The sequence below is a fragment of the Psychrobacter sp. genome (assembly GCF_041554015.1).
Lineage (GTDB): Bacteria > Pseudomonadota > Gammaproteobacteria > Pseudomonadales > Moraxellaceae > Psychrobacter.
This window is the reverse complement of record NZ_JBFFMS010000021.1, coordinates 1-43,416: the sequence shown is the minus strand read 5'-3', so window position 1 is coordinate 43,416 and position 43,416 is coordinate 1. Positions and strand designations below refer to the sequence as shown.

At 43.6% G+C, this 43,416-nt stretch carries 43 protein-coding genes and 1 tRNA gene; 22 read left to right on the top strand and 22 right to left on the bottom strand.

Going from position 1 to position 43,416, the window contains the following annotated elements:
* The first annotated feature begins 176 nt into the window (after positions 1-176).
* Entirely contained in the window at positions 177-1,667 is a 1,491-nt protein-coding gene (miaB, locus tag ABYU67_RS07230) for a tRNA (N6-isopentenyl adenosine(37)-C2)-methylthiotransferase MiaB (protein WP_372844326.1), read from the top strand.
* A 103-nt stretch (positions 1,668-1,770) separates the two neighbouring features.
* On the opposite strand, the gene ABYU67_RS07225 is transcribed toward miaB, so the two are convergent.
* From ABYU67_RS07225 to ABYU67_RS07210, 4 genes are all read right to left on the bottom strand, one after another.
* A complete protein-coding gene (locus tag ABYU67_RS07225) occupies positions 1,771-2,520 on the bottom strand; it encodes a LysE family translocator (RefSeq protein ID WP_372844325.1) in 750 nt (249 codons plus the stop codon).
* 106 nt (positions 2,521-2,626) lie between these two features.
* Positions 2,627-3,865, bottom strand: coding sequence for an acetylornithine deacetylase (gene argE / locus ABYU67_RS07220; protein WP_372844324.1), 1,239 nt, complete (start codon positions 3,863-3,865; stop codon positions 2,627-2,629).
* Between the two features lie 41 nt (positions 3,866-3,906).
* The gene (locus ABYU67_RS07215) at positions 3,907-4,389 is read right to left on the bottom strand and encodes a nucleoside deaminase (protein ID WP_372844323.1); all 483 of its coding nucleotides are present in this window, start codon (positions 4,387-4,389) and stop codon (positions 3,907-3,909) included.
* Between the two features lie 113 nt (positions 4,390-4,502).
* Positions 4,503-5,156, bottom strand: a complete 654-nt coding sequence (locus tag ABYU67_RS07210; protein ID WP_372844322.1) for a UPF0149 family protein — start codon at positions 5,154-5,156, stop codon at positions 4,503-4,505.
* Positions 5,157-5,363: 207 nt separating this feature from the next.
* Between ABYU67_RS07210 and ABYU67_RS07205 the strand changes: the two genes are divergently transcribed.
* Positions 5,364-5,804: a hypothetical protein gene (locus tag ABYU67_RS07205; protein ID WP_372844321.1), complete on the top strand. Its 441-nt coding sequence runs from the start codon at positions 5,364-5,366 to the stop codon at positions 5,802-5,804.
* Between the two features lie 66 nt (positions 5,805-5,870).
* Positions 5,871-6,317: a cell division protein ZapA gene (locus ABYU67_RS07200; RefSeq protein WP_372844320.1), complete on the top strand. Its 447-nt coding sequence runs from the start codon at positions 5,871-5,873 to the stop codon at positions 6,315-6,317.
* Positions 6,318-6,414: 97 nt separating this feature from the next.
* Here the strand turns inward: ABYU67_RS07200 and ABYU67_RS07195 are convergent, their stop codons facing one another.
* The 4 genes from ABYU67_RS07195 to ABYU67_RS07180 form a co-directional block, all read right to left on the bottom strand.
* A complete protein-coding gene (locus ABYU67_RS07195) occupies positions 6,415-6,705 on the bottom strand; it encodes a hypothetical protein (RefSeq protein WP_372844319.1) in 291 nt (96 codons plus the stop codon).
* 154 nt (positions 6,706-6,859) lie between these two features.
* Positions 6,860-8,953 (bottom strand): glycine--tRNA ligase subunit beta, encoded by a 2,094-nt coding sequence (glyS, locus tag ABYU67_RS07190; protein ID WP_372844318.1) that lies wholly within the window; start codon positions 8,951-8,953, stop codon positions 6,860-6,862.
* A 9-nt stretch (positions 8,954-8,962) separates the two neighbouring features.
* Positions 8,963-9,949, bottom strand: a complete 987-nt coding sequence (gene glyQ, locus ABYU67_RS07185) for a glycine--tRNA ligase subunit alpha (RefSeq protein ID WP_372844328.1) — start codon at positions 9,947-9,949, stop codon at positions 8,963-8,965.
* 429 nt (positions 9,950-10,378) lie between these two features.
* Positions 10,379-10,591, bottom strand: a complete 213-nt coding sequence (locus ABYU67_RS07180) for a PspC domain-containing protein (protein WP_372844317.1) — start codon at positions 10,589-10,591, stop codon at positions 10,379-10,381.
* 745 nt (positions 10,592-11,336) lie between these two features.
* On the opposite strand from ABYU67_RS07180, the gene nadR reads away from it, so the two are divergent.
* From nadR to ABYU67_RS07165, 3 genes are all read left to right on the top strand, one after another.
* Positions 11,337-12,383: a multifunctional transcriptional regulator/nicotinamide-nucleotide adenylyltransferase/ribosylnicotinamide kinase NadR gene (gene nadR / locus ABYU67_RS07175; protein WP_372844316.1), complete on the top strand. Its 1,047-nt coding sequence runs from the start codon at positions 11,337-11,339 to the stop codon at positions 12,381-12,383.
* A gap of 60 nt (positions 12,384-12,443) precedes the next feature.
* Positions 12,444-13,205, top strand: coding sequence for a nicotinamide riboside transporter PnuC (gene pnuC / locus ABYU67_RS07170; RefSeq protein ID WP_372844315.1), 762 nt, complete (start codon positions 12,444-12,446; stop codon positions 13,203-13,205).
* A 194-nt stretch (positions 13,206-13,399) separates the two neighbouring features.
* Positions 13,400-13,858 carry a DUF962 domain-containing protein gene (locus tag ABYU67_RS07165; protein WP_372844314.1) on the top strand — a complete coding sequence of 153 codons (459 nt, stop codon included), beginning with the start codon at positions 13,400-13,402 and terminating at the stop codon, positions 13,856-13,858.
* Positions 13,859-14,011: 153 nt separating this feature from the next.
* Here ABYU67_RS07165 and ABYU67_RS07160 read toward each other — a convergent pair whose 3' ends face one another.
* The 3 genes from ABYU67_RS07160 to ABYU67_RS07150 all read right to left on the bottom strand — a co-directional run bounded on the left by ABYU67_RS07160 (position 14,012) and on the right by ABYU67_RS07150 (position 16,200).
* A complete protein-coding gene (locus ABYU67_RS07160) occupies positions 14,012-14,620 on the bottom strand; it encodes a nitroreductase family protein (RefSeq protein WP_372844313.1) in 609 nt (202 codons plus the stop codon).
* 202 nt (positions 14,621-14,822) lie between these two features.
* Positions 14,823-15,614 (bottom strand): glucose 1-dehydrogenase, encoded by a 792-nt coding sequence (locus tag ABYU67_RS07155; RefSeq protein WP_372844312.1) that lies wholly within the window; start codon positions 15,612-15,614, stop codon positions 14,823-14,825.
* 511 nt (positions 15,615-16,125) lie between these two features.
* A tRNA-Gly gene (locus ABYU67_RS07150) sits at positions 16,126-16,200 on the bottom strand.
* Between the two features lie 529 nt (positions 16,201-16,729).
* On the opposite strand from ABYU67_RS07150, the gene ABYU67_RS07145 reads away from it, so the two are divergent.
* The 4 genes from ABYU67_RS07145 to ABYU67_RS07130 all read left to right on the top strand — a co-directional run bounded on the left by ABYU67_RS07145 (position 16,730) and on the right by ABYU67_RS07130 (position 19,058).
* The gene (locus ABYU67_RS07145; RefSeq protein WP_372844311.1) at positions 16,730-17,542 is read left to right on the top strand and encodes a M48 family metallopeptidase; all 813 of its coding nucleotides are present in this window, start codon (positions 16,730-16,732) and stop codon (positions 17,540-17,542) included.
* A gap of 171 nt (positions 17,543-17,713) precedes the next feature.
* On the top strand, positions 17,714-18,058 hold the full coding sequence (locus ABYU67_RS07140; RefSeq protein ID WP_372844310.1) for a BolA family protein: 345 nt from the start codon (positions 17,714-17,716) through the stop codon (positions 18,056-18,058).
* A 67-nt stretch (positions 18,059-18,125) separates the two neighbouring features.
* The gene (locus ABYU67_RS07135) at positions 18,126-18,485 is read left to right on the top strand and encodes a SirB2 family protein (protein ID WP_372844309.1); all 360 of its coding nucleotides are present in this window, start codon (positions 18,126-18,128) and stop codon (positions 18,483-18,485) included.
* Between the two features lie 171 nt (positions 18,486-18,656).
* The gene (locus tag ABYU67_RS07130) at positions 18,657-19,058 is read left to right on the top strand and encodes a hypothetical protein (protein ID WP_372844308.1); all 402 of its coding nucleotides are present in this window, start codon (positions 18,657-18,659) and stop codon (positions 19,056-19,058) included.
* Positions 19,059-19,177: 119 nt separating this feature from the next.
* Here the strand turns inward: ABYU67_RS07130 and trxC are convergent, their stop codons facing one another.
* Together trxC and ABYU67_RS07120 are read right to left on the bottom strand one after the other, a co-directional pair.
* Positions 19,178-19,612, bottom strand: coding sequence for a thioredoxin TrxC (trxC, locus tag ABYU67_RS07125; RefSeq protein ID WP_372844307.1), 435 nt, complete (start codon positions 19,610-19,612; stop codon positions 19,178-19,180).
* 77 nt (positions 19,613-19,689) lie between these two features.
* A complete protein-coding gene (locus tag ABYU67_RS07120) occupies positions 19,690-20,562 on the bottom strand; it encodes an MBL fold metallo-hydrolase (protein ID WP_372844306.1) in 873 nt (290 codons plus the stop codon).
* Positions 20,563-20,847: 285 nt separating this feature from the next.
* Here ABYU67_RS07120 and ABYU67_RS07115 point away from each other — a divergent pair, with 285 nt between their 5' ends.
* From ABYU67_RS07115 to ABYU67_RS07090, 6 genes are all read left to right on the top strand, one after another.
* Positions 20,848-21,198 (top strand): ArsR/SmtB family transcription factor, encoded by a 351-nt coding sequence (locus ABYU67_RS07115; RefSeq protein ID WP_372844305.1) that lies wholly within the window; start codon positions 20,848-20,850, stop codon positions 21,196-21,198.
* Between the two features lie 70 nt (positions 21,199-21,268).
* Positions 21,269-22,981, top strand: a complete 1,713-nt coding sequence (locus ABYU67_RS07110; protein ID WP_372844304.1) for a SulP family inorganic anion transporter — start codon at positions 21,269-21,271, stop codon at positions 22,979-22,981.
* A 178-nt stretch (positions 22,982-23,159) separates the two neighbouring features.
* Positions 23,160-23,486 carry a beta-lactamase hydrolase domain-containing protein gene (locus ABYU67_RS07105; protein WP_372844303.1) on the top strand — a complete coding sequence of 109 codons (327 nt, stop codon included), beginning with the start codon at positions 23,160-23,162 and terminating at the stop codon, positions 23,484-23,486.
* 281 nt (positions 23,487-23,767) lie between these two features.
* Complete coding sequence (locus ABYU67_RS07100) at positions 23,768-24,100, top strand: TIGR01244 family sulfur transferase (RefSeq protein WP_372844302.1); 333 nt, start codon at positions 23,768-23,770, stop codon at positions 24,098-24,100.
* 169 nt (positions 24,101-24,269) lie between these two features.
* Complete coding sequence (locus ABYU67_RS07095) at positions 24,270-25,127, top strand: bile acid:sodium symporter family protein (protein ID WP_372844301.1); 858 nt, start codon at positions 24,270-24,272, stop codon at positions 25,125-25,127.
* Between the two features lie 76 nt (positions 25,128-25,203).
* Positions 25,204-25,947 carry a glutathione S-transferase family protein gene (locus tag ABYU67_RS07090; protein ID WP_372844300.1) on the top strand — a complete coding sequence of 248 codons (744 nt, stop codon included), beginning with the start codon at positions 25,204-25,206 and terminating at the stop codon, positions 25,945-25,947.
* 83 nt (positions 25,948-26,030) lie between these two features.
* Here the strand turns inward: ABYU67_RS07090 and ahpF are convergent, their stop codons facing one another.
* Complete coding sequence (ahpF, locus tag ABYU67_RS07085) at positions 26,031-27,608, bottom strand: alkyl hydroperoxide reductase subunit F (protein WP_372844299.1); 1,578 nt, start codon at positions 27,606-27,608, stop codon at positions 26,031-26,033.
* A gap of 511 nt (positions 27,609-28,119) precedes the next feature.
* Between ahpF and ABYU67_RS07080 the strand changes: the two genes are divergently transcribed.
* Positions 28,120-28,368: a YdcH family protein gene (locus ABYU67_RS07080; protein WP_372844298.1), complete on the top strand. Its 249-nt coding sequence runs from the start codon at positions 28,120-28,122 to the stop codon at positions 28,366-28,368.
* A 158-nt stretch (positions 28,369-28,526) separates the two neighbouring features.
* On the opposite strand, the gene ahpC is transcribed toward ABYU67_RS07080, so the two are convergent.
* Positions 28,527-29,093 carry an alkyl hydroperoxide reductase subunit C gene (gene ahpC / locus ABYU67_RS07075; protein WP_372844297.1) on the bottom strand — a complete coding sequence of 189 codons (567 nt, stop codon included), beginning with the start codon at positions 29,091-29,093 and terminating at the stop codon, positions 28,527-28,529.
* A 288-nt stretch (positions 29,094-29,381) separates the two neighbouring features.
* Between ahpC and ABYU67_RS07070 the strand changes: the two genes are divergently transcribed.
* Both ABYU67_RS07070 and ABYU67_RS07065 read left to right on the top strand, forming a co-directional pair.
* Positions 29,382-30,290: a hydrogen peroxide-inducible genes activator gene (locus tag ABYU67_RS07070; RefSeq protein WP_372844296.1), complete on the top strand. Its 909-nt coding sequence runs from the start codon at positions 29,382-29,384 to the stop codon at positions 30,288-30,290.
* A 45-nt stretch (positions 30,291-30,335) separates the two neighbouring features.
* Complete coding sequence (locus ABYU67_RS07065) at positions 30,336-31,013, top strand: hypothetical protein (protein WP_372844295.1); 678 nt, start codon at positions 30,336-30,338, stop codon at positions 31,011-31,013.
* Here ABYU67_RS07065 and ABYU67_RS07060 read toward each other — a convergent pair.
* The 7 genes from ABYU67_RS07060 to ABYU67_RS07030 all read right to left on the bottom strand — a co-directional run bounded on the left by ABYU67_RS07060 (position 30,994) and on the right by ABYU67_RS07030 (position 39,493).
* The gene (locus ABYU67_RS07060) at positions 30,994-31,596 is read right to left on the bottom strand and encodes a methyltransferase domain-containing protein (RefSeq protein WP_372844294.1); all 603 of its coding nucleotides are present in this window, start codon (positions 31,594-31,596) and stop codon (positions 30,994-30,996) included. The two genes, ABYU67_RS07065 and ABYU67_RS07060, sit on opposite strands and share 20 nt — an antisense overlap.
* 127 nt (positions 31,597-31,723) lie before the next feature.
* A complete protein-coding gene (locus tag ABYU67_RS07055; protein ID WP_372844327.1) occupies positions 31,724-32,392 on the bottom strand; it encodes a M48 family metallopeptidase in 669 nt (222 codons plus the stop codon).
* A 2-nt stretch (positions 32,393-32,394) separates the two neighbouring features.
* On the bottom strand, positions 32,395-33,936 hold the full coding sequence (locus tag ABYU67_RS07050) for a DUF1513 domain-containing protein (RefSeq protein WP_372844293.1): 1,542 nt from the start codon (positions 33,934-33,936) through the stop codon (positions 32,395-32,397).
* A 3-nt stretch (positions 33,937-33,939) separates the two neighbouring features.
* Positions 33,940-35,082, bottom strand: coding sequence for an imelysin family protein (locus ABYU67_RS07045; RefSeq protein ID WP_372844292.1), 1,143 nt, complete (start codon positions 35,080-35,082; stop codon positions 33,940-33,942).
* Positions 35,083-35,177: 95 nt separating this feature from the next.
* Entirely contained in the window at positions 35,178-36,866 is a 1,689-nt protein-coding gene (locus ABYU67_RS07040) for a di-heme oxidoredictase family protein (RefSeq protein WP_372844291.1), read from the bottom strand.
* A 219-nt stretch (positions 36,867-37,085) separates the two neighbouring features.
* Positions 37,086-38,534 carry an imelysin family protein gene (locus tag ABYU67_RS07035; protein ID WP_372844290.1) on the bottom strand — a complete coding sequence of 483 codons (1,449 nt, stop codon included), beginning with the start codon at positions 38,532-38,534 and terminating at the stop codon, positions 37,086-37,088.
* 305 nt (positions 38,535-38,839) lie between these two features.
* Positions 38,840-39,493 carry an OmpA family protein gene (locus ABYU67_RS07030; protein WP_372844289.1) on the bottom strand — a complete coding sequence of 218 codons (654 nt, stop codon included), beginning with the start codon at positions 39,491-39,493 and terminating at the stop codon, positions 38,840-38,842.
* A gap of 315 nt (positions 39,494-39,808) precedes the next feature.
* Here ABYU67_RS07030 and ABYU67_RS07025 point away from each other — a divergent pair, with 315 nt between their 5' ends.
* The 3 genes from ABYU67_RS07025 (at position 39,809) to minC (ending at position 43,052) form a co-directional block, all read left to right on the top strand.
* A complete protein-coding gene (locus ABYU67_RS07025) occupies positions 39,809-40,792 on the top strand; it encodes an acyltransferase (protein ID WP_372844288.1) in 984 nt (327 codons plus the stop codon).
* Positions 40,793-40,971: 179 nt separating this feature from the next.
* Entirely contained in the window at positions 40,972-42,087 is a 1,116-nt protein-coding gene (locus tag ABYU67_RS07020; protein ID WP_372844287.1) for a hypothetical protein, read from the top strand.
* Positions 42,088-42,173: 86 nt separating this feature from the next.
* Entirely contained in the window at positions 42,174-43,052 is an 879-nt protein-coding gene (gene minC, locus ABYU67_RS07015) for a septum site-determining protein MinC (RefSeq protein ID WP_372844286.1), read from the top strand.
* Positions 43,053-43,416: the final 364 nt, after the last annotated feature.

The following is a 43,416-nucleotide window of genomic DNA, read 5'->3' as shown; positions in this document are numbered from 1 at the left end:
TCTTAGTTATAACCAATTAACTATCGATAAGCAATTGATACTATTATAAATAATCTAATCTCCTTATAATAATGAGCAGACGCTAACTTTTCACATTAGTGCAAGGTTGTGATAAAATACGCCACCTGTTAATCGGCTAGCCCGCTATATTTTTAGTCAATCATGGACTTATCCTTATGAGTGTTACTGTATTCAATCCCCGCATCGATGACGCTGCGGCCTCTGACATCACTGCTGTCACGCCTGCGGTCACCGCACTCAATGAGCCAAGTTCAGCGCAAGCTCCTGTGAAATCAGCTACCAAAAAGGTATTTGTCACCACCCAAGGCTGTCAGATGAATGTCTATGACTCTGATAAGATGCTCGACGTCCTTGGTGACTCACATGGTATGGAGGTCACGTACGATATCGACGAAGCCGATGTACTGTTGATGAATACCTGCTCAATCCGTGAAAAAGCCCAAGAAAAAGTGTTTTCAGAGTTGGGTCGCTGGCGCAAACTCAAAGAAAAGCGTCCTGATTTGGTCATTGGTGTTGGCGGCTGCGTGGCCTCTCAAGAAGGCGATAATATCCAAAAACGTGCGCCGTATGTCGATATGGTTTTTGGTCCACAAACCTTGCACCGTTTGCCAGAGCTCTATGATCAGTCACATGAGCAACGTGACATTGCCCCTAAGAACCGTATCGGTACGGTGGATGTGTCCTTCCCTAGTATCGAAAAGTTTGATTTTTTACCAGAGCCACGTGTTGAAGGCTATAAAGCTTTTGTATCTATTATGGAAGGCTGCTCGAAGTACTGCTCATTTTGCGTCGTACCTTATACGCGCGGTGAAGAATTGTCTCGTCCACTTGACGATGTATTGGCAGAGATTGATAGCCTCGCGGCGCAAGGTGTGCGCGAGATTAACCTACTCGGTCAAAACGTCAATGGCTATCGCGGCGAAAAAGACGACGGCAGTATTTGCCGTTTTGCAGAGCTCCTGCACTATGTGTCACACGTCGATGGTGTTGAGCGTATTCGCTATACCACCAGCCATCCGCTAGAGTTCACTGATGATATCATTGATGCCTATGCGCAATTGCCAGAGTTGGTATCACATTTGCATTTGCCCGTACAAAGCGGCTCAAATGCGATACTGGCTGCGATGAAACGTAACCATACTATCGATGTCTATATCGATCAAATTAACAAGCTTAAAGCCATACGTCCTGATATTCACTTATCAAGCGACTTTATTATTGGCTTCCCAGGTGAGACGGATCAAGATTTCCAAGATACCCTAAATCTAGCGAAAGAGTTAAACTTTGACCACTCATATAGCTTTATTTACTCTAAACGTCCGGGTACGCCAGCGGCAGAATTGCCGGATGATGTGAGTTTTAAAACTAAAAAAGAGCGTTTGGCAGAATTCCAACAAGTCATTATTGACTCAACACTTGCCAAAACCCATGAAATGGTCGGCACCACAACTCGCGTCTTGGTTGAGCAAATCGCCAATCGCCATCCTGATTGTTTAATCGGTACAGCGGATAATACCCGTACCGTGATGTTCCCTTATGACGTCGATAAAATGGATGAATTACTGGGTAAAATCGTTAGCGTGCGTATTACTGATTTTGTGAGTCCGCATATGGTCAAAGGTGAGATTGAGGCCGTATTAGCTTAATCCTTGTTTCAATAAAATCGCAAAAAAGCCGCTCACTATTCGATAGTGAGCGGCTTTTTTATGACTACCTATTAGCCTTTATATACATAACTGATAGCGACTTTTATATCATAAAACCATTGAACACATCAGCCAATAAAGCGCCGGCAATTAATATAAATATCATGCCGCAGCCCCGATTGAGCCAAGCCAAACGCTCACTAACATCTAACCACCCTGCCAGTTTTTTGCCGCCTAAGGTATATATTATCTGCCAAATCGTCTCACTTAGGAACAGTCCTAAGGTAAGCACCACATATTGCGGCCATAGCGGCGCACTAAAATTGATAAATTTAGGAAAGAAGGCGGCAAAAAATAAAATCGCTTTTGGGTTAGAAAGTGACACCCACATTCCTGTGCGAAATAGCGTAGCATTACTGGGTACCATTTTGACCGCAGCACTTGAGAGCGAGCGCGGCTTAAGTGTCTCAGATTGGCGGATGCTGTCAGGGTGATTTGAGTTCGTTGCTAGTTCTGCACTTACTTCTGCGCTCATAGCATGGGCGTCATTCATTAAGCTGCTATTGCTGCCACTATCACGCCATGAGGCAATACCCAGATAGATAAGATAAATCGCTCCCACTGTTTTAATGACCGTCAATAACCAAGGCGATTGACGGCTAATCACATCGAGTCCAAGCAGCGTTGATAGGAGCAACATAAACAGTCCTAGGCTCAGACCTGCCAGCGTCCATAAGGTGCGCTTGACCCCATAATTAATCCCATATTGAAACGCCAGTAGCATATTTGGACCGGGTGTCGCTGAGATAAAAAACGTACTTGCAAAAAATACCACAAACAGATGCCAAGACATCAACCAACCCCTACTCTTTTGTTTTATACTAAATACATTATTGAAAAAATAAACACCGCCATAAAGACGGTGTATTTTATACCAATCAAAACCGAAACCTGGCGGTTTATTTATCGGCGCTACAACTTTCTAATAGACGCTGTAAGAAGCTATCACAGCGCGCAATCTCACTTAACTCAACATATTCATCGGCTTTATGGGCTTGTTCAATACTGCCGGGTCCACAGATGATCGTAGGTATACCACTATTGGTAAACTGTCCGCCTTCGGTTGCATAAGCCACTTTATGACGCTTATCATCCCCCGTCAGTGCCGCTATCAATGCTTGTAACTCACTACTCTCATTATCCGTCATCGCAGGCACGCTCTCTTCTTGCATCAGCTCAATGCCAGTATCGGCAGCACGCGCTTGCATTTGTGCGCTTAATTCGGCAACTTTTGCTTGAATCGGTAGCAGAATATCGTCCTGCGTCATATGTGGCAAGTTGCGATAATCAAAGGTAAACTCACACAGATTGGGCACGATATTGGTCGCTGTACCGCCTTGTATGGTCCCCACAGACAATGTCGAATATGGCACATCAAACAGCGCATCATTATCATCACGATGGCTAATCTCTTCTGCCAAAGTATCAACATAGCCAATCAAACGGCTGGCATAACTGATGGCATTCACGCCGGCCTCAGTCAATGACGAGTGTGCAGATTTCCCGTGGACGCGGCAGCGATAAACGGCAATGCCTTTATGCGCGACGACCATCGTCATATTGGTCGGCTCGCCAACGATACAATAATCAGGGGTGATACCACGTGCTTTTAGGTCTGCTAAGATTAATGGCGCACCTAGACAGCCAACCTCTTCATCAAAGGATAACGCCAAATGCAAAGGACGACGCAGCTGTCCATTGTTAGAAAGCTCAACCGCTTGTGGCAATAAAGTTAGCGCACATGCGATAAAGCCCTTCATATCGCACGCACCGCGACCATATAACTTGTCACCACGAATGGTGGCGCTAAACGGCTCTGAAGTCCATGCTTGACCGTCTACTGGCACCACATCGGTATGCCCAGATAGCACCAAGCCATGATTGATGATATCGGCACTGCTACTAGCCGTGCCGCCTGCTGGTACCGTGACAAATAAATTGGCTTTGTTTTTGGCATCATTAAAGGTCAAATCTACACTTAAGCCTAACTGCTCACAATAGGCTTGGATATCTTCGATTAATGCCAAATTTGAATGGCGGCTGACGGTATCAAATGCAATCAGTCTGGTGAGCCAGTCGATACTGTTTTTAGGGTAACTGCGATCAACCACGCTTTTATTATCAGTTGCTATTGTCATAAAACATCCTTAATACCCTACAAAATAAAAGAGTAACGCGTTTAGCCTCTTTGAAATGCGCGGCGCTGCAGCGCTTTTACTTCTTCGTCTAAGCCTGCAATTGGACCTTCAACTGGCACAGTTGGTGCTACCTCTTGAATACTTAATGAATGGATTGGTGATGAGGATTTTACGCCCATCTCCTCCATCCATTCATCCAACTGTTTTGATGAGCTGACATAAACAATGCGACCAAGTCCTGCCCACGCATGAGCAGCGGAGCACATGGCGCAGTGTTCACCTGAGGTATAGACGACCGCTTGCGCACGTGCTTTAGCCGTCATATTTTTTACAGCCCACTGGGCAACAGCAATCTCAGGATGATAAGTTGCATCGACACTATTGGCACGGTTGCGATCTTCAACCAATACCTGACCATCAGCGTCGACCAACACGCTACCAAACGGCTCATCGCCTGCCTCTAGAGCTTCGGCAGCAAGCTCAACAGCGCGGCGCAAATAAATCATATCCTTGTCAGTGATCATCACAGTCTCCTTTATTATCGTTTTATAAGCAAATCGCACTTCCTTATGCCATCTGCTTTACATGCTATTGCATCATACCTACATCAAAGCGCCATATTTATGACAACTCACCTCTATGACGGATTATTTTGATTCATCACATCGATGACTGGTGGCATCGGTTTTGGCAACTTACCCTCTGCTTGCAGCTCTTTTGTGGTTTTGGCATCGATAGCAAGACCTGCAATCAGCGCAATGTCCTTTACCGCTTTACGCTTACGAGTTGCAAAGCTCACTGGCACCATACGTGCAAACTCATAAATGTATAAGTAAGACTCTTCACCGCCCTCAAAGTCTTCATCATCTTCTAAACGAATACCGCCAATTTTGGCCAAATCTGATAGCATCTCATTTTCTTCAGCAGTTAGACTACAATCGGTAATACCAAAACCGGTCATAAAACCATTTGCCCACTGTTTCAATGCCATCACGCGCTCGTATAAGTCATGTTCATCATCAGGCACAAGCGGCGTATAAGAATAAGCGTCATCCTTATCTTTTAATTGAAAGACAGTGTCTTCTGCTTCTTCAGTCAATAAAGTCAACGCCTCATCAGGTAGCGGCGCAAAACTTAGCTCCTCAAATACCTTTGCCCAAACTTGCTCATCAGGCGCATTACAAGCAGTCATTAGCCCTGTCATCAGACCATGTACCTCACTGACTGACACATCCGTCCAGTCATCAAAAGCCGCTAGCCACGTATTCCAGCCAGAGATATTGTCATTCATAATCGATGTCCTAATAATTGATATTACATATAAAATAAACGCAGCACGATGTCATTTGTCATCGACAAAGCCGCTACTGATAAAAATAAATAAGCCCAGTGTCGGCAATTACTTTGTTGGTATAGATATTATGCGGTCACCTATGGCATTATTAAACGCAGACAACAAAATTCATTTACGCTTACTTGTTAAGGATTAAAACTGACCATGTATGACCAACTTAGAATATTAGAAAAAATGATACTCGACATCAAAAAGCAGTATCAGCTTGTCAGTGCTGAACTTAGCAGCCTCAAGCAGCAGCCAACTACCGACCCAAAAGAGCTTACCGCCTTAAAAACCAAGCTAGATAGCAGCCATACAGAACGCGATGGCGCAAAGAAACAATTTCATGATCTCGATAAGCGCTATCAAAGCCTAGCTGAAGCACACCATATGATTGGCGAAGAGCAGGATAAATTAAACAATCAAATTGAGCTACTAGAACAACAAAACCGCGACCTAAAACAGCATAACAATGAATTAAAACAGCAGTATAGCGAAATTCAGCAACAAAATAGCGAGCTAAAAAAGAAAAATGAATTGGCAGCTGAACGTACCCAAGTGGTCTTACAGCGCTTAACGCGTATCGATCAAACGGAAGGCTAACACGCGCTTAGTATTGTACCTGCTTACCTCACTCCCCTTTACTGACCAGACATTGTAGGATTTATCATGACCGACAACCATAACAAAACCACGGAAAAACAGCCACAAAATAGCCCAGTCAAAAACCTGCAAGCAGATAATAATCAGGCACAAAAAACGCTAGTAAACAATACCCCTACCCAAAGCAGCACGGCCGCTAAAGTGAATAGCACACCTGAACCGCAAATTAAGAAAGTCGATATTGCGATAGCTGGTGTCACTTATCCTATCTATTGCCCAGTACATGAGCAAGAAGAATTGCGCGCGGCTGTCTCATACATCAACGACTACGCGCTCGATTTAAAAAGAGACGCACCGAGCCTGAGCCAAGAAAGCTTATTGGTATTATGCTGCTTAAATCTATATGAGAAAATCCAAACTCATGAAAGAAACGTAGAAGACCGTACGCAGCAAGACAAGCAATCTGTAGCGCTGCTAAATAAAGTCATACAAGACGCTCATTCTATTTTATAGACACTCTCTATCACTAAACATTTGGATTAAAAAAGCGCTTAGCCTATAAATACTAAGCGCCTTTTATGTAATAGGCTATCAAATACCTTTTATCTTTTTATCCTTCTGATCGATAAACCTTGCCTGCATGAAAGTCCGCTTGGTGTTCATAATTACAAAAGAACAGCTCACCAGCGACTGCTTTATCAGTCTCAGGCGCTACAGCAGGCTTAGTTTCAAGCACACCGCGATACTCAGCCAAGCTATTACCACAAAAATCACATTGACGTAGTGTGGTCACATCGCCTTTTTTTGGCATCATGCTTTTGGGCGCGCGCGGGTACATAAACTTATAAAACCCCCACATCGAAATCCAGATGATAATAATGATGATAATAACGGCTAACACGGCATCGCTCCTTCAAAGATGGCTCAAGACATTATAAACGCAACGCTTCAGAATAATCATATAAAAAACTGGCTCCAGTGAGCCAGTTTTTATTTTATAGCATCTCTAATTTAGTCATCATCGCCTCATAATGAGCCAGCGATACATGACGAAACTATAATTGTAGCTCACTGATATCGGCGACCGTTAAGAATAAGGCTCGCACTTGCTTGAGCAGTGCTAAGCGATTGGCTTTAAGCGCCGCATCTTCACTATTGACCATTACATCAGCAAAGAACTGGGTCAATGGCGCATCTAAGCTGACCAAGGTTTGCAGTACTTGCGTATAGTTAGCCGTTTCTAGCAGCGGTTTCACCGCCGCTTGTGCTTGTTGAACAGCGTGATATAACTCTTGCTCAGCAGGTTCAGATAATAACGCGTCATTGACATTATCAGCGACGCTTACTTCTGATTTGGCTAAAATATTGGCAACACGTTTGTTTGAATCCGCCAGCATTGAAGCTTGAGGTAAGTCGCTAAATGTTTGAACGGCGCGAATACGCTGATCAAAATCAAGCGGCATATGCGGATTAATCGCCTGTACTGCCTGAATGGTATCGACGCTCACGCCTTGCTCGGTATACATCGCCCGATAGCGCGAGTTCAAAAACGCCATAACTTGCGTAAAGGTATCACCCATCTTTTCAATCTTGCTACCGTCGCCAGAGCTATAGCCTTTAATCGCTTGCTCGACCAACGCCACTAGATTGATAGGCAGCTGCTTCTCAATCAATATACGCAAGATACCGATTGCTGAACGACGTAAGCTAAACGGATCTTTTGAGCCAGTCGGCGCTTGACCAATAGCAAAAATACCCACTAGCGTATCTAAGCGATCTGCCAATGCTAAGCAAATCCCAACCGCTGTCTTTGGCAATACATCACCGCTAAACTTAGGCAAATACTGCTCTTCTAAGCTTGCTGCTACCGCTTCAGGTTCATTATTTAGGCGCGCATAATACGTACCTGCGATACCTTGCAACTCAGGATACTCACCAACCAACGAGCTTGCCAAATCCGCTTTGGACAAAATCGCGGCACGTACCGTGTCATCGAGATCAATCTGCTGACCTTGCTGCTGCATCAAAGTAGCGATAAAAGCAGCGAGCTTAGCAATACGCTCAGACTTCTCCCAAATCGTACCCAGTTTGTCTTGGAATACACGGGTCTTCAGATTTTCGGTCAGCGCAAATAGCGGCTGTTTTTGATCTTGTAAGAAGAAAAACTCGGCATCAGCTAAGCGCGGACGCACAACCTTCTCATTACCTTCGATAATCTGATTAGGATCTTTTGACTCGATATTGGTAATGAAAATAAAGTATGGCTGCAATTTACCTGCTTTGTCCGTTAAGCAAAAATACTTCTGATCGGCTTGCATGGTAGAAATGAGTGCTTCTTGCGGGACTTGTAAAAAACGCGCCTCAAAACTTGCACGCAGAGCAATAGGAAAATCAACCAAAGCGGTGACTTCATCTAACAAACTCTGCGGTACAATGGCGTCCGAGTTGACCTCATCTGCCAGCGCCTTAACTTGATTTTTGATCAGCATTTGACGCTTATCAAAATCTACTACCACTTTTAAGCTATCAAGCAATTGCTCATAATCATTGGCATGGGTAATCGTATGGTAATCAGGACTGTGAAAGCGATGGCCACGGGTTTGATTGCCAGTCTGATGACCTTGGATAGTCGCCTCAATGACAGCATCATCTTGCATCAATACTGCCCACTGTACCGGACGCACGAACTCATTGCGGCTCGCCCCTGAGCGCATACGCTTCGCAATTGGCAAATTATCAAGCGCCGTCTGAAAAATAGCCGGTAGCAGCTCAGTAATTGCTTGACCCTGAATCGTTTGCACATAACCGACATAATCACCTTTATCGGTGTTAATGGTCGTCAGCTCGCTGGCTTCAATACCCAATCCTTTTGCAAATCCCATCGCAGCGCGGGTAGGATTACCTTCTGCATCAAACGCTGCTTTGATTGCAGGTCCACGTTTTTCTTCAGTACGGTCAGGCTGCTTCTCGCTAATACCTTCGATCTGTATCGCTAAACGACGCGGCGCTGCAAAGGCTTTCATGCTATCAAAAGTAATATCAGCTTCAGTCAGCTGCTCGGTGACACTCGCTTGTAGCACATCACGTAAAGGTTTTAGGCTTTTTGGAGGTAATTCTTCACACCCCAATTCAAATAAAATGCTACTCATGGGATGCTCCTATTTATTATTAGTAGAATGTTTGTTGTCAGCAGCTTGATTGCTTTCTGTACGTTCAAGCGCTTCTTCTTTTGGCAAATACTTATCCAGTGCCTCTTGACGATGGGCCTCATCTGCCAATGGAAAGCCTAGTTTTGCACGGGCTTCAACATAACCAAAGGCAACTTTACGCGCCAGTGTACGTACGCGCAAAATAAAGCGCTGACGCTCAGTGACTGAAATCGCGCCGCGTGCATCCAGTAAGTTAAAGGCATGTGAGGCTTTTAGCACCATCTCATACGCTGGTAGCGGTAACCCTTCGGCCACAAGCTTATCGGCCTGCTGCTCATAAAAGTCGAACATCTGACCCATCATCGGCACATCGGCGTGCTCAAAGTTATAGGTTGATTGCTCAACTTCATTTTGATGGAAGACATCCCCATAAGTGACGCGGCCAAACTCGCCATCTGCCCACACCAAATCATAGACGCTATCGACGCCTTGTACGTACATTGCTAGACGCTCAAGACCGTAGGTAATCTCACCGGTCACAGGGAAACACTCAATACCGCCCACTTGCTGGAAGTAGGTAAACTGCGTCACTTCCATACCGTTTAGCCAAATCTCCCAACCAAGACCCCACGCACCAAGCGTTGGCGACTCCCAGTTGTCTTCGACAAAACGTATATCATGTACCAATGGATCAATACCAATCGCCTCAAGTGAGCCCAAATACAGTTCTTGGATATTTGGCGGATTGGGCTTGAGCACCACTTGAAACTGATAATAATGTTGCAAACGGTTTGGATTGTCACCGTAGCGACCATCGGTTGGGCGGCGTGATGGCTGTACGTAAGCAGCATTCCAGCGCTCTGGACCTAATGAGCGCAAAAATGTTGCAGTATGAAAGGTACCTGCCCCGACTTCCATATCATAAGGCTGCAAGATAACGCAGCCCTTATCAGCCCAATAATTCTGTAACGTTAAGATTAGATCTTGAAAAGTCATCGGCTCGGCGTTCTTTGCTGGTGATGTCATAGTTTGAGACGGCATAGTTTCGGTTGTCATAATAAAGCCACTGTGAATGAGTGTTATGAGATAAATCTTTGATAGCGCTCGTATCGCTTACGCAGCAACGATGCTATTTGCCTGCTCACCTTACTAAAAATTGACTATTTTATCCATATTTACCTGAACTAAATTTATATATCAGGCAGTAATAGCAAATTTTTCAGGCAGTAAATGACTTAAACCTAGCGCTAAAAGTCGTTAATAAGCCAAACAAAAAAATACCCAAATGCGCGAGCATCTGGGCAGGAGGAAAGGTATGTCTTGGGCATCCTGATTATTCAGGCTTTTTGTTTTTCGGGGTATTGCAATGACCTATGGAACGATTCTATTCTAATCTATTTTCTTAACACCATTAAAATCAATAGTTTATTGATAAGATTGACCGCTTGCTTTGGGCATCACGATCCATAAAATAATATAGATCAAAATACCAGGTACTGCTGCGCTCAATGTCGAGACAATAACGAATAGCAATCTTACCCACGTTGGCGACCAACCGACATATTCTGCAATGCCGCCCATCACGCCCGCTATCATGCGATTGTTTGTTGAACGATGTAATTTTGCTAGCTTAGCCAAATCAAATACCTCTTTTATATTTATTTTATTATTACGCTTATCAACCCCTTTATTATTTTATTCTAAAAGAATTAAAAGGGTTGGCGTTTATCTTTAAACTTATGAATGAGTATAACAATCATTTCTTTGATATCTGTTGGCTATATAGACGTGCTTTGTGAATTTATGCTACTTAAGCTTACTCTAATCTCTCGCTAGTGCCCGTAAACCCCTGATTTTAAATAGATATTTCAAATTGTTTCAAAGGCAGCTTTGTTTCTCGTATATTACACCTTTTGTTACATTTTCCATGGGGTCTAATAAAAACAACTGCTTAGCAATTATTAAGCTCTAGCCTGTTCAAAGTAAAAGTGCTGCGTTTTGACTATGTATGAATGAGATAAATATGATAGGGATTAGTCTGATTGAGATAAACTCTTTTTCCTTGCTATTATCAAGGATGCTGACAAATTCCTATCTTAGTCACCTTGTATCGATTTTAAGATAATTCTACTTTATCTTAGAAAGATCGGTATATTGATGAGAGCTTCAATCTAAAAGGGGTACAACTTAGGGGGTAAAACTTAGCCAGCAGATAACTCATTATTTTATGACTGGATGCGCTATAAAATAACGCCAATTTACAATAATCTACGGGTAAGTCGCCCAAAACCTTTATACCATGCTCATACATAATAAAAATTTTAGATCATTTTTGAAATTACTGAAGAGAAATTGCACTTGATAAGTGTAAATAAGGACAGCTATGTACGAGTCAGGATTGATGATTGGGCATTTTGAGCCGCTACATTTGGGGCAAATGCGCAGTATATTGGACGCCGCAGGACAAGTAAAAATCTTACATATCGTTATTATGACGCATCCATCGCCGCATCCAGATTTTAAGATCACCTTACAAGATAAAGCGCGTTGGTTACAGATGGCCTGTGCTGACCTTCCTTTTATTCATATTCATACGACTGATGAGATTGAACTGCCAGTACATGAAAGATTCGCTGAGGTGACCATTGACATCACTGCCAGTAATGCCAAACTGCAACGTTTAAAAGAAGCGCTGAATTTGCCAGCTCAAACCGTATTGTTTGTCGCAGAAAATCACCCGTTAACACAGTCTGATGTTGATAAGCAGCTCGTCATGCCAGTGGTTACCACTCCCCTACAGTCTGACTTCGACTCTTATGCCATTGCTCGCAATCCTGTCGCCCATTGGTCAACACTGCATCCACAAGTGCGCGGCGACTATACCAAGACGGTTGCTATTGTCGGCGGTGAAAGCTCTGGTAAAACCACACTGGTGCACAAGCTCGCCAACTACTATGGAGCCAGCTTTGCGCTTGAGATGGGACGGGTTTATGTCGGTACAGATTTGGGCGGCACCGAAATTGGCCTACAATATAGCGATTATGGACCGATTGCCTTGCATCATGCCCAAGCTATACGTGACGCCAAAAGTGCAGCCACAGCGCCTGTGACGATCATTGATACTGACTTTGTTACGACTCAAGCTTTTTGTGAGGAGTATGAAGGGCGTAGCCACCCTTTTGTGGCCGCCTGCATTGAGGAATTTCGCCTAGACCATACGATTATGCTCGATAACAATACACCATGGGTTGATGATGGTATGCGCTCATTGGGCACGCCTGGGGCGCGCGGACGTTTCGAGCAGCGTCTAGTAGATATTTTCGCTTGTCATCATATCGCGCCACATATAATTGATCAGCCCGATTATGATGCGCGCTATCAGCAAGCGCTGCTGCTTATCGACCAGTATATTTATAATCAAAAGCCATAAAAGACAGCTAATATTAAAAAACAACATTGATACTATTACTTATTTTGGGAACATAACGCCATGCGCATTCAGCTATTAGATAATATTACTGGAAAATGGGCGATGCAATGGATTGTCATTTGGTTCATTTGCGGTGTACTCGCCTTATCTACAGGGTTTTGGCTGACCACCGAACATACCACCCTAGATTGGTTTTACTTAGGCGTGTCTTTTATCGGGCTGGTCTGTGTGGTGTCGCTGTCCTTTCGTAAAAATATCTTAGGTAATGGCTTCGGTATGGGCGCAACAGCAGGTGAAGTCGTCGTACAAGCGACCTCTGGCGCTGTTGGACTGATGCTTGCGCCTATGTTCAACTTTTTCACCCACGTCTATGGGATTTTTTATTGGTCAAAGCATACCGATGCCGATGGAGATATGGTACCCAAATCTGCGAGCAAATGGATTTGGCTGCTGACTATCGCCTTTATGGTGATTGGACTGGCGTTATTTCCAACGGTCAATGATGTACTAGCAAGCTATGGATATGCCGTTGTTGAAGACGACAACAGTAAATTTTTGGGTCTGATCTCATTCTTTTGGATTAATGTCATCGCTTTTATACTGTCTATCACCGCGCAAGCAGCAATGATTCTGCGCTACTCATTCAATTGGTGGTTATGGATTCTATCCAACTTCGTATGGTTGACCGTAAACCTTATGTCAGGTAATTACATCTTTGCCATTCAGACTATGGTCTATCAAGTAAACTCGTTTGTCGGACTCTATGAGTGGTATCGCAGTGAGCAAGAGTCGGTAGAGACACCAGTAACACTCAAAAAATAGCGTATGATAAGCCAGTTTTTTAGGGAAAAAAGGGCGGCATTTCAGCATTAGCAGATCAAAGGCTTAGAACATTTGACTCTACGGTCTAACAGATAACATGGCGGATTGCGCAAATTAGTGCTACAACTGATCGTTAACAGTAGATTACTTTTTTGTCTGCTATCAGTCATTCATTTACTAACAAGGAGGTTGGTATGTCTATTACTCAGCAAAAGCGAATGTCCAAACGTACGCTTGAGCAGTGGCTCAGTGAGTACTCTGTCAGTCATCAAAATCTTATCAATAAGAAAATACATTGGCTTTGTGTGCCAACTATTTTTGTCAGTCTGCTTGGTATGGGGATGTCGCTATCCGTTTGGTTTACCTTAATCATGAGCGCCCTAGTCTTGTTATTTTACATGCGCTTATCGACGCCCCTATTTATGGCAATGGGAATGTTTATTCTTATTTGTCTTTCAGTGATGGCCTTGTTGCCTTGGGGCTTTAAAGTGTGGGCCGCCATCTTTGTGGTAGCATGGATTGGGCAGTTTATCGGTCATAAGATCGAAGGCAAAAAACCCTCCTTTTTTGAGGATTTACAGTTTTTGTTAATTGGTCCGGCATGGGTTGCAAATAGCTTAATGGGACGAAGACAAAAGCCAGCTAGTGAATAATAAGCTATCAGAGTATGACTGCGTTCGATCTATGGTTGATTGCCCATAACCTTTTCCTAAAATAAAAAAAGCCGCCCAACAAACCGTTGAGCGGCGCTTTTTATGACTGGCAAATCTTTTGCTTAATATTTATAGATTCAACATTCGAAACCATTAACCAAATACTTTCAATCTCTTGTCGAGCGGCTCAAAGGTTTTATCGCCTGCGGGTTGCTCGATTGTACCGAAGACCATTTGCGCAACTAACTCCCAGTCCTTATCGACCGCCCAAGTTTCAGCCACTTTGTCATCAATGATCGGATTGTAATGCTGCAAACTGGCACCGACATCGATACTTGCCAATGCTGTCCAAATCACATATTGATGCATGGCATTGGTATGCTGTGCCCAAATAGGAAATTTATCGGCATATAACGGGGCTTGTTCTTGTAGGGCTTGAATAGCCTTGTGATCTTCAAAGAATAAGACTGTCCCAGCGCCACCTTTAAAGCTGTCTATTTTCTGTTTGGTTGAGGAAAATTGCTCATCATTATCGACGATACCGCGTAAGATACCTTCAGTCAGCTGCCATAGCTTATGATGCTCATCGCCAAATAACACTATAATGCGGGTTGACTGCGAGTTAAATGATGACGGCGTATGCAAAATAGCATGCTCGACCAATTTCACTATGGCGTCATTCGATACTGGCAATTGGTTGCCCAATGCATAAATTGAACGGCGCTGCTCTGTAAGTTGATGCAATGTTTGTAAATCTGACATAGTTTCATTTGCTCCTCAGTTAGGTAGTCCTATTATAGGAAATAATGCTTATCTCAGCACCTCATTTTCGTAAAAAAATCTTAATAATGGATATTAATTAAATAGAGATATTAACGAATAGTACAAATAACCTATAAAAAAACAGCACCCCATATCTTATGGAGTGCTGTTCTTACTCTAAAAGCTGCTAGATATTAACTTGTTAATCTAAGGTTTGTACGCCGCCGCCATTGACGAATATGGTTTGACCGCTGACCCAAGTCGATATCGGAGCTGCGAAATATAACATAGCACCAGCGATATCATCGGCTTCACCCAAACGCTTGATAGGCGTATTGGCTAGCATCTTCTTCTCAATCTCTGGCGTTAATACCGTTTTCAACGCATCGGTACGCGTCGCCCCCGGACCTACCGCATTGACGCGTACTTCAGGACCAAAGTCATGCGCCAAGTTCGCCACCATGTGATTGACAGCGGCTTTTGATCCGGCATAGCCACTCATATTTGGGCTTTTATTGATACTTGACATTGATGTCGTAAAGACAATGGAGCCGTAGCCTGATTTTTTCATATGCGGCGCGCACAGCTGGCTTAAGCGCCAGCCACTAAAGACGTTTAGCTCAAAATCACGGCGGATATCGTCGACCGATGCTGTGCTTGGGTCTTCACGACCGCCACCGCCGCCACCTGCATTATTGATTAAAACGTTAACCGTCCCAAACTCGGCAACCACCTTATCAACCATCGTGACCAAATCATCATCTTTTAGAATATTACATTCTACGGCAAGCGCTTTTACCCCAAGTGCCTCGATATCTTTTACTGCTGCTTGTGCATCTTCAAGTTTTAAATCGGCAATGGCAATGTTAGCACCCGCTTCTGCTAAGCGTAGCGCCGTAGCTTTACCAATACCATTAGCACCGCCCGTCACAATGGCAACTTTACCTGACAAATCGAAAAGCTCGTTAAATGCTTTATGTTGAAATTCTTGCATAATGATTCCTTAATATAAATGTACTCAGCTCGTTTACAGCATTATCAAATAGTGTAATTAATCGCTACTAAAGGCAGATGGCTAATATAGTGAATTCAGTATTAAAACGATACAGCGGGACTGGGATAAATTTTACGCAGCCTCTGTCGGCGTAAGCACAGCAAGCCAGAAAAATTTATACCAGTTCTGCGTTACAGTATGGCGTATCTATTTTATTTGGAATCGACTATATATGCATTACTCTTGAGAATAAGCAGTTGCCAATACAGTCATATTGACCGTAATTGCAATCTAAGCGCTGACTAGGAATAATTATGCGCGGAAGAGTTTATTTAAATGTGCTAAGTTCATGCAGTTTTCGTAATAATTTATATTTGACGCAGTATCATGCCACTATAGGCATTGTCATTAGCTACAGATGCTGCTAACTGATTGTTCACTCAAATTTCAGCCATAAAAAAACCCTCACTTCTTTAAGAAGTGAGGGTTTAGTGCTTTTTCAAGCCATATTTGGAGCGGGAAAAGAGATTCGAACTCTCGACCCCAACCTTGGCAAGGTTATGCTCTACCACTGAGCTATTCCCGCTAAATATCAATCTATAGTGTTATTGCTAACAGCTACGTCTCGATAGGCTGGCTATTTTAGCAAATATTCTGAGCGTGTCAACAGGTTTTTTTAATTTTTTTAAAGACAGCGCATCTCTTAAGGGCTCATTAGAATATGAACGCTCATATACAATTGATTTTATGGTTTATTTTCCTAACTGCCATTAGGAAATTATTTTTATAAAACATGGCTCAAATATTTTCTTTGCCAAGTACCTGCTTACTTAAACAGAGATATCACTTCAACAGAAGTATTAAAGAGTCATACGTCTTCCATATCAGTGTCATTTACAATCCTACCTTGTATTGTTACTTTTGCTCTATTGGTTTTTGGCAGTTAACATAATTATACTTAGGCACAAGGACGGTTCAGGTAGAATTTTACTGTTTGAGTAGATTGAGAGAAGGTAGTAGAACGTCAATAATAAGCTTCCCTTGCCTCTACTGTTACTGTATCAATATTGCTGTTACTTACTTTCATTTTATGATTTATAGCGAGGACGTTTACTATGAAAAAACTACTTACCACAACGGTCATGGCGGCTTCATTGTCAGCCCTGACTTTGACAGGTTGTACCAGTACGACCAGTACGGGCGCTGTCGGCGTTGATCGTCAGCAGTTACTACTCGTATCGAGCGAGCAAGTATTGCAGCTGTCCGCCCAGAGTTATAATAAATCGATACAAGAAGCAAGAGCAAAACGCTTGCTTGATACCAATACCGCTCAGCTCAATCGTTTAAGAAACATCTCTAGCCGTTTAGTCAATCAAGTTGGCGTCTATCGCCCTGATGCGGCAAAATGGCCTTGGGAGATTCATACGATCAAATCTAACGATTTGAACGCTTTTGTACTCCCAGGTGGTAAGATCATGTTTTACACTGGCATTATCGATCGTCTGAACTTAACGGATGACGAAATCGCAGCTATTATGGGTCATGAGATGTCTCATGCCCTACGTGAGCATTCACGTGAGCGCCTATCACGTCAATATGCCACGCAAACCGGTATCGGTGTGGCAGCGAGTATTTTTGGTCTATCACAAGGTCAAGCCCAGCTGGCAAACGTCGCAGGGGACTTGGGTCTGAGCCGTCCGCACAGTCGCACGCAAGAAGCTGAGGCGGATCAAATCGGTCTCGAGCTTATGGCGCGCGCAGGCTATAACCCACAAGCGGCTGTTACTTTGTGGCAAAAAATGCAACGCGCCAGCCAAGGCGAGCCACCACAATTTTTGAGCACTCACCCAACCAGCGGTAACCGTATTGCACAGATACAATCTTTATTGCCAAAAGTGATGCCGTTATACCAAAGAGCGCGACGTTAATAGTGCCTTGTTGACATTGCTTTTAACCAGCATTGTTAGATTAGATACTTATAAGCCATGACAAGCAGAGCCCGCATCATCATGTGGCGCTCTGCTTTTTTACAGCGTCTGCTATAATGAGCGCACTGTATTATCTAATGATAACGACGCTTAATAGAATCAAGGATTGTTATGACTGCCATTACCCCTACCACCAATAGCGCCCCTACTGCTGACGCCCTTAGTCATCAATTGCAAGCATTACAGCCGCAGCATATGCAGCTGATTAATGAATCTATGAATCATGCTGGTTATTTTGACGGTAAAGAGAGCCACTTTAAACTGATTATGGTCAGCGAAGCATTTACCGGCAAGCGCTTGGTTGCCCGTCATCAGATGGTTTATCATCTGGCAGATGCTTTGTTAACCTCCAAAGGTGGTTCAATCCATGCATTAGCGATTCATGCTTATACACCGACAGAATGGCAAGGTCAGAATCCTGACAGCCCGTTATGCGCTGGGCAAAATAAAGGCTAAATATTTTTTAGAATCAATAATAAGATGCTGTCGATAAAAAATGCAATTTTAAAGGGAACTATACTCAATGAAACACCTACATATGCTCATGGCCGTGCTGTTAATTGTGCTGTTTTTATATCAAAGCTATCTAGTGCTAAGCTCAGACAAACAAGCGCCGCGCGTGGTCAAAATATCCTCGCATATTCTCTACGCTGTTGTCATTCTATCAGGCGCTGGGATGTTGATGCAGTTGATGAGCGCCAATGCACCAGTACAATGGGTATTTGCCAAGCTCATCTTGCTCGTGGCGGCTATCAGCTCCAGTATCAAAGCCTTTAATAGCACTGCAACACCGAGCCAAAGAAAAACCGGTATTCTCATCGCTGGGGTGGCATACGTGGGTATTGTGATACTTGCCTTTACTAAACCGGGTAACTTATTTTGATAAGTGCTTATATCATTACTTAAGGGCGGTAGTAGATAAACACAAATATTTCTATAATGGATATAACAAGATATTCTATGCAATTTCAATATCTTAATCAGAGTATTTTTGCTATCTTAAAGTTTGCTATCTTAAAGAAAGAAAACCCAATATGAGCCTACTGGAGCCGCTATGAAAACTCTTACTGTAACCGCACTATTAGCAGCCGCTGGCATTATGGGTCTCTCAGGCTGTGCTTCTACGGGTAATATTACGCCGCAGTATATCCCGCCAAGTACCTATCAGAGCTATAACTGCCAAGCGTTGAATCAAGAGTATGTCCGTGTTAATAGCTACGTAAATGCTGCCCGTAATGAACAATCAACGTTAGCATCGACAGGCGTAGGGGTTGGGATATCGGCAGGGCGCTGGGGTATCTCTCCTAATATCAGCTTCGGCGTTGGTCAAAGCAATAATAATAAAGCGCGTGATGCCAAGTTATCGCGCCTATACGGCGAACGTGATGCGATTATTCAATCTGCCCGTCTTCAGCGTTGTAGCTTTGCAGCTGGCATCAAGATTTATGGCGAATAAGCCCACACAGCTTTCATCCATCAGGCACCATAAAAAAAGCCAATACGTGATAAAGGTATTGGCTTTTTATTGTACTCAATAAAATTCGACTGATAAGAGAGCCTGCGCCTCAATCACAACTATTTTAGGCTTTGTACCCATTGAACGATTTGATGACTGGGTAACGCTCCCGACTGCCGCGCTATCTCTTTGCCATTTTTAAACGCTACCATCGTAGGAAGGCTGCGAATATTATAAGGTGCCGCTGCTTGCTCATATTTATCAGTTTGCACTTTAGCGAACATGACTTGTGGTAATTGACTGGCCGCTGTCTTGAATTCTGGCGCCATCATCAGACATGGCTGGCACCAACTTGCCCAGAAGTCTACGATGGTCAATACCTCATTTTTTTGAATAACTTTACCTAGCGTTTGTGCATTCAATTCATGCGGTGCTGCAGTCAATAATGGCTTGGCACATTTACCGCAGTTTGGTGCAGCGCTAAGACGCGCCTCTGGTACGCGATTGGTTGCGTGGCAATGTGGGCATACTACATGAGCATTTTGTTCACTCATAATCAGACTCCGTTAAATTATCATCAATATAAAATCAGCATAAAAAAACATGGGTGCGTTGGATGAAACAGCGTGGCTTATTCTCCAAGGGTATTGATAGGTACTTTTAGATAACGTGTACCATTGTCTTCAGGTTTTGGGAAATGACCGGCATCGATATTCAGTTGTACTGCTGGAATAATGAGCGTTGGCATCTCAAGATTGGCATCACGGCGCTCACGCATCTCAACGAACTCTGCCTCATTGATACCATCTTTTACATGGATATTGCCTAGTTTTTGCGCAGCGACCGTCGTGGTTGGGCAATGCTTGCGCCCTTTACTAGGATAGTCATGGCACAGATACATCATCGTATCTTCGGGCAATTCGAGCAGTTTTTTAATCGATTGATACAGAGTTTTGGCATCCCCACCTGGGAAGTCACAGCGCGCCGTACCCACATCAGGGGCAAACAATGTATCACCGACAAATACCACGGTTTTTTCGGCATCATTGGCAAGATAGGCCATATCAGCACGTGTATGACCGGGGACATACATCGCAGTAATGGTAATGCCGCCCAGCGCTAAGGTGTCGCCATCATCGGTCAAAATATCAAACTGACTGGCATCGGTGCGAAAACTGCTATCAAAGTTAAAAATCTGCTTAAATATTTTTTGTACTTCCGTGATATGTTGACCAATGACCAACTGCCCGCCAAGTGTTTCTTTGACATGAATGGCGGCTGATATGTGGTCAGCATGGGCGTGAGTTTCGATAATATAGATCAGCTCCCATCCATGCTCTTTGACAAATTCAACCACTTCATCAACGCTCGTTGTACTCGTACACCCTGACTTGTAATCAAAATCCAATACAGGATCAATGATGGCGCACACTTGCTGCTCGGCGTCGGCGAGCACATGAGTATAAGTTTCTGTATCGCTATGTAAGAATGAATGAACTTGCATGGCTGCTCTCCACTTTTCTAAGATTGTTTTAATTTTTGGCGAATTGTTACGTATAATAAGACGTTATTTATCATCGCCAAAATAAGTCTGTTAATTAGCTATAACGACTACTATAGCAATTATCTTATAATATATCAGTTTATATAATGTAAATAATGATAACTTGCTATAAATGATAATATGATTGATAATTAACCCTATACGATTATCTACCAATTTTCTATGTATATCTTATTTAAGGAGCTTGCTCTGATTACTTCTACCTCAGTATTGAGCACATCTGATATGAATAATGACAATAGTAATGATAGTGACAGCGTTACGACAAAAGATTTTGCTGAACAAATGCAGCAAGCCTCAATGCAAGCCAGCCAACTACTAAAGTCGCTGTCGCATCCTGATCGCCTGATTCTCCTTTGTCAGTTAACCCAAGGAGAGTACTGCGTCAGTGAGCTTGAAAACTTAGTGGGTGTTGGCCAGCCAAGCTTGTCGCAGCAACTTGGGATTTTACGTAAAGATGAGCTGGTGACGACACGCCGCGAAGGTAAGCAAATTTATTATAGTATCGCAAGTGATGATGCATTGGCCGTACTAAAGCTGCTGTATCAGCGTTTTTGCGCCCCTGCTGAGGCTTAGCTGATTGACTAAACCTTGCTGCTGACGCTTTAGTTATGATAAATATTTTTTATTGTGAGGATGTACCACTGTGCCCTCTATTGCCGCTCGACTGATGCCGGTTTGGCTACGTCACTACCAGCTGTCTGCCCTGCCAACTGATATCATTGCAGGGATAGTCGTTGGTGTGCTCGTGATTCCACAAAGCTTGGGCTATGCGGTATTGGCAGGCTTGCCGCCGGTTTATGGCTTATATGCTGCTATTGTACCTGTGGCGGTATATGCGTGGCTTGGCTCTAGTAATGTACAAGCCGTCGGACCTGCTGCTGTGACCGCCATTATGACAGCAAGCGCACTGCACCCTTATGCCGATAAAGGCGCTGAGCAGTATGCCTTGATGGCAGCCCTCCTAGCACTGATGATGGGTGCGATTTTGTGGCTGGCAGGAAAGCTGCAATTGGGCTGGATTATGCAGTTTATCAGCCGCGGTGTCTCTGCTGGATTTATTAGCGGTGCCGCTGTGCTTATCTTTATCAGCCAGCTTAAATATCTGACTGGTATACCCATTGCCGGTAATGGCTTGCTTGGTTATCTATCGAGCATAAAGGTTTATGCCAGTCAGCTGCATCCATTGACACTCATCATTGGCATAAGCGCTTTTGTACTCTTAGTCCTAAATCGCTATGGTAAGAGATGGGTTTGGCAATCTTGGTTGTCCCCATCCTATGCAAAATGGGCGGAGCGATTATTCCCTCTGATTCTGCTTGCGATCGCCATCATTTTGAGTATGGTTTTACATTGGACGACAAGTGGCGTAGCGACGATTGGTAATGTGCCACAAGGATTGCCAAGTTTTACAGCGCCGTATCTGCCAGATTTTCATGAAGCGCTCAATTTACTGCCCACTGCTGGCCTGATGGCGCTGATTGCCTTTGTTTCTAGTAGCTCGGTTGCCAGTACTTATGCACGCATGCGCGGTGAGCTATTTGATGCCAATCGCGAGCTGACAGGGCTTGGTCTTGCCAATATTGCTGGTGGCTTTTTTCAAAGCTTCCCTATCGCTGGTGGCTTTTCACGTACCGCCATCAATGTCGATTCAGGTGCCAAAACGCCTTTAGCGAGCTTGGTCACAGTACTGATTATGATTGCCGCCTTGATCGCATTTGGCTCTTTGCTTGCCCCGCTCCCCTATGCGATTTTGGGTGCAACCATCATGGCAGCTATCATCGGTCTTATAGATATAACGACGTTAAAATCGGCATGGCATCGTGACCGCTTGGATGCGGCAAGCTTTATCGCTGCATTTATCGGAGTCTTGATATTTGGGCTAAACACAGGACTTGTCATCGGGCTTATGGTGTCATTTGCTAGCCTAATTTGGCAATCAAGCAAACCGCATGTTGCCATCGTTGGTCAGCTGGCAGGAACGGGGCATTTTCGCAATATCAATCGTCATGATGTGGTGACCTTTAGCAATTTATTAATGCTACGTATTGATGAAAGCTTGTTTTTTGGTAATAGCGAATCGGTACATCGCCACGTGGTACAAGCCACGCGCCAATATCCAGAGGCAAGCGAGATTATCCTTATTATGTCAGCGGTCAATCATATCGATTTGACCGGACAAGAGATGCTGATCAGCTTAAATCAAGAACTTTTAAATCAAAATAAGCATTTAAGCTTTAGCTTTATCAAAGGCCCTGTGATGGATATCATTGAACATACACCGGTGATTACGGATTTGTCAGGGCGCGTATATCTGAGCACTATGGATGCAGTCAATGCTTTAAAAGACACTCATTAGGGTCAATAGCTCACTTTATGAAGTTAGAATCATGAATGGCTGTCTATAACATATAGATATAATTAAAGCTGTGTTATGCTAAATCATTGGGACTGGTAAAATACAATTACTAGCCTGTAGCGCTTATTGAGCGGACCATATCCTCTACTCCTTTTTATAACTTTTATTGATATTACTTATGACCGACGATTTAACGATTTATAAGCAAATATACCCAAGCCAATGTAGCAAAATTGCAGAGCTTGGGTATTGTTCTGTGCTCAATATTCGCCCTGATGCCGAGACGGATTCTCAGCCCAATAGCTGTGATTTGGCACAAGCGACTGCCAAAGCCAATTTGACCTATCAGCATTTGCCATTTGATGATGAGCGGCTGAGTATGGCAACTGTCGAGCAGTTTGCTGCTTTTTATCGTACGATGCCAAAACCCATATTGATGTTTTGTGGCACCGGTGCCCGCGCCAAGCTGCTGTATCAAAGCGCGTTGATGCAAGGGCTGATATAAGCACTGATGTAAAAACACTGTTGTAAAACATACTGATATAGTCGATTCCAAATAAAATAGATACGCCATACTGTAACGCGGGACTGGTATAAATTTTTCTGGCTTGCTGTGCCTAAACTGGCAGAGGCTGCGTAAAATTTATCCCAGTCTCGCTGTATCGTTTTCATACTGAATTCACTATATAAAAACGCAATAAAGCTTACATAGTTTAGCTTTAGAAAGCTGTCCATTAGGCTTTGGACTGTGTATTTCATTTTAATAAAAAAATAGAAGGAGCTCTTATGAGCCATCAAGTAAGTATTACTGGGCAAATCACCCCTGACCAGATCCCAATGATTGCAGAAAATGGTTTTAAAACCATTATCAATAATCGTCCAGACGGTGAAGAGCCGAACCAACCAACCAGTGCTGAGATTGCTGCTGCCGCTGAAAAAGCCGGTATCGCTTATAAAGAAGTGTCATTTGCTGGTAGTGAGCTCAATCAAAACCATGTCGAAGAGTTTGCTGACTTTTTTAATCAAGCTGAGCAACCCATGCTACTATTTTGCCGTACGGGCAACCGCTCAACGGGTATCTATGAAGCCGCTAAGCGTATGGATTTGCTAGACGACTGATATCATAATCAATAATTTAAAGCAATAAACCAAGAAGCCCATATAAATATATGGGCTTTTATCATATTTAAGACTATATTTTAAAGGCTATGAAGAAACATATCGCCACAAGGAATGGGCAATATCAATACAACGCAAGTCTCATCGTTAACTTTACAAGGAATGTTCCATGAGTAATACCGCATTAGCTCTGCTGCCATTAGCCCTTGCTTATATTATGTTTACCTTAGGGACAGGGCTTAAGCCCGGAGATTTTAAGGTGATCGTAAGTCACCCAAAAGCGTTCTTGGTGGGTTTGGTCAATCAAGTTATCTTTGTACCACTCGTGGCTTTGGCGGTCGTTTTACTAATGTCGCCACCACCCGCCATCGCCTTTGGTATCATGCTGATTAGCTTTTGCCCCGGCGGTGTGACCAGTAATATGCTCACCTACTATGCCAAGGGTAATGTAGCACTGTCGGTTGCGCTCACAGGCGTGGTCAGCTTATTATCCGTAGTGACCTTGCCTATCTTAATCACCTTGGCTTTTAATCACTTTATGAAAGACCAAGCAGGCGCTATCAGCGCTGTAAAAATCGGCGTTGTGATGTTTTTATTGACTACCTTGCCCGTGACGTTAGGTATGCTCGCCCGCTATAAATTTACTGATTTTATGGTGCGCAGAAGCGGCATTCTAAATGGTCTGGCCAGCGTATTCTTTGTCTTAATCGTCCTTGCTGCGATTGCTTCAAATTGGCAGCTGCTACAGGAGCAATTGGCATCTATTGGGCTCGAGCTTGCTCTGATTATCATTATTTTATTTCTAGTCAGTATTATGACAGCAAAGGCATTACAGCTAAGCTGGTTCGATACCAAGACCATCGCTATTGAGACCAGTATTCAGAACAGTACCACCGCGATTACCTTGGCACCTATCATTATGGGCGTCAGTACATTGCCGGTCATTGCCCTACCCGCTGCTTTATATGGCGTGCTGATGTATGTAATTGCGCTGCCAATTATTTTTCTGATTAGAAATAAGAGTTGATTGGGTAAGTGATAACAGTATCGTTTCATTCAAATAGCACATAAATGCTATTTTTCAAAAACTACAGAGTATGATCATGAAAAAACCGCTACTCATCATTGGTAATAAAAACTATTCATCATGGTCATTACGAGCTTGGCTACTACTCAAGGCTTTCAATATTGACTTCGATGAGCAACTGATTGAGCTGTTTCATCCATCAGCGATACCCATTCTCGATAAACATGCCCCAACAGGAAAAGTGCCTGTTTTGGTCTATGGTCAAGGTGATGAAAAAGTGACCATATGGGATACTCTAGCGATTGCCATTCATGCCAATGATTATCTGACAGACTTAGATATTTGGACAGGATTGAGTAAATCTTATCCTAAGAGCAATATTAGCAACAGGATAAATAGTGCTTATTGCCAAAGCATCATTGCTGAGATGCACTCAGGATTCATGGGCATCCGTAGTGAGATGCCGATGAACATTCGAGCAACTGCTAAAATACATCCGAGTGCTGCTTGCTTAGCCGATATTGCCCGTATTGAACATATCTTTGCAGAGTGTCTGACTACCAGATCGTCAGATAGCTATTTGTTTGGTCATTTTACTGCCGCTGATGCATTTTTTGCGCCTGTTATTTTACGGCTGCAAACCTATGCTAAGGCGTCAGGAATCATATTAACACCGCTTACTGAACAATATTGTCAGACGATACTACACAACCCTCATATCCAAGCATGGCAAAAATCAGCATATGAAGAAACTCGTATCATTAAAGAAGATGAAGCCGGTGAGATACTCTCTGTAGATGGCATATTGGCTAAACAGTAGTTACCTAACCTCTATAAAATAAAAAGCTCCGATACCTATTAAGATATCGGAGCTTTTTACTTTAAAAGATATTACAGACTGGCTTACTGCATTACCAAGTATTCAAACGCTGACAATGCTGCCTTACTACCTTCACCCATTGCAATATTAATCTGCTTAAATGGCACGGTGGTAACATCACCACAAGCAAAGATGCCTTTACGATCGGTATGGCAGCGCTCATCAATTTCAATCTCACCAAAGCGATTTAAATCAACAAAGCCTTTGACAAATCCAGTATTGGGTATCAAACCAATCTGCACAAATACCCCAGCAATATCTAGCTCTTTATTTTCATTGCTACTGCGATCTTGATAAACAAGAGACGAGACTTTGCCATCAGTCGCTTTGATCTCTTGGGTTGCCGCACTGGTAATGATATCGATATTTGCCTTTTCTTTGGCTTTATTAATCAATACCTGATCGGCTTTCAGATCATCAGCGAACTCAAGCACGGTCACATGCTTCACGATACCAGCAAGGTCTAATGCCGCTTCGATACCAGAGTTACCACCACCGACGACGGCGATATCTTTGCCTTTAAAGAAGGGACCATCGCAATGCGCGCAGAACGCCACACCTTTACCGATGTTTTCTTCTTCGCCTGGGACCCCAAGCTTACGCCACTGAGCACCCGTCGCTAAGATAATGCTGCGTGTCTCAAAGCTCTCGCCTGTGTTTAGATGAATGCGGTAATTTTCATCCTTTGTCTCACTGATTTCTTTAACGCTGACGTGCTCTTTGAGGGTGATGTTATATTCACGCAAATGCTTCTCAAAGTTCGCTGACAGCTCGCCGCCTGTGGTTAAAGGCACGGATATTAAGTTTTCAATATCCTGCGTATCTTTTACTTGCCCGCCGATACGGTCAGCGACCATAGTGACTTTTAAACCTTTACGAGCGGTATAAATCGCTGCGGCAACCCCCGCAGGGCCTGCGCCAATAATAGTCACATCCTGCTGCTCTAACTGCTCAGCGTCGTCGTCCGTCTCTGATAATAAGTCAGGGAACTGCTCTTGCAGCTTACCAATCAATTTTGCTGTATCGATGAGACCATTAGCAAACGGCTTGCCGTTTAAAAATACCGCTGGTACGCCTTGGATATTATTCGCTTCTACTTGTTCTTGGAATAACGCACCATCAATCATCTCGTTGCTGATGTCATCGTTTAGTAGCGCAAACTGATTCAGCGCTTGCACCACTTCTGGGCAGCTATGGCAAGAAAGCGATACGTAAGTCTGAAACTGTAGCGGCTTATTAAAACGCTTGATCAGCTTTTGAATACCGTCATCAAGTTTTAGCGTATGGCCACCAGCTTGCAAAATCGCCAAAATCAGCGAGGTAAACTCATGCCCACCAGGAATACCACTAAAAACGATACCGGTATCGGTCAATGTACCATCGACATGACTGACGACTTTAAAGCTAATCGGGCTTGGTAAGCTGTCATCCGCTACTGTACTGTCAAAATTAATCTTATCCGTCGTACCAGCGATTTTGCTCAAAAAATCAATCAACTCGGCACGCTTATTGTGCTCACCATTACCCAATACAAAGGTAATTGGGCGAGTCATATTTTCACTATAGCTTTTGACGGCATCTAATAAACTTTGATCTATCATATTTGTTCCTCATTATTATCGAATATGTAACGTCAGCTATGTCGCTGGACACTTAAATAGAGTTAGGTAGTAAGTTAAGTATCTGATTTAGAAAGCTATAAACACTCTACTTATCACCTTTAATACGTCTATTATCAAGGCTTTGGTCGTTTTGAGCAAGCCGATAAACTCAAACCTTATGTTTAATAAAACCAATCATAATTGGTAATTAAAATTTAATTATAAAACTACCGTTAAAAGAAAATCATGGACAGTCGTGGTATCGGCTAAATTTTTCCGCTACAATCAAGTAAGGCTGATAGGAATTGTTCCTATTTGTCAGATTGCAGATCGGCTTTCTCACAGGTTCATTGAAAAGGCTTTCTGCTGCTATTAAGCCTCATATTGTGTTAAATATCGTTTTGGCTTAATAGAAATCAAGTCTCAAAATCATAGCAATTCATCACAGTACTTTTAACGACAATGCGCGGATGCTTATTCTAAGCTTGCGCTACATAACAAGGATGACAACATGAGAAAGACTGATACATGGCAAGACAACAGAGATATTATTGCTGAGCTGAAGCTAAAAGACAGCCACTTTGCGAGCCTTTTTGATGAGCATACCCAGCTTGATCAGCAAATCAATCAGCTTGATAAAGATATGGTCACGCACGCTAGCCGTGAAGAAGAAATTGAACAGATGAAACGGCATAAACTGCATCTAAAGGATGAGATTTATAAAATAATCGATAAAAATAAATTAGGATCTCATGCCTAGAGTACGGCTATTATAGATGGTCAGGTACCGTAGGAAATTATAAGACTCACATAATAAAAGCCCCCTTTTACCTAAGTTAAAGGGGGCTTTTTATACTTTGCGTAGCATGATAAATAAGCAAATACTACCTTTTATCTTGCTCTCTAAGCAATTATTGCTTAGATTTTACCTACTAGGTCAAGACTTGGTTTTAATGTCTCGCTACCTTGTTCCCAAGCTGCTGGGCAAACTTCGCCGTCGTTTTCACGAACGTACTGGGCTGCTTTTACTTTACGTAGCATATCTTTTGCACTACGGCCGATACCGCCTGCATGAATCTCAGCAACTTGAATCAAGCCATCAGGATCCACTAAGAACGTACCGCGCTCAGCAAGACCAGCTTCTTCAATCATAACGTTAAAGCCACGAGTGATACGGCCAGTAGGATCGCCGATCATTGGGTAAGTTACTTTACCGATAGCTTCTGAAGAGTCATGCCATGCTTTATGAGTGAAATGCGTATCGGTTGATACTGAGTACACTTCCACGCCTAAGCCTTTTAGCTCTTCATAATGAGCGGCCATGTCTTCAAGCTCAGTTGGGCAAACAAAGGTAAAGTCGGCTGGGTAAAATAGGAAAATCGCCCAGCTGCCTTTTACGTCTTCTGAGGTGATGGTTTTAAATTCACCATTAACAAACGCATCTGCTGAAAATTCTGGGATTTCTTGATTAATAATAGACGCCATGATTGGCTCCTTTTTTGTTTAAGTAACTTTGTTTAAGTAACATTGAGTGGATTGAAATTTATTGATATATTTTTTACTAACCCTTTTACTATCTGGGCTACCTGACAAACTATACGCGAATTCTATCGTTAATCCAGTTAAAAGTTTTTAATGTGATGTTTTGTTTTATTAAACTTGTTAAACTATTCTCTCTGCTTTTTATATCTATACAGCAGTGAGCATTGATAGTGTACACAAGATAAATAAGTAAAACAAATGGCACGAAAAACTTATTATTAGAGAGGTTTTATGATTACTTTACGCCAACTTGAGTTCGCCTTAGCGGTCGCCAAACATCGTCACTTCAAACGCGCAGCGGAAGACTGTAATATCTCACAATCGGCGCTGAGCTTGGGTATTGCCGAGTTAGAGAAGCAGCTAGATACGCAGATTTTTGAGCGTAATAATAAGCAAGTATTGATTACCCCTATTGGTGAGGATATCTTAACGCGAGCGCAGCGGGTATTTTCTGAGGTCAATGATTTGACCACGCGCGCCCATAGCCATCAGTCGCCGCTGGCATATCCGATGACCGTCGGTATCATTCCAACGATTGCCCCTTATTTGCTGCCAAAAGTGTTGCCTGCCCTACGTGAGCATTATCCAGAGTTTCGTATGACCATCGTCGAGCAGCAAACCGAGCGTTTGCTTGAGCAAGTGCGTTACGGTCATATTGATACCGCCATTATTGCGCTGCCTTATGCAGTTGATGGTTTGCACAGCTTTGAGTTTTGGCATGAGGATTTTTTTGCTGTCTTTCCAAAAGATGATGTCCATGCCAAGCTTAAAACCATCAATGCTGATGAGCTGGCAACGGCCAATCTGATGCTATTAGGCGAAGGGCATTGTTTAACCGATCAAACCCTGACCGTCTGTCATTTCGACCGCGCACAGATGAAATCGAGTTTTTCTGACGCCAGCTTAAATACTCTTATTCAAATGGCACTTGCCAATATGGGGACGACATTAGTACCGGAGATGGCGCTTGACCAGCTGCATCTGCAAAATCAAAATGCCGTCGCGGTGCCACTAGCTGAGGAAGGTCCGCATCGTCATATCGCCTTTGTGACCCGTCTGAATTATGCCCGTGTCGATGATGTCAACTTACTTGGACAAGTGTTTAAGCAAGCCTTTGAAGATGCGGCTAATAAAAAATAAATCGATCGTTTTAAATCACAGGCAGTCATTAAATAAAGGTGAGCGATGGACGGCTTGTCACAAATAGAAACTGAGCTTAGGGCGTTTTTTGCGCAGCATCTATTCGCAATGAGCAGCCATATCACGCCAGCGAAAGTTCATGCGCTTTGGCAGGGTATCGCCGTGCGCTATAACGAGCCGCAGCGTGCTTATCATAGCTTGCAGCATATTCAGCAGTTATTTGCGCAGTTTGAACAGATTAAGCATCAGTTAAATGAGCTGCCTATTATTGCATTGGCACTCTTCTATCATGACGTGATATATGAGCCGACGCGCTCAGATAATGAGCTAAAAAGTGCAGAACATGCCGCCTTATCCTTAAGCCCTTATCTGACTGCCGAACAATGCCAACATATCTATGCGCTAATTATGATGACAGCTAGCCATCAAATTGCCGACATTGATGACGGGTTAAGTAAGGCTAAAAAAAGCGATGCCGCCTACTTACTGGATATGGATTTGAGTATTTTAGGGGCATCTTGGTCTGAATATAAGCAGTACGCACAAGCTGTCCGCCAAGAATATATGCATATCTCAAGCGTAGATTATCGCGTTGGACGCATAGCCGTACTAAAAGAGTTACTGGCGTATCCTACGCTTTATCTGACGGATTATTACTATGCGCGGTTAGAAGAACAAGCTCGAGAAAACATCGAACGTGAAATTATTTCGCTCGCATCTTAATGAACAACTCACTGCCCTGCCGTGCAGGATGCGAGTTATAGCTTCGCTCCATGATTTCAATATCAAAATAACGCTCAAAACGCTGCTGATATTCAGCTTTTGTGCCGCCAAATGGTGGCTCATCTCGTCCAAAGTCTTTATCAAATAACAAACCTACCAGCTTACCATTTGGTTTCAATAATGCTGCCATCTGCGCTACATACTCATCACGGCGCGCAGGATTTATCGCACAAAAAAACGTCTGCTCAAGTACCCAATCGAACTGATATTGCGCAGCTGATAACTCAAAAAAGTCGGCACAGATTAAATGCTCCGCCGGAAAATCAGGATAACGCTCCGCAAACGCTGCAATCGGCGCAGGGGCAAAATCAACCAAGGTGACATTGGTAAAGCCTTGTTCATGCAGATAGCCTACCTCGTAAGCATTACCCGCACCCGGCACTAAGACAGCCTGACTTTTAGCAGCTTCAGGCAATTGATCAATATAAGCTTTGAGCGGCGGTGACACCTGTCCCATATCCCAGCCGATGCTATCCTGCTCATAACGCTGCTGCCAAAAATCCGCTTGATTGACGTGTTCCATATGACATTCCTGTAAACAAATCTTATTATTTAAACGACACGATTTGTCTCGTTTAAATCTATCATAGCAGGCTTATTAAAACCGTTCATGGTTTTTATATAGCGTGTTGATATTTTAGCAAAATGACTTAATCTAACTGTCCTGTCTTTCCTGCTAACATATTATGCCAATGCTGATAATCAGACATCGCGGTCGCCACCGCTTGCCAGAATGCAGCACTATGATTGGCATGATGCAGATGACACAGCTCATGAACGATGACATATTCAGTGCATTCAATCGGATAAGCAGGCAGATAGACGGATAGCCAAATTCGCCGTGCGCGCGTATTACAACTGCCCCAGCGCGTATGCATTTTTTTTAGTCGTACCTCATTGGCTGTCACACCGACAATCGGTTGCCACTTTACAAATAGCGCAGGCATGGCTTTAGAGAGCTGTTTCCGATAATAGGCAAGTTTTTCATCATGGTTTAAGGTGAACGGCTGCTCTACGCCCCATAGTAGCAGTGCGCTATCGGCAGTTGCAGACTCATTCAAAGGTAGTTGTTGGCGTTTAGACTGCTCTAATACTTGGCCGTGGTTAGCAATTGCCCATGCTACACGCTTCGCCACTGCCTGCGCAGCGTGTGCTGGGCTAATAAAAAACGGCACAGATACCAGTAATTGATATGGTTTTAAGCGAAAGTTGATATTCTTAACCCGCTTTTTGCTGATATGTAATTCAATATCCGCTTGTGCCAAACGCTGTATCGATTGTTCCAATAAAGGCGACTGGTATACTGGCGGCACATTCATGCTCACAGCGCTTGCAGATGGTTATCAAACGACATCATATGACATCTGCTGTCTTTAAGAATAGGCTCACCTTCATCTACAGCATCCCGCTCTGTCGTTGCCAAGCTATCAACGTATAATGCCGTTAACTGACCTTGGCCATCACTAACAATAAATCCTGAGCGCTCATTATAGCCGTCTGCTTTATTAGCATCTTGATTAAACAACACCGCTGCTCCTGCACAATCTGGCAGGCTAACCTCATCTATCAATCTACGAGTATCTAAGTCATAAAGCGCCGCACAACCGCCAATCGGTGTGGTCACGCATAGCAAATTATGCGCACTATCAACTGCGACACTGGCGATATATTGATGGAAGCGCTGCCATTGATCATTGGGCATAATAAGGGGGTTAAACTCACTATCACCGCGCTTATGTGTCAATACTAACGGCACATTGATATGCTTCTCACCTTGAAACTGAATACCTATCATCACTGTTCCATCGTCATGCATGGCTAAGTGACGTACGCTCATTTGATTGTGCTCAGGCATAATCTGCTCAAGCAGCGCGCCAGTATGACGATTCAGGTAAGCCAATGATGGCTGCATACTCTCTAGATTGAGCTCTTCTCGCGACGCTTGCTCAGTTTTGATACCACCATTAGCAATCACTAACGTCTCGCCATCAGGATGCATAACCAACTCATGCGGGCCGATACCATGCGAGTCATACTCTACTATTTTTTTATAACTATCATAAGCATCATAGATACCGATTTTACCATCCAAACTTAGGGTGTCATTTTCGGTCACATACAGCAGCTTACCATCTACGCTATAGCAAGCATGCCCATAAAAATGCCGATGAGTGGATGCTTTGATAGCAAACTTTACGTGTCCGGTTGCCGTGTCTAATACCCAAAACTTTTCGCTCGGACGCCGTCCCATTACCACGACATCACGATTTTGGTCATACTTATGGTTAGCAGATGAGTTTTGCGCAGCAAAAACAGGCTGAACCACAATATCGTGGACGCGTTCAGGCATGGTGGTTTGCCAAACGATTTGTCTATCAGCATCGATACCGACCACACCAAAATCGTTTTCATCGTTCTCAGTTATTAATGAGCGATTTTTTGGCATAGAGGCAACACCGCTTACCCAACAAACAGGGCGCGGCAATATGGTGGTGCTATGTAGCGCGCTAAAATCAGTTACACTATGATGATTGGCCTTATGCTTGCCCTCTATCGGTAACCGATAAGCCTGTTGCCATGCTACTGCTGCTTGCTGATAAGCATGACGAAACTGCACAAGCTTGCGTTTTGGTGTGACAGTTAACGACTGCAACTGCGAGCTTATGCCTACGACATAATCTTGCAAGCTAGCATCAGCGTCACGCTGCTTGCGATAACGATGATGGATACCCACAAGCGCTGCTGTACCCATGACAGCAGACAACATGGTCAATACGGATGTTACTAGCAGCTCATGATTAAGCGGCTTATTTTCTGGCTGCTGTTGTGATTTATCTGCGGTCTTCGCATCGATAGAGTGCATTTTTTAATCGCCATCAGTACTGTTAAAACCCACACGGATACCCAGCGTCGGAATCAATTGGCGCTTAATGATGCCTGTGATAGTCGTGAGGTGATCATACAGCTCTTGTTGATCTGCTTTATCAGCAGCCCCTAAATCCTCTGGCATTTGTGCCAACAGTGCGGTCGCATCAGCAAGCGCAGTCGATAAGTCATTCGCCACCGCGTTTTCATTGTTGCTGCCCAAAATAGCGGTTAAGACAGGATCGGTTAGCGCCTTATTTAATGTGGCCAATTTAGCATTGATAATCGCGCGGCTTTGCTCTGCGGTCGCAGCTGGCAAGTGACCTTTCGCTTTTCCTGTCAAGCCTAATGGTTGATCGATGGCATTAGACTTCATGGTCTCAACCAGTGAGAGTAAAGAATTAAACCATTGATTCAGCCCTTTATCGCTGTCAGCGGTTTTATCAATGGCCAATAGATTGGTGGCATTTTGCTGCCAGTTTTTCTCAATATCTTTTAGGCGCGTGCTTAATGCACTACTTGCGCTCATCACATAAGCACATTGCCCAGCATCCAAGCTGTCATTGGCATATAACGCTTCTTCTAATCCTGGTATACCTTGGACAATAGCGCTTTCGTTAGCCAATTGCTCGGCGGTGAGCTTAGGATTGGCAGCGATTAAATCGGCAACGCCGCCGTGTACCAATCCGCGCTCATCGGGATAGTAGTTGATGTATAAATTACTCATGCTGGCGGTCGCTGGACCGAAATTAATAATCTCAGCGCCTGCCCATGCTTGCGCGAGCACCAGCCATTGGTCGCGCAATGCTTGCAGCTCATCACCGCTGACTGGTGCTTGCTGACAATGCTTTTGTGCCAAATCATGCAATATGTCACTCTGTTTTGCAGCATCTGCATAAGCTGGGATAACGACGTCATTTGCCACATGGGTCAGATAGGTCTTTTCGGTATCAGGACTAATATCAACAGCGGTAATCTTATCTGCACTACTCTTTTTTTCTGCAGCAGTAGAAGTGGCACCTTCTTGTGTAACTTGGCTATCTACTTCTGGTGCTTGATTGTCATCAGCGGGTTTGACACAGCTGATAAGGATGCCTGCACTTAGTGCTGATAATGCCATTGCAAGCGCATGGTTTATTTTCATAAATTTCTCGGTATGTATAGGACTATGGATATAAAATAATGATTTGAATCTGTCTATCTAAGGACTGATGGCTTTTAAAGCGCATAGCCTAATTTTTATAATGACTGTAAGAACGCATTTAGTTCACTGCGCCCTTGTTTGTCTAATGTTAATACCTTTTGTTTTTGCTTTTTTGCTTCGCCGCCATGCCATAGCACCGCTTCCATCAGCGTACGCGCGCGACCATCATGCAAAAACGTCGCTTGTGGATCAACCGTTTGCGCAAGACCAATGCCCCATAAAGCAGGCGTACGCCATTCATAAGAATTGGCTAAAAACTCAACTTGTAAGTCTTTAGACGGCAGCTTACCAGCGATAGTACGATCAGCAAGGTCATCACCCATATCATGTAACAATAAATCGGTATAGGGATAAATCACTTGCCCATGCTGCTCAAGATGGTCGTCGTCGGTTTTTGGCAGCTGATATCTTGGTGTATGACAGCTCTGACAACCCATATCATAAAAGCGTTTTTTGCCTGCTAGTACTAGCTGATCGTCAGCATTACGGCGATGCGGAACCGCTAAATTACGCGTATAAAACTCCACAAACTTAGCCACCTCATCATTGACTTCGACGGGCGGCTTGCCATTACCTTGTTCATCAGCACCCGTTGCTGCATTTATACAAGCCGTCTGCGTTGGCATGCAGGATTCGTGCGGACGGATATTGGAGGTCAGCCCCATATCCTCATTAAAAGCACTTTGGTTTTGAGTAATAAGCTTGGTCTGCCCAGCTTTCCAACCAAAGCGGCCAAGGGCATGCTTGCCAGTCTGTGGATCCATAACCCAGTTAAAGGTACCGCTAATATCGCTATTAGCGTTATTTGTTTTTATCGCTTGTCTTTTAATCGCTTCGTCTGGGATTTGTTCAAGTAGCCCAAGCCCAATCATAGGTAAGGCGATACGCGGCGACACCATCAGCTCATCATCAAAGGCACCATAACCTGGATTGGTTAAAGTAAAAGTCGGTGCTCGTAACGTCTCAACATGACCATCAGTAAAGGTGACAGGTTTATCAGTCCACTGGACAGCAATGCGCGCCTCGGCAGGCACACCTTGAATACCTCGGTCCTGCAATTGACCACCATACATAGGATGCACGATTTTCTCAATCAAGGAGTTTGCTAATTTTTGCCGCTGCTCTTCGGTGGTAGCAGGCATCGCAAGGCGGATAAGCAAGCTATCGGCATCGTCATCACTACTCATCGGTGCATGACCGCGACCGTCTTTGATATGGCATGACTGACAGGCAGCAACGTTGAACAGCGCACCAAGCCCATCACGGCTGTCGGTACTGGCAGGAGCAATCACCCATGGCTGCTTAAAAAATGCATTACCTATAAAGAATGAGCCTTTACGCGATGCGGTAATGTTTGAAGAAGGCTTAGAATAGCTCTCACTGCTGGTAATACTGATTCCAGTGTCACCGCCTTGTTTGACCTCTTGCGGATCAAAGCTTGCCAACTGCTGTATAGGCACACCTGCCAATGCCTCTATCGTCTGAACGCGCTGAGGCGTCAATACTGCTGATTGCTCGCTATCTTTATCGGCTGCATTGGCTTTGGCTACACTGTCATCCGTGTTTTCAACTGGTTGACAAGCACTGAGTGACAAGGCACCCATTAATGTCAGTGATACTGTGAATGGCACCGACATGCCAGCAGATGCAGTTGTAAACCGTGAGCTAAAAGAGGAATAAAAGACGCAGAGTGGCTTACTAGTAAGACCTTTTTTGACGTGCATAGAGTACCTTAGTTCTGGTATAGAACCATTAAAATCGCATGCTATAAATTTTTTATTGCTAGTCGATAAGTGGCATGAGCACATTGCCTTATCTGGCTATTTTAATACGCTATGAAAAAACACGTTGCCAAGCAAAATTGACAACGTGTTTATTATACCTACATTATTTTCTCATGAAAATAATTCTCATTCACTGATAGCGACTCATCAGGCATTAAGTTAAAACTGTGAACCTGCATCGGCATCTAAATTGTCGATACCAACCGCTTTTGCCGCATTTTCAATACCCGCTGTCAGCTCTTGCAGACTTGTGATACTGTTTTCAATCCAGCCGCGACGCTTGTTTTGTTCTTCAGCTGTCAAGCCCTGCTTGATACCTTGACCGACGGTTGCAATCATTTGATCAACTTTGATATTTTCTTTTTCGCCTTTTTCAACGATGACATTAAATGCCGCTTCTACCTTTGCAAAATCAGCCACAAGCTTATCTGCCGCTTCAGTGTTGCCAGTATCAATAAGATAGTTTTTGAGTCCGTAACCACCTACTGTTTTACCGGCGACTGTTTTATAGCTGCCATTAAAGACATTTTGGATGCCGCGCGCGTTATTAGCATAGCTTAAATGTGTCAAATCACTAAAGCACTCATGCTCATCTTCCGTAGAGCCGGTGACAAACGCCACTTGTATGCGCTCAGAGGCAAGCTCACCAAGTGCTAAGCTGCCCATCTGATACATGATTTGGCGCAGACTATTGCTGTCTTTACGTGCCATCATATCACTACGCAAAGTGTTTTCACTCTCAGGCTGCCACTGCGCCTCCATCGCTGCTAAATCATCAACCAGTAGCTGAGTGGCTGCTTTTAAGTACTGACCGCGGCGCTCACAGATACTCGCATCAGGGTTAACACTGTCGCCACTGGTACATTGACCGTCAGTCGTCAGGTAATCACTGAATGGACGATTGCCAGCACCCTCAGCGACGCCATTGGTATCTTGACCCCATAATAGGAACTCGATGGCATGATAGCCTGTGGTCACATTGGCTTCACTACCACCAATCTCACTCATCTCAGCCAGTAGCTCAGGCGTGATAGTAGAGGTATCTTGCTTTATACTACCAACAGCGATGCTATCGCTATTGATGATATTGTCTTTACTGTTGTACTCGCCTTCATAGTCAGCGCTGACATAGTCAATCAAGGCTTCGTCTAAAGGCCAAGCATTTACCTGCCCCTCCCAGCTGTCTGTGCTGGCAATTTTACGCTGCTCATTGGCGGTAACAAAACCTTCATCAAATCTAAATACCTCAGTCTGCGAGTATGGCTGGCGCGCGGCTTTATAGGCAGCTTTTGCAGCATCCAAATTGGCTTGAGTTGGGGTTTCTACATAAGTATTGACTGCAGTCTGTAAAATTTTTGCTGTCTCTAGCGAATCTTTATAAGCGGCATGTGCCATATCCGCATAGCTAATCAGCAAGCGATCCATATGAGCCTGATCAGCAGCTGATGAGATTTTGCTGTCTGTTTTTTCTGTGGTTGCAGCGGCGGTATCGGCAGTCGCCTTGTCCTCAGACGGTTTGCTACAGCCTGACACCATTAATATTCCTGCCAGTGCAGCAGCTAAAGTAGTTGGTAATATTTTACGGCTTGTCACTGTCGTGATATTCATAGGTGTCCTTGATAGGCTACAACGAAATAAAGAAGAGATAAGATTAACCTTTTATAGTGATACGTACTCAGAATAGGCAAAACCTGCACTGTATAAATATCGAAATAGGTTAATGATAGAGATCAGCAATGATGAATTTGCCAGTAAAAACTGGAAAAAACAGCTATTTGCAAAATAAAAGTATGGGAATTATAAAGTTATTGATAACTATTATCAAATATAATTTTTTGATGAAGACCAGCATTTAAACCAAAAAAAGGCCAGCTTTACGCTGGCCTTTTTTTATATTAACGAACTTTTTAGAATTAACGAACGCTTTGCGGTGCGTTAACAGTTAGCTCAACACGGCGGTTTTGCTGACGACCAAATTCACTGCCATTATCAGCAACAGGGCGTGACTCACCGTAAGCAACCACACTGATACGGTTAGACGCTACGCCACGTGCACTTAAGTAGTTCGCGACTGCATAAGCACGGTCACGTGATAACTTCATGTTATAAGCATCAGATCCCTTGCTATCAGTATGACCTGCGATAGTGATAGTGTTTTGGTTATACTCATTCATCGTCGAAGCAAGTTTATCAAGCGTTGGTTTGAATGAGTTACTAAGCGTTGCATCATCAAATGAGAAAGTGATGCTTCCTGGCATAACCAGATCAATGTTACCATTAGCGTTTGGCTTAACTGTTACGCCAGTACCTGCCATTTGCTGTTCAAGCTGACGAGCTTGACGCTCCATGTAGTAACCAACGCCTGCACCTAGTGCCGCACCAATAGCAGCATCACGACCCGTTTTATCACCGCCAGTTGCTTTTGAGATAGTCGCGCCACCTGCCGCACCAGCTAGAGCACCAATAGCAGATTTATTCAGACGTTGTTGACCCGTGCTAGGATCAGTCACACAGCCAGTAAGAGCCAAACCTGAAGCGATTGCTGCAACCATTAATGTATTACGCATAATATGTCCTCTTAAGTTGAAAAATAATTTTGCTTTTATAAAACCCGCTAATGACGAATAAGCCATTAACTATATTGTTTGGGTGTTTATCGACACTAAAAGTATTATGGCAATCTCATTCTAATGTCTGTGTAATATTTTGTCACATCTATGTACAAGAAGTGCATAAGCGTCTGTAAAGGTGCTACTGCCCGCTTTGGCATTTGCTATCACAAGTCACGTTTACAGCCGTACACTCTATTTTTTTCTGCTAAAATCATCCAAAACTTATTCATCTGCTGATGACATTGATATATTGATATAAAGGGATCGGTTATGAGCCTGAACGCTACCATGCAAAAACTACATAAACGCGCGCCTACGTTAGGTAAAGCGGTGTCGCTCGCCACAGCAACAGGTGTCATTGCTGCCAATAGCTTCGGTGGTAGCATTCCATTATGGCTAATGGGCGTAGGCAAAATCATTACAGGCGCGCCTATTGCAGATAAGACTGTGATTAAAATTACCAATCACTGGATCAGTAGTAACAATACCTTAATAAACAATCTGTTACCACGAAAAGATTGGCGAATCTCTTTACCTGATGATGTGCATATAGATGGCAAATATCTACTGGTTAGCAACCATCAATCTTGGGTTGATACCAGTATTGTGCAATATATTAGCGAAAAACGCTTACCATTGACGCGATTTTTCACAAAGTTTGAGCTGATTTATATCCCTATTGTGGGTCAAGCTTTTTACTTTTTAGACTTCCCTATGATGCGTCGCCATTCTAAAGAAGCGGTCGCTAAAAACCCTGCGCTTAAAGGTAAAGATATCGAAGAAGCCAAGCGTGCGTGTGCGTTGTTGAAAAATAAACCTTTTACGCTATTGAATTATCTAGAGGGCACGCGCTTTACTCAAATTAAGCATGATAAGCAAAACTCGCCCTACACCCATCTGCTAAAACCACGTGCCGGTGGCTTATCACTGGCGATTAGCGCCCTAGGTGAAGAGATTGATGGTATTTTAGACATGACCATCGTCTATCCTGATGGGGTGCCGACCTATGGGGATTTATGGAAAGGCAATATCAAGCGTCTGGGTGTGGATGTACGCTATCTTGAGATGCCGGATGATTTATTTACTGCTATCAAAAATGGTGGCTATGAAAATAATGACGCTATCAAAGCAGAGATGTTTGATTGGGTAGAAAAAATCTGGCAACAAAAAGATCAGCGTATCAGCATGATGTTGTCGGACTTTGAGAGTAACCCTGAGCTTGATGATCCTAAGGCTGATAATCTAAGCAATTAACATGACAGGATTGCTTTAAAAAGATAAATGGCAAAATACCAAATTATAATGGTTGATGGCTTGTTTTTTGGCATTATTCATTGATAATGTGAATGACTGTTAGCAAGCTTTGTTATTTGGTCATGATTGGTGTGACAGCCCTCATGACTACTGCCATTTATTATTTATAAGGACTGACTGTGCCAGCCTCTTCTCCTACTCGCCCGCCCATAGAGTCAACGTCCACGCTCAATCAGTCCTTAACCGGGTCAGAACGACCCACAGAATTACCAGAGCCTCCACCTTTAACACCCAATCGTCCCAAGCCAAATCGTTTAAAGCTTACCTATGATATCGTGATGATTATCGCCATCAGTATTGATTTATTGCTTATCAGTACTGATGCTATTTTGATGAGTACGTTTAGTAGCGACGCGGCAAATTGGCTTGGCATCTCCAACCAGCTGATCTGGTATCAAAGTCACCTTCATGACTCCTTACGTACCATGGGCGGCTTTTTTACCTTGTTTTTGATTGTAGAGCTGCTGCTACGTTGGGCGGTTGCCATCAAAGAAAAAATCTATTACCGCTGGTTCTTTTTTCCTTTTGTACATTGGTACGAGGTACTAGGCTGTTTCCCGCAGCTGCGTGCGCTGCGATTATTTCGCGTTGTTATTATTGGACGACGTCTCTATCAGCTGGGTTATCAAGTATTGCCGCAGCCATGGATCAATAGAATCAATTTCTATATCGATGTGGTATTAGAGGAGTTGTCTGACCGCGTTATTTTAACGACCACTCAGACCTTTCGGCAGGAGCTTACCGATCCTAAAAGGCAAAAGTCGTTTATCGACTCTACTATCTCGCGTAATCGTGACGAGATTGAAGCCGCCGTACTCTCCTTATTACGTAAAGAGATGGCACCAAAGCTGCAAGCGCTAACTGAGTCAGCAGGTGGCGGCGCGATCATCGCAAGTGAAGTGGGCAATGCAATCCAAGATGGACTTGCCAATACGCCAGAATTGCGCCGCTATCTGCGTATGATACCTATTGCGGGCAGCTTGATTGAATCACAATTACAACATGTGGGTCATAATATTGGCGAAAATGTGGTTTATGCGCTTAACGAGCGCCTCCTTGATGCCGAACGCCTTGATGCCTTGATGGTCGCTATCGCCAGTGGTATCGCTCAGATCGATACTGACAATCCGGCTTTGGACCATCTCATTGCTAGTATTATCGATGATGGTCTGACAGAATTTGAAGCTCAAATAAAAGTACAACAGTGGAAGCATCAAGACTTGCTTAAATTGTAAAATTTTTAAACCTTTAACATAGTGACTTGATAAGAAAAATATCACCACGAATACCGCATTACGATTACCTTTTGAGGATGTAGATTATGACCATTGCAGACAATGACACCCATGCCACTGCCGCATCAACCACGCCTGCATTAGCATTTTTTGGCAAGATGCTGACCTTCTCACGGGTGCAGTTTAGCACCAATGATTTTACAGCCATTGCAAGCCAGCTTGAAACCACATTGAGCAATAAGGACAGTCATATCCCTGTCCTTATCGACAGTGAGGTTGAGCAAGATTTATCAGCATTGATAGAGCTACTTTGGTCTTGGGGTTTGCAGCCGATTGGCGTGGTGACAGGTTTGCTAGACGAGCAAGCCCGTAAGCTGCGCTTGGCGATATTTCCAGCAGATGGCAAACGTATCGAACGCATTTTACCGAGTAAAAAAGCAGTCACGCAGTTAAGCCAAGTTAATGCCCCTACAACGGGTGCTACTGACAATAGCGAGTCTCAAGCGGATAACGCCTCTGACCATCAAGCGGTGCAAGCTGGCAGCGGTAATGAAGCGGATACATCTGTTGCAACCGCAGAGACCCTTATCAGTGCTGAGCATATTACCAGTCTTATCTATGATCAAATGCTGCGCTCGGGTCAAAGCCTCAATCATGTCGGTGGCGATTTGATCTTGACCAATAGCGTCAATAGCGGTGCTGAAGCCATCACGGATAATAACTTGCACGTCTATGGCCGTGCTCAAGGTCGCTTGGTCGCAGGCGCGACAGGCGATAAAGACGCCCGCATTTTTTGCCAAGTCTTTAACCCCTCACTGGTGTCAGTCGCTGGCACCTACTGTCTACGTGACAATCTACCTGAGCATGTGATTGATAAAGCAGTTGAAGTGCGGTTTTTAGAAGGTCAAGGTTTGGTATTTACGATCATTGACGAATCGCAAATCAATAAGAGTGTTAAATCGTAGTTATTTATATAAGCCCTTTTTATGCATTTATATACGTACTTTTTAAATACGTATTTTTGCGTTTAAAGAGTATCTATAGCAAAACCTGTTTTAATTAATATTGTAGTAAGTTTATTTAACAAAACTGCGCTATGATGAATTTTTAGCTCTGCCACTATTTACTATGCCTGCGACCTTGTATATGAGTTAAGTAATCGCTTAATTTTATATCTTAGCCGTTTGTATGCTTTAATAGAGACTTGCTATAAGTTCTACTAGATTTATGCTAGGCTTACGCTCGCAGAGAGTATATATACAGCGTATGAATGCCCAGAAAACATCATGTTTTATATAAAATATATATGCTGCTTTATATAATAAATAT

Excerpts from the sequence above, each read along its gene's own strand:
- miaB (WP_372844326.1), top strand. The coding sequence starts at position 177 with ATGAGTGTTACTGTATTCAATCCCCGCATCGATGACGCTGCGGCCTCT.
- ABYU67_RS07225 (WP_372844325.1), bottom strand. The coding sequence starts at position 2,520 with ATGTCTTGGCATCTGTTTGTGGTATTTTTTGCAAGTACGTTTTTTATC.
- argE (WP_372844324.1), bottom strand. The coding sequence starts at position 3,865 with ATGACAATAGCAACTGATAATAAAAGCGTGGTTGATCGCAGTTACCCT.
- ABYU67_RS07215 (WP_372844323.1), bottom strand. The coding sequence starts at position 4,389 with ATGATCACTGACAAGGATATGATTTATTTGCGCCGCGCTGTTGAGCTT.
- ABYU67_RS07210 (WP_372844322.1), bottom strand. The coding sequence starts at position 5,156 with ATGAATGACAATATCTCTGGCTGGAATACGTGGCTAGCGGCTTTTGAT.
- ABYU67_RS07205 (WP_372844321.1), top strand. The coding sequence starts at position 5,364 with ATGTATGACCAACTTAGAATATTAGAAAAAATGATACTCGACATCAAA.
- ABYU67_RS07200 (WP_372844320.1), top strand. The coding sequence starts at position 5,871 with ATGACCGACAACCATAACAAAACCACGGAAAAACAGCCACAAAATAGC.
- glyS (WP_372844318.1), bottom strand. The coding sequence starts at position 8,953 with ATGAGTAGCATTTTATTTGAATTGGGGTGTGAAGAATTACCTCCAAAA.
- glyQ (WP_372844328.1), bottom strand. The coding sequence starts at position 9,949 with ATGACTTTTCAAGATCTAATCTTAACGTTACAGAATTATTGGGCTGAT.
- nadR (WP_372844316.1), top strand. The coding sequence starts at position 11,337 with ATGTACGAGTCAGGATTGATGATTGGGCATTTTGAGCCGCTACATTTG.
- pnuC (WP_372844315.1), top strand. The coding sequence starts at position 12,444 with ATGCGCATTCAGCTATTAGATAATATTACTGGAAAATGGGCGATGCAA.
- ABYU67_RS07165 (WP_372844314.1), top strand. The coding sequence starts at position 13,400 with ATGTCTATTACTCAGCAAAAGCGAATGTCCAAACGTACGCTTGAGCAG.
- ABYU67_RS07160 (WP_372844313.1), bottom strand. The coding sequence starts at position 14,620 with ATGTCAGATTTACAAACATTGCATCAACTTACAGAGCAGCGCCGTTCA.
- ABYU67_RS07155 (WP_372844312.1), bottom strand. The coding sequence starts at position 15,614 with ATGCAAGAATTTCAACATAAAGCATTTAACGAGCTTTTCGATTTGTCA.
- ABYU67_RS07145 (WP_372844311.1), top strand. The coding sequence starts at position 16,730 with ATGAAAAAACTACTTACCACAACGGTCATGGCGGCTTCATTGTCAGCC.
- ABYU67_RS07140 (WP_372844310.1), top strand. The coding sequence starts at position 17,714 with ATGACTGCCATTACCCCTACCACCAATAGCGCCCCTACTGCTGACGCC.
- ABYU67_RS07135 (WP_372844309.1), top strand. The coding sequence starts at position 18,126 with ATGAAACACCTACATATGCTCATGGCCGTGCTGTTAATTGTGCTGTTT.
- ABYU67_RS07130 (WP_372844308.1), top strand. The coding sequence starts at position 18,657 with ATGAAAACTCTTACTGTAACCGCACTATTAGCAGCCGCTGGCATTATG.
- trxC (WP_372844307.1), bottom strand. The coding sequence starts at position 19,612 with ATGAGTGAACAAAATGCTCATGTAGTATGCCCACATTGCCACGCAACC.
- ABYU67_RS07120 (WP_372844306.1), bottom strand. The coding sequence starts at position 20,562 with ATGCAAGTTCATTCATTCTTACATAGCGATACAGAAACTTATACTCAT.
- ABYU67_RS07115 (WP_372844305.1), top strand. The coding sequence starts at position 20,848 with ATGAATAATGACAATAGTAATGATAGTGACAGCGTTACGACAAAAGAT.
- ABYU67_RS07105 (WP_372844303.1), top strand. The coding sequence starts at position 23,160 with ATGACCGACGATTTAACGATTTATAAGCAAATATACCCAAGCCAATGT.
- ABYU67_RS07100 (WP_372844302.1), top strand. The coding sequence starts at position 23,768 with ATGAGCCATCAAGTAAGTATTACTGGGCAAATCACCCCTGACCAGATC.
- ABYU67_RS07095 (WP_372844301.1), top strand. The coding sequence starts at position 24,270 with ATGAGTAATACCGCATTAGCTCTGCTGCCATTAGCCCTTGCTTATATT.
- ABYU67_RS07090 (WP_372844300.1), top strand. The coding sequence starts at position 25,204 with ATGAAAAAACCGCTACTCATCATTGGTAATAAAAACTATTCATCATGG.
- ahpF (WP_372844299.1), bottom strand. The coding sequence starts at position 27,608 with ATGATAGATCAAAGTTTATTAGATGCCGTCAAAAGCTATAGTGAAAAT.
- ABYU67_RS07080 (WP_372844298.1), top strand. The coding sequence starts at position 28,120 with ATGAGAAAGACTGATACATGGCAAGACAACAGAGATATTATTGCTGAG.
- ahpC (WP_372844297.1), bottom strand. The coding sequence starts at position 29,093 with ATGGCGTCTATTATTAATCAAGAAATCCCAGAATTTTCAGCAGATGCG.
- ABYU67_RS07070 (WP_372844296.1), top strand. The coding sequence starts at position 29,382 with ATGATTACTTTACGCCAACTTGAGTTCGCCTTAGCGGTCGCCAAACAT.
- ABYU67_RS07065 (WP_372844295.1), top strand. The coding sequence starts at position 30,336 with ATGGACGGCTTGTCACAAATAGAAACTGAGCTTAGGGCGTTTTTTGCG.
- ABYU67_RS07060 (WP_372844294.1), bottom strand. The coding sequence starts at position 31,596 with ATGGAACACGTCAATCAAGCGGATTTTTGGCAGCAGCGTTATGAGCAG.
- ABYU67_RS07055 (WP_372844327.1), bottom strand. The coding sequence starts at position 32,392 with ATGAATGTGCCGCCAGTATACCAGTCGCCTTTATTGGAACAATCGATA.
- ABYU67_RS07050 (WP_372844293.1), bottom strand. The coding sequence starts at position 33,936 with ATGCACTCTATCGATGCGAAGACCGCAGATAAATCACAACAGCAGCCA.
- ABYU67_RS07045 (WP_372844292.1), bottom strand. The coding sequence starts at position 35,082 with ATGAAAATAAACCATGCGCTTGCAATGGCATTATCAGCACTAAGTGCA.
- ABYU67_RS07040 (WP_372844291.1), bottom strand. The coding sequence starts at position 36,866 with ATGCACGTCAAAAAAGGTCTTACTAGTAAGCCACTCTGCGTCTTTTAT.
- ABYU67_RS07035 (WP_372844290.1), bottom strand. The coding sequence starts at position 38,534 with ATGAATATCACGACAGTGACAAGCCGTAAAATATTACCAACTACTTTA.
- ABYU67_RS07030 (WP_372844289.1), bottom strand. The coding sequence starts at position 39,493 with ATGCGTAATACATTAATGGTTGCAGCAATCGCTTCAGGTTTGGCTCTT.
- ABYU67_RS07025 (WP_372844288.1), top strand. The coding sequence starts at position 39,809 with ATGAGCCTGAACGCTACCATGCAAAAACTACATAAACGCGCGCCTACG.
- minC (WP_372844286.1), top strand. The coding sequence starts at position 42,174 with ATGACCATTGCAGACAATGACACCCATGCCACTGCCGCATCAACCACG.